Annotated in this window: 48 protein-coding genes (2 of these 48 only partly in view); 18 read left to right on the top strand and 30 right to left on the bottom strand. The window is 48.9% G+C overall.

All coding sequences use genetic code 11. The annotated features are described in order from the left end of the window. Together P2H89_RS03935 and trpS are read right to left on the bottom strand one after the other, a co-directional pair. Positions 1-303 carry the 5' portion of a deoxynucleoside kinase gene (locus tag P2H89_RS03935; protein WP_275825216.1) on the bottom strand. 333 nt of this gene lie to the left of the window's left edge, so only the first 303 of its 636 coding nucleotides appear in the window; it begins with the start codon at positions 301-303; its stop codon lies beyond the left edge, outside the window. A gap of 115 nt (positions 304-418) precedes the next feature. After that, positions 419-1,429 (bottom strand): tryptophan--tRNA ligase, encoded by a 1,011-nt coding sequence (gene trpS / locus P2H89_RS03930; protein ID WP_275825215.1) that lies wholly within the window; start codon positions 1,427-1,429, stop codon positions 419-421. Positions 1,430-1,500: 71 nt separating this feature from the next. Between trpS and gatC the strand changes: the two genes are divergently transcribed. From gatC to P2H89_RS03915, 3 genes are read left to right on the top strand one after another with little or no spacing between them, the layout of a single operon-like run. Then, positions 1,501-1,800: an Asp-tRNA(Asn)/Glu-tRNA(Gln) amidotransferase subunit GatC gene (gene gatC, locus P2H89_RS03925; RefSeq protein ID WP_275825214.1), complete on the top strand. Its 300-nt coding sequence runs from the start codon at positions 1,501-1,503 to the stop codon at positions 1,798-1,800. Between the two features lie 59 nt (positions 1,801-1,859). Continuing rightward, positions 1,860-2,567 (top strand): ABC transporter ATP-binding protein, encoded by a 708-nt coding sequence (locus P2H89_RS03920; protein ID WP_275825213.1) that lies wholly within the window; start codon positions 1,860-1,862, stop codon positions 2,565-2,567. 45 nt (positions 2,568-2,612) lie between these two features. Further along, positions 2,613-3,173 carry a cob(I)yrinic acid a,c-diamide adenosyltransferase gene (locus P2H89_RS03915; protein ID WP_275825211.1) on the top strand — a complete coding sequence of 187 codons (561 nt, stop codon included), beginning with the start codon at positions 2,613-2,615 and terminating at the stop codon, positions 3,171-3,173. Here P2H89_RS03915 and P2H89_RS03910 read toward each other — a convergent pair. Continuing rightward, positions 3,170-3,823: an ABC transporter ATP-binding protein gene (locus tag P2H89_RS03910; protein ID WP_275825210.1), complete on the bottom strand. Its 654-nt coding sequence runs from the start codon at positions 3,821-3,823 to the stop codon at positions 3,170-3,172. The two genes, P2H89_RS03915 and P2H89_RS03910, sit on opposite strands and share 4 nt — an antisense overlap. A gap of 294 nt (positions 3,824-4,117) precedes the next feature. Here P2H89_RS03910 and P2H89_RS03905 point away from each other — a divergent pair, with 294 nt between their 5' ends. Continuing rightward, complete coding sequence (locus P2H89_RS03905; protein WP_014221625.1) at positions 4,118-4,339, top strand: DUF2795 domain-containing protein; 222 nt, start codon at positions 4,118-4,120, stop codon at positions 4,337-4,339. A gap of 177 nt (positions 4,340-4,516) precedes the next feature. Here P2H89_RS03905 and P2H89_RS03900 read toward each other — a convergent pair whose 3' ends face one another. The 7 genes from P2H89_RS03900 to P2H89_RS03870 form a co-directional block, all read right to left on the bottom strand. Then, positions 4,517-5,329 (bottom strand): SDR family oxidoreductase, encoded by an 813-nt coding sequence (locus P2H89_RS03900; protein ID WP_275825206.1) that lies wholly within the window; start codon positions 5,327-5,329, stop codon positions 4,517-4,519. A gap of 54 nt (positions 5,330-5,383) precedes the next feature. After that, a complete protein-coding gene (locus P2H89_RS03895) occupies positions 5,384-5,599 on the bottom strand; it encodes a hypothetical protein (RefSeq protein ID WP_275825205.1) in 216 nt (71 codons plus the stop codon). 6 nt (positions 5,600-5,605) lie between these two features. Continuing rightward, positions 5,606-5,821: a hypothetical protein gene (locus P2H89_RS03890; RefSeq protein WP_275825204.1), complete on the bottom strand. Its 216-nt coding sequence runs from the start codon at positions 5,819-5,821 to the stop codon at positions 5,606-5,608. A gap of 7 nt (positions 5,822-5,828) precedes the next feature. Next, the gene (recN, locus tag P2H89_RS03885; protein ID WP_275825203.1) at positions 5,829-7,487 is read right to left on the bottom strand and encodes a DNA repair protein RecN; all 1,659 of its coding nucleotides are present in this window, start codon (positions 7,485-7,487) and stop codon (positions 5,829-5,831) included. A gap of 167 nt (positions 7,488-7,654) precedes the next feature. Then, on the bottom strand, positions 7,655-9,145 hold the full coding sequence (locus P2H89_RS03880) for a hypothetical protein (RefSeq protein ID WP_275825201.1): 1,491 nt from the start codon (positions 9,143-9,145) through the stop codon (positions 7,655-7,657). A gap of 218 nt (positions 9,146-9,363) precedes the next feature. Further along, positions 9,364-10,119, bottom strand: a complete 756-nt coding sequence (locus tag P2H89_RS03875) for a C4-type zinc ribbon domain-containing protein (RefSeq protein ID WP_275825199.1) — start codon at positions 10,117-10,119, stop codon at positions 9,364-9,366. 56 nt (positions 10,120-10,175) lie between these two features. Further along, positions 10,176-11,273, bottom strand: a complete 1,098-nt coding sequence (locus P2H89_RS03870) for a Nif3-like dinuclear metal center hexameric protein (protein ID WP_275825197.1) — start codon at positions 11,271-11,273, stop codon at positions 10,176-10,178. 767 nt (positions 11,274-12,040) lie between these two features. On the opposite strand from P2H89_RS03870, the gene P2H89_RS03865 reads away from it, so the two are divergent. From P2H89_RS03865 to P2H89_RS03855, 3 genes are all read left to right on the top strand, one after another. Then, complete coding sequence (locus tag P2H89_RS03865) at positions 12,041-13,198, top strand: HlyD family efflux transporter periplasmic adaptor subunit (RefSeq protein WP_275825195.1); 1,158 nt, start codon at positions 12,041-12,043, stop codon at positions 13,196-13,198. A gap of 36 nt (positions 13,199-13,234) precedes the next feature. Continuing rightward, positions 13,235-15,397 carry a peptidase domain-containing ABC transporter gene (locus P2H89_RS03860; RefSeq protein ID WP_275825193.1) on the top strand — a complete coding sequence of 721 codons (2,163 nt, stop codon included), beginning with the start codon at positions 13,235-13,237 and terminating at the stop codon, positions 15,395-15,397. A gap of 87 nt (positions 15,398-15,484) precedes the next feature. Beyond that, positions 15,485-15,751 carry a helix-turn-helix transcriptional regulator gene (locus P2H89_RS03855; protein ID WP_275825192.1) on the top strand — a complete coding sequence of 89 codons (267 nt, stop codon included), beginning with the start codon at positions 15,485-15,487 and terminating at the stop codon, positions 15,749-15,751. A 288-nt stretch (positions 15,752-16,039) separates the two neighbouring features. Here P2H89_RS03855 and P2H89_RS03850 read toward each other — a convergent pair whose 3' ends face one another. Together P2H89_RS03850 and P2H89_RS03845 are read right to left on the bottom strand one after the other, a co-directional pair. Further along, positions 16,040-16,318, bottom strand: coding sequence for a hypothetical protein (locus P2H89_RS03850; protein WP_275825191.1), 279 nt, complete (start codon positions 16,316-16,318; stop codon positions 16,040-16,042). Between the two features lie 406 nt (positions 16,319-16,724). Then, the gene (locus P2H89_RS03845; RefSeq protein ID WP_275825190.1) at positions 16,725-16,892 is read right to left on the bottom strand and encodes a bacteriocin; all 168 of its coding nucleotides are present in this window, start codon (positions 16,890-16,892) and stop codon (positions 16,725-16,727) included. A gap of 164 nt (positions 16,893-17,056) precedes the next feature. Here P2H89_RS03845 and P2H89_RS03840 point away from each other — a divergent pair, with 164 nt between their 5' ends. Further along, entirely contained in the window at positions 17,057-17,629 is a 573-nt protein-coding gene (locus P2H89_RS03840) for a hypothetical protein (RefSeq protein WP_275825189.1), read from the top strand. Positions 17,630-17,786: 157 nt separating this feature from the next. Here the strand turns inward: P2H89_RS03840 and P2H89_RS03835 are convergent, their stop codons facing one another. Further along, on the bottom strand, positions 17,787-20,216 hold the full coding sequence (locus P2H89_RS03835) for a hypothetical protein (protein WP_275825188.1): 2,430 nt from the start codon (positions 20,214-20,216) through the stop codon (positions 17,787-17,789). 290 nt (positions 20,217-20,506) lie between these two features. Between P2H89_RS03835 and P2H89_RS03830 the strand changes: the two genes are divergently transcribed. From P2H89_RS03830 to P2H89_RS03800, 7 genes are all read left to right on the top strand, one after another. Further along, positions 20,507-21,967, top strand: coding sequence for a carboxypeptidase M32 (locus P2H89_RS03830; protein WP_275825186.1), 1,461 nt, complete (start codon positions 20,507-20,509; stop codon positions 21,965-21,967). Positions 21,968-22,004: 37 nt separating this feature from the next. Further along, complete coding sequence (locus tag P2H89_RS03825; RefSeq protein ID WP_275825184.1) at positions 22,005-22,424, top strand: hypothetical protein; 420 nt, start codon at positions 22,005-22,007, stop codon at positions 22,422-22,424. A gap of 285 nt (positions 22,425-22,709) precedes the next feature. Then, positions 22,710-27,524 (top strand): PKD domain-containing protein, encoded by a 4,815-nt coding sequence (locus tag P2H89_RS03820; RefSeq protein ID WP_345799359.1) that lies wholly within the window; start codon positions 22,710-22,712, stop codon positions 27,522-27,524. A gap of 74 nt (positions 27,525-27,598) precedes the next feature. Beyond that, a complete protein-coding gene (locus tag P2H89_RS03815; protein ID WP_275825182.1) occupies positions 27,599-31,981 on the top strand; it encodes a PKD domain-containing protein in 4,383 nt (1,460 codons plus the stop codon). Positions 31,982-32,013: 32 nt separating this feature from the next. After that, positions 32,014-33,054: a PorP/SprF family type IX secretion system membrane protein gene (locus tag P2H89_RS03810; RefSeq protein WP_275825180.1), complete on the top strand. Its 1,041-nt coding sequence runs from the start codon at positions 32,014-32,016 to the stop codon at positions 33,052-33,054. 139 nt (positions 33,055-33,193) lie between these two features. Next, positions 33,194-33,664, top strand: coding sequence for a redoxin domain-containing protein (locus tag P2H89_RS03805; protein WP_275825178.1), 471 nt, complete (start codon positions 33,194-33,196; stop codon positions 33,662-33,664). Between the two features lie 147 nt (positions 33,665-33,811). Next, a complete protein-coding gene (locus P2H89_RS03800; protein WP_275825176.1) occupies positions 33,812-34,159 on the top strand; it encodes a T9SS type A sorting domain-containing protein in 348 nt (115 codons plus the stop codon). 131 nt (positions 34,160-34,290) lie between these two features. Here the strand turns inward: P2H89_RS03800 and P2H89_RS03795 are convergent, their stop codons facing one another. After that, complete coding sequence (locus P2H89_RS03795) at positions 34,291-35,463, bottom strand: class I SAM-dependent rRNA methyltransferase (protein WP_275825174.1); 1,173 nt, start codon at positions 35,461-35,463, stop codon at positions 34,291-34,293. 325 nt (positions 35,464-35,788) lie between these two features. Between P2H89_RS03795 and P2H89_RS03790 the strand changes: the two genes are divergently transcribed. Next, entirely contained in the window at positions 35,789-36,346 is a 558-nt protein-coding gene (locus P2H89_RS03790) for a nucleotide exchange factor GrpE (RefSeq protein ID WP_275825173.1), read from the top strand. A gap of 14 nt (positions 36,347-36,360) precedes the next feature. Continuing rightward, a complete protein-coding gene (dnaJ, locus tag P2H89_RS03785; protein ID WP_275825172.1) occupies positions 36,361-37,524 on the top strand; it encodes a molecular chaperone DnaJ in 1,164 nt (387 codons plus the stop codon). Between the two features lie 200 nt (positions 37,525-37,724). Here dnaJ and P2H89_RS03780 read toward each other — a convergent pair whose 3' ends face one another. From P2H89_RS03780 to P2H89_RS03755, 6 genes are all read right to left on the bottom strand, one after another. Next, a complete protein-coding gene (locus tag P2H89_RS03780; RefSeq protein WP_275825171.1) occupies positions 37,725-39,488 on the bottom strand; it encodes a von Willebrand factor type A domain-containing protein in 1,764 nt (587 codons plus the stop codon). A gap of 109 nt (positions 39,489-39,597) precedes the next feature. Beyond that, a complete protein-coding gene (hpt, locus tag P2H89_RS03775) occupies positions 39,598-40,134 on the bottom strand; it encodes a hypoxanthine phosphoribosyltransferase (protein WP_275825170.1) in 537 nt (178 codons plus the stop codon). Positions 40,135-40,137: 3 nt separating this feature from the next. Continuing rightward, positions 40,138-41,376 carry a glucosaminidase domain-containing protein gene (locus P2H89_RS03770; protein WP_275825169.1) on the bottom strand — a complete coding sequence of 413 codons (1,239 nt, stop codon included), beginning with the start codon at positions 41,374-41,376 and terminating at the stop codon, positions 40,138-40,140. Positions 41,377-41,381: 5 nt separating this feature from the next. Next, positions 41,382-42,020: an O-methyltransferase gene (locus P2H89_RS03765; RefSeq protein WP_275825168.1), complete on the bottom strand. Its 639-nt coding sequence runs from the start codon at positions 42,018-42,020 to the stop codon at positions 41,382-41,384. Between the two features lie 160 nt (positions 42,021-42,180). Then, positions 42,181-42,879: a TIGR00730 family Rossman fold protein gene (locus P2H89_RS03760; RefSeq protein WP_275825167.1), complete on the bottom strand. Its 699-nt coding sequence runs from the start codon at positions 42,877-42,879 to the stop codon at positions 42,181-42,183. 200 nt (positions 42,880-43,079) lie between these two features. Then, positions 43,080-44,531: a sodium:solute symporter gene (locus P2H89_RS03755; RefSeq protein ID WP_275825166.1), complete on the bottom strand. Its 1,452-nt coding sequence runs from the start codon at positions 44,529-44,531 to the stop codon at positions 43,080-43,082. Positions 44,532-44,712: 181 nt separating this feature from the next. Between P2H89_RS03755 and P2H89_RS03750 the strand changes: the two genes are divergently transcribed. Beyond that, the gene (locus P2H89_RS03750) at positions 44,713-45,252 is read left to right on the top strand and encodes a TIGR00730 family Rossman fold protein (RefSeq protein ID WP_275825165.1); all 540 of its coding nucleotides are present in this window, start codon (positions 44,713-44,715) and stop codon (positions 45,250-45,252) included. Positions 45,253-45,336: 84 nt separating this feature from the next. Here the strand turns inward: P2H89_RS03750 and P2H89_RS03745 are convergent, their stop codons facing one another. The 10 genes from P2H89_RS03745 to P2H89_RS03700 all read right to left on the bottom strand — a co-directional run. Beyond that, positions 45,337-45,909, bottom strand: a complete 573-nt coding sequence (locus tag P2H89_RS03745) for a hypothetical protein (RefSeq protein WP_275825164.1) — start codon at positions 45,907-45,909, stop codon at positions 45,337-45,339. 145 nt (positions 45,910-46,054) lie between these two features. Beyond that, the gene (locus P2H89_RS03740) at positions 46,055-47,473 is read right to left on the bottom strand and encodes an FAD-linked oxidase C-terminal domain-containing protein (protein ID WP_275825163.1); all 1,419 of its coding nucleotides are present in this window, start codon (positions 47,471-47,473) and stop codon (positions 46,055-46,057) included. Further along, positions 47,443-48,102 carry a hypothetical protein gene (locus tag P2H89_RS03735; RefSeq protein ID WP_275825162.1) on the bottom strand — a complete coding sequence of 220 codons (660 nt, stop codon included), beginning with the start codon at positions 48,100-48,102 and terminating at the stop codon, positions 47,443-47,445. Before P2H89_RS03735 ends, P2H89_RS03740 begins: the two co-directional genes overlap by 31 nt. Before the next feature lie 270 nt (positions 48,103-48,372). Then, positions 48,373-48,945 (bottom strand): sigma-70 family RNA polymerase sigma factor, encoded by a 573-nt coding sequence (locus tag P2H89_RS03730; RefSeq protein ID WP_275825161.1) that lies wholly within the window; start codon positions 48,943-48,945, stop codon positions 48,373-48,375. Positions 48,946-49,204: 259 nt separating this feature from the next. Further along, positions 49,205-50,806 (bottom strand): hypothetical protein, encoded by a 1,602-nt coding sequence (locus P2H89_RS03725; protein ID WP_275825160.1) that lies wholly within the window; start codon positions 50,804-50,806, stop codon positions 49,205-49,207. A gap of 68 nt (positions 50,807-50,874) precedes the next feature. Continuing rightward, the gene (locus tag P2H89_RS03720; RefSeq protein ID WP_275825159.1) at positions 50,875-51,597 is read right to left on the bottom strand and encodes a TolC family protein; all 723 of its coding nucleotides are present in this window, start codon (positions 51,595-51,597) and stop codon (positions 50,875-50,877) included. Positions 51,598-51,612: 15 nt separating this feature from the next. Continuing rightward, on the bottom strand, positions 51,613-53,079 hold the full coding sequence (locus P2H89_RS03715) for an O-antigen ligase family protein (protein ID WP_275825158.1): 1,467 nt from the start codon (positions 53,077-53,079) through the stop codon (positions 51,613-51,615). A gap of 164 nt (positions 53,080-53,243) precedes the next feature. Continuing rightward, the gene (locus tag P2H89_RS03710; protein ID WP_275825157.1) at positions 53,244-54,386 is read right to left on the bottom strand and encodes an acyltransferase; all 1,143 of its coding nucleotides are present in this window, start codon (positions 54,384-54,386) and stop codon (positions 53,244-53,246) included. Between the two features lie 23 nt (positions 54,387-54,409). Then, positions 54,410-56,629 carry a Wzz/FepE/Etk N-terminal domain-containing protein gene (locus P2H89_RS03705; protein WP_275825155.1) on the bottom strand — a complete coding sequence of 740 codons (2,220 nt, stop codon included), beginning with the start codon at positions 56,627-56,629 and terminating at the stop codon, positions 54,410-54,412. 169 nt (positions 56,630-56,798) lie between these two features. Next, positions 56,799-57,671, bottom strand: partial view of a fibronectin type III domain-containing protein gene (locus P2H89_RS03700; RefSeq protein ID WP_275825154.1) — the end only. It continues 6,288 nt past the right edge of the window; 873 of the gene's 7,161 nt are visible here — the last part of the coding sequence; the start codon falls outside the window, past its right edge; its stop codon occupies positions 56,799-56,801.

Raw genomic sequence — 57,671 nt, 5'->3', positions numbered from 1 at the left:
TTCGTGCAGGTTGGGTGCAAAGATGTGGGCATCCTCATAAATGGTGCGGTCCTGGATCACGGTTTCGGTACCACGGTGAATATCCAGCAGCTGGTTAAGGCGGCTGTTGAGAAAGTATATTTGAAGGTTGAAGCTCCAGCGGGGCATGTCTTCATAAAAATCGAACAGGTATGGATTGTGATCCACGTCTTCGAACTGCGGTATCCAGCGGTAATGTTTGCTAAGCAGTTCAGTGAGGGTGGTTTTTCCGGCGCCTATATTTCCTGCTACAGCTATATGCTTGGGTTTCTTAGTCTTTGCCATCGTTATTAGTTCATAGAATCAGATCCTGTTTCCCGGGCCAAAGGGCCGGAAAGAGTGGACCAAAAAATTAAGGTATTGATTCTTTTTGGTTTTTGGTTTACCCGAACAGGAGTTTTTAATAATAATTCAGTCCCATGGCTGTGCGCACCAGGTCCATGGTGGCCTGTGCGCTGGCGCGTGCTTTATCAGCTCCTTTTTCCATAACAGCCTTGAGGTACTTTTCGTCATTACGGATGGCTTCCGCCTTTTCGCGGATCGGTGCGATGAACTTCACCATGTCTTCGCCCAGCTGCTTTTTAAGATCGCCATAGCGGATGGTGCAGTTGTTGTAGTCATCTTCAAACTTCTTGATGACATCTTCGCCGCTTACCAGTTTCATCAGCAGGAAGATGTTCTCGATATAGTCGGGTTTGGGAGAATTGGGTTCAGTGGGGCCGCTATCGGTTTTGGCTTTCTTCACTTTGTCGACGATCAGCTTATCGGAATCAGAAAGGTAAAGCGTGGCATTCTGGTTCTCACTCTTGCTCATTTTACCGGCGCCGTCGAGGCTGGGCACCTTCACCAGTTGCTGGCCATAATTGAAGGCAACCGGTTCAGGGAACACGTCACCGTACCGGTGGTTGAAACGGTTCACATAGGTACGCGCCATTTCAAGGTGCTGCTCCTGGTCCTTCCCTACCGGTACCAGCGTAGCGCGGTGCAGAATGATATCTGCTGCCTGTAATACCGGATACGTGAGCAAACCAGCGTTTATATTGTCGGGTTGCAGCTTGGCCTTGTCTTTAAAAGTAGTGGTCTTTTCCAGCTCACCTTTATAGGCCAGCATATTGAGGTACAGGTACAGTTCGGAAGTCTCGAAAACATGGCTCTGGCAGTACAGCGCCACTCTATCGGGGTCGAGGCCGCAGGCAATATGCTCGGCCAGCACCCGGTGTATATTGGTCTTCAGTTCCTTTGTATCTGGATGGGTGGTCAGCGCATGCAGGTCGGCCACCATAAAATAACAGGGAAACTCATCCTGCATCCGCACAAAATTCCTCAACGCCCCGAAATAGTTGCCCAAATGCAGGAAACCGGTGGGGCGGATACCGCTCATAACAATCTGTTGCTGATCACGCTTTTCCATAGTGCGCGAAGATAAGATAGTTAGCGATTTTGGAGGGGAACGGAACGTTTTTTAAGCTATTTTTGTTTGGTATGGAAGTCAATGACGCATTAGTGGAAAACCTGGCCAAGCTGGCCCGCCTGCAGTTCAATGAGGCAGAGAAAGAAATTATCAAGCACGACCTGCAACGAATGATCCATTTCGTCGACAAACTCAATGAACTGGACACCGCCGGCGTAGAACCGCTCCTGCACATGAGCGACAATGTGAACGTATTGCGCGACGACAAAGTGAAGGGTTCCGTAAGCCGGGAAGAAGCCGTTAAGAATGCACCGGGCACCGACGGTACCTTCTTCAAAGTGCCCAAAGTGATCCGTAAAAACGAAGCCTGAGCAAATCCCGGATATTAGTTCCGGATACCTGCCAGACACAGTAAATAAAGTAACAACACATGATCAAGCCTATTATCCACCTGCAACAGATCCGTAAGAGCTATTTTATGGGCAGGCAAGAGATCCGCGTTCTGAAAGGTATCGACCTCGATATCAACAAAAATGAATACGTGGCCCTCATGGGACCCTCCGGGTCGGGTAAAAGTACCTTGATGAACATACTCGGTTGCCTGGATACACCCACAGCCGGTAAGTATATATTGAACGGACACGACGTGAGCAAAATGATCGACGACTCCCTGGCCGAAGTGCGCAATAAGGAGATCGGGTTCGTATTCCAGCAGTTCAACCTGCTGCCACGCCTTACCGCCCTCGAAAACGTGGCCCTGCCGCTGGTGTATGCCGGTATCCCCAAAAAGCAGCGGACCGAGATGGCTGTGGATGTGATCAAAAAGGTAGGCCTCGAAGACCGGATGCACCACAAACCCAACGAACTTTCGGGCGGACAGAACCAGCGCGTAGCCATTGCCCGCGCCCTCGTCAACGGCCCCTCCCTCATATTGGCCGATGAGCCCACCGGTAACCTCGATACCAAAACCTCGATCGAGATCATGGACATTTTTGGTAAGATACAGGCCAGCGGCAATACCGTAGTATTGGTTACACACGAAGAAGACATTGCCAACCATGCCCACCGCATCGTACGCTTACGCGACGGCGTCATTGAAAGCGACAAGCGACGTACTGAAGAAGCCGTTCACGCTTAAGACAGCCGGGGAGCACAGGGTGGCCACACCATCAAAAATCCAATTATGGCATTTAAGATCTATACCAAGACCGGCGATAAGGGCAACACCTCCCTCATTGGCGGCACCAAAGTGCCCAAATCGCACCTGCGCATCGAAGCATATGGCACCATCGACGAACTCAATTCCTACATAGGCCTCTGCCGCGACCTGATCAGCGACGAAACCGGCCGCACTGTATTACAGGAAGTACAGGACCGCCTCTTCACCGTAGGTGCGGCACTGGCCTGCGATCCGGTCAAGGAACCCAAAATGCGCATTCCCGACCTTAAGGATACGGATATCCAATACCTCGAAAAAGAGATCGATCGCATGACGGAAGCCCTGCCACCCATGAAGCATTTTATCCTTCCGGGCGGACATGCGACCATTTCCCAATTGCACATAGCCCGCTGCGTATGCCGCCGGGCCGAGCGCTGCTGTGTGAGACTTGAACTGGAAGGCCAGGAAGTGGAACCGATCATCCTGCAATACATCAACCGCCTGAGCGACTACCTGTTCGTACTCGCCCGCTATGCCGGCCAACTATTGCAAGCACCGGAGATACCTTGGAAACCGCGGGTTTAGACAACGATCTTCCCGTCTTTCATATGAAGTATCCGGTCGCTCATCTGCGCCAGTTCTTCGTTATGGGTAACAATGAGAAAGGTTTGATGGAATTGTTTGCGCAGATCGAAAAAGAGCTGGTGGAGCTCCCGCGCATTGGCCGAGTCGAGGTTGCCCGTAGGCTCGTCGGCAAAAACGATATCCGGATTATTGATCAGGGCCCGCGCCACCGCCACCCGCTGCTGTTCGCCACCCGATAAGGCATTGGGCTTATTGTCCAGCCGCCCGCCCAAACCCAGCATCTCCAGCAACTGGATCGCCCGCTCCGTCACCTCTTTCTTCTTCTTTCCGGCCATCCAGCCCGGAATACTCACGTTTTCAACCGCCGTGAACTCGGGCAGCAGATGATGGAACTGGAAAACGAATCCGATATGGCGATTGCGGAAAGCAGCTACCTGCTTGTCGTCAAGGAAGTTGATGCGCTGGTCGTTTACTTTCACCTCCCCCTGTGTGGGATGATCCAGGGTACCTAAAATATGAAGTAAAGTACTCTTTCCCGATCCGGAAGGGCCTACAATACTGGCAATTTCCCCTTTATTGATCGTCAGGTCTACCCCTCTCAATACCCAAAGCTGATCGTAATATTTATGTATGTTGGTGGCCGTTAACATGGATCACTGATTGTAAAACAAAGCGTCAAGATACTACAAACCATTGGCTTCAAGGCAGCCAGGCAGCCAAAGCGCATTATTTAAGAAAATGTTGCTACCTCTTTTCAAAGATAGATTTGGTTTTTTCCGCAGGAAAGTTACTTTTGCGAAAAATTACCGGGCATCGTTTTGCTGGAAGGATAAAAGAAAATCCATAACAGCGCACCACAATCCGGAAATTTATTGTTAGTTTTTGCTTCTGTTGTAAGGACGTACAACAGCCGCCTTTCCTGAAAATCTTAAAACGGCCACCTCATGTTTTGGACACTTGAACTTGCATCATATCTCGAAGACGCACCCTGGCCTGCTACCAAGGACGAATTGATCGATTACGCCATCCGTAGCGGCGCCCCTATTGAAGTAGTAGAGAATCTCCAGGAACTGGAAGACGAAGGTGAAATCTATGAAGGTATCGAGGACATATGGCCCGATTACCCCAGCCAGGATGACTTCTTTTTTAACGAAGACGAGTATTAATTTACAGTTAACATCATTCATAAAAGCGGGCTGCAACAGTCCGCTTTTTTAGTTCCAGCTGCACAGGCACAAAATAAAAGGTGAGCTACCGCAACGGCAACCCACCTCTTTATTCTTTTCTTAACCGGCCGGCACATCCAGTGGAAGCCAGCTTCCTCCCCGCACCGATCCGGCCGTTTATTTTTCCATTTGATCGATCACTGCCTGCGTTACGCCGGTGAAAGAGAAACCGCCATCGTGGAACAGGTTCTGCATGGTTACCATTTTGGTAAGGTCGCTGAACAGGGTTACACAATAATTGGCGCAATCATCGGCGCTGGCATTACCCAGCGGGCTCATCTTCTCGGCATAGGTCAAAAAGCCATCGAAGCCTTTTACACCGCTGCCAGCCGTCGTTTTAACAGGCGACTGAGATACGGTATTTACCCGCACCTTCTTGCGCACACCGTAATGGTAACCGAAGTTACGGGCCACCGCTTCGAGCAACGCTTTGGCATCAGCCATTTCATTATAGTCGGGGAACACTCGTTGTGCCGCGATATAAGTAAGGCCCACCACACTCGCATGTTCATTCAAAGCATCCATGTCCCAGGCAGTGCGCAATACGCGATGCAATGACATGGAAGAAATGTCAAGTGTTTTCTGGTTGAATCCATAATCGATACCGGTATAGTGTTTGCCTTTACGCACGTTCATGCCCATGGCCACAGAGTGCAGCACGAAGTCAATACCGCCACCAAAGTGCTTCATCGATTCTTCGAACAGCTTCTTCAGGTCGTCCATATTGGTCACGTCGGCCCCAATCACCGGAGCCTGTGTAGTGTCGGCCAGTTTATTGATCTCACCCATACGCATGGCAACGGGCGCGTTGGTCAATACGAGTTGTGCGCCTTCTTCATGGCAGCGCAGCGCGGTTCTCCAGGCGATGGACTTTTCATCTAAGGCACCAAAAATGATCCCCTTTTTTCCTTTAAGTAGGTTGTGCGACATAAGAGATTGTTTAAAATAATGGCGGTAAAAATAGGGATTATTGGGTATTAAAACTCAGGATAGCAACTCATATAGCTTTAACAGGCCCAGGAGACCACCCAGGAACAGACCGGTATTGACGATGATCAGGAGTGCAGTGAACAGGAGGAGGGACGGCAGTGTACGGCTGCCGATGATCTTTTCATTGAAGTAGAGGTAAACGCTATACCCTATCCTGACAACCACGGCTGTCAGCAGTGGAAAGAGCAATATTTTAAGGATAGGCGTCATAATAGATCATTCAGCGAAAATGGTGCGCAGCAACAGCCACACCACGACGGTGGTATAGACAACCGCAACGGCCGCTAATATAATCAAATAGGCCACGAATCTCCATAAAGATTCTTTGGGTCGCACAACTTTTAACAAATAGCGGTTGGTGTACCAGGCAGGCAGCACCGCAAAAAGCGCGAATAGCAGTAACCCAAACAGGTTGGTAAGTATCGGCGGCATAAGGGGGTTAGTTCATCACCATTTCGCGGGCGTTCTCCAGGGCGGCAGCCGTAGGCTTTTCGCCGCTGAGCATTTTGGCAATGGCCGTAATGCGCTCCTCCTGCGACAACTGCCGGATGTTTGTCTTGATGGTATCGCCCTTGATCTGTTTGTACACAAAATAGTGAGCATCGGCCTTTCCGGCAATCTGCGGTTGGTGGGTAATGCTGATCACCTGCCGTTTCTTGGCCAGGTCTTTCATGATCACCCCCACCTGCTTGGCCGCTTCACCCGAAATGCCGGTATCGATCTCATCGAAGATGAGCGTGCCCAGGTCGAGCGATTGCGCCACCAGCGATTTGATGCACAGCATCAGGCGGCTCAACTCACCACCCGAAGCCACTTTACGGATAGGCTCGAATCGATTGCTTTTATTGGCATCGAACAGGAACTCGATGGCATCTATGCCATAGGCCTGTAATTGGTCGTTCTTTTGCAGATCTACCTGCAGGCGTGCATTGGGCATACCCACCTGCGCCAGCAGTTTATTAACCTTATCCTGTAATGGCTTGATCTGTTTGGAGCGGTTGTCCGAGATGGTATTGGCCAGGGCCAGCGCATCCTGCTGCAACTTCACAACGCTTTTTTCCTGCTGCGCGATGGCATCATCGATGTTCAACACCGCCTGCAGTTTTTCTTCCAGCGAAGCTTTGATCGACAGGAGTTCTGCCGTGGTCTTTACACCATGCTTCTTCAGCAGTTTATATCCCACCGCCATACGGTCATTCAGTTGCTCGATGCGCTGCGGATCGTATTGCACATGATCGTTGATGCGCTCAACTTCATCGGCGATATCCTGCAATTCGATCTGTGCCGACAGCAGACGTTGCACCAGTGCGGGCAGATCGGCGTGGAGGGCCGTATATCCCTGCAGTTGATTACACATGGATTTCAGTTGCTGCACCATGGGCTGTTCGCCCTCGTTCAATTCAAAGCTCACTTTCGTAAGCGCCGTTTTGATGCCTTCGGAGTTACTCAGCAGTTTCAGGGTAGTGTCGGTTTCTTCCAGTTCGTTTTCCTTCAGGCCCGCTTCTTCCAGCTCGTCGTATTGAAATTTGTTGTAGTCGTATTCTTTGGTGAACTGGCTTTTCCGGTGCAGCAGGTTATCCAACTCCTGCCTGGCCTGCTGCCATTGCGTATACACACCGCGGTATTGCAGCAGCAAGCTGGCATGGCCTGCCAGCGCATCCAGTACATCGCGCTGAAAATCTGAAGCGCCGAGATCGAGCGTATCGAACTGGCGGTGCAGGTCAACCAGCAATGAACTTAACTGGCGCAACTGCTCCAGGTTTACCGGCGTATCGTTCACGAACGCCCGCGACTTTCCATTGGCCGCGATCTCGCGGCGGATCACCAGCTCTTCTTCCGTATCGAGGTCGTTCTCTTTGAGGAATGCTTTGATGGCCTTTTGCCCGTTGGTGTCGAAGGTCCCTTCCGCCACACTTTTCTTGGATCGGTCGAGCAGCACGGAGCTATCGGCCCGGTCGCCCAGGATCAGTGAAAGCGCTCCCATCAGGATCGATTTACCAGCCCCCGTTTCACCGGTAATGATGTTGAGCCTGCCCGAAAAATCGATCTCTATCTCGTCGATAATAGCGTAATTCTGTACAAATAGTTTCTTAAGCATAGGAATACAACGATGGGGCAAATTAGCTAATCCATCAATATTTCTGTAAAGATGTTATCCTCATGGGGAAAACCCTTGCAGGGTGCGCAAAAGGCGACTGATCGTCAGAAAAACGCGCAGCCAGATTCTTTGTAAAAGTTGATGTCGGTAAGCTCAACGGCCGCTCCTTACTCCTTGCAGCGGCCGATGCCGGCCTTGGCGCGCTGATCGAGGGAGTTCTTGAAATCGTGATCCTTCATGCCAATGCATTTTTCGAACCAGGTGATCGCCGTTTTTTTATCATTACGGCCCTCGTAGATAAAACCAATATGCAGGGCTGCCCGTGCAGCAAAATATTCTTTCCTTGTTTCACCAATGCCGATGGCTTCTTTATAAAACGGGATGGCTTCGTTATATGCACCGATATCGTCGTACAGCCTGCCCACCCGATAGGCAAATTCCAGCCGCTCTTCCACCACCGGAAAATCATTGGTTGTTTTGCCATGCAATAAACGCAATGCTTCCCGATGATAGCCCCCATCGTTCAGCAGCCTTGCCTGCAACAACATCCGGTTGGGCCAGCGGGTCGACTTCCCTTCCTTTTGCGCCAGTTTATCGGCATCCGTATCCGTATTGCCGCGCTTCAAAATTTCTTTGCGGTACCAATCTGCCTTACCCTGGTCATTCTGCAGGTAATAGTGCCAGCTGAGTTTGAGCAACACATCTTTAACATAGAATTTGCCTTTGAACTGCCGGATGAAATTTTCAAAGTAAATATGGGCATCGGGCTCCAGGTGATGCAGTTTGGCATATCCCATTTCAAGGTCCCACACGGGCGATACGAGGTAAGCGGGCGCCCGGTTCCTGGCATTCAATACCTCCTCCGCTTTTTCGGCCTGCTGACTATTCAAGCTCAAATTAGCAGCGAGATAACTGAACAGGTTATTATTGACCACATCGAGCTGTTGCTGGCCAATAAAAGCAGCCACGCCCTTCTTATCGTTGTTGAGGTAGAACTGCAGATAGCAATAATAGAAAACCGCTTCTTCATGAAACAATTGACTCCATTCATCCTTGCCATACAGGAATTGCCGCACCCGTTCCATGCCTCCTTTCATATTGCCTTTCATGCCCAGCAAATTGCTTAGCCACTTATACCCGTCGGGTATCGTGGCGGTCACCATCTGCATAGCGCCATAGTATAGCTGATTGGGACCAAATGACGGGAAGCTTTTCAGATTCTCTTTCGACTGCAGGTACGACCGGCGAAACTCCCACCCGGCATCCCAGCGTTCGCCAAACTTCACCCGGATGGCAGCGCCCTGAAAATGCAGCACCGATTTGGTATAGAGATAAAAGGGAGAAGAATCCGGGCCTTCACTCATCAGCTCTATCCTTTCCTCTACATTATCGATGCGCTTTTTATACTCGGCCGGGTCTTCATTGAAGAACAGGGTAAAAAAATCTATATAATTCTCGAGGAAATGCGGGATGAGGTTATCCGGATGTTGCAGCTTTTCTGCATCGAGCATACGCTGTCCATTCTCCAGCCGCAACTGAATGATCTCTTTGTAGGCCAGGCGGCAATTGGTATTGAAGTCGAACGACTTTTGTGCCGCCGCAGGTAAAACAGCGATGCACAATAGCCAAAACATATAACTACAAAACCGGTAGATCATAGACACTGCAATATAATAACAATTAAACGCCTTACTCCACGCCACCTTGCCTTCCTGATTCAAGCTGTCAAATTTCCGTGCCGGCCGGTTAAATAGTCTAACTACCGGGAATAGCACATTTCTTTCCTGGGTACAAAAGTAAAAGGGCCATCATTGCTGAAGGCCCTTTCGATATTCTTTAAAGGGAATTGGTTTAACCAATGCCCCCGAAAAATAACTTACTTAACTTCTACGCTGTCGAACAGGTCACGGTCAACCAGGATACGACCACAGTTTTCGCAAACGATGATCTTCTTGCGCTGACGGATCTCGCTCTGACGCTGAGGGGGGATCGCGTTGAAGCAACCACCACAGGCATCGCGCTCTACAGGTACTACAGAAAGACCGTTGCGGTAGTTCTTACGAATACGATCGTAAGAATTGAGCAGGCGCTCTTCTACTTTTTCACGGGCTTCGGCAGACAGCTTATTGAAATGTGTTTCTTCTTTTTCAGTACCAGCGATGATCTTTTCCAGCTCACCTTTCTTGGTAGACAACACACCTTCTTTGGCACCGATGTTCTTCTTCGCCTTATCGAGTACAACCACCTTCTCGGCGATCTCTTCGTTGGCGTCGCGGATATGTTTTTCAGCCAGCTTCATTTCCAGTTGCTGCATTTCGATCTCTTTGTTGATCGCTTCGAACTCACGGCTGTTCTTTACATTCTCGCTTTGCTTTTCGTATTTCTTGATCAGAGCTTCTGCATCCTTGATCAGGTTTTTCTTGTTCGAAATGAACTCCTGGATACCGTTGATCTCTTCTTCGATCTTGGTTTGACGAGAATGCAGACCGGCGATCTCATCTTCCAGGTCACTCACTTCCATCGGCAACTCACCTTTCAGGATCTGGATCTCATCGATCTTCGATTCGATCTTTTGGAGGGTTACCAATGAGGACAATTTTTCCTCAACAGAATACTCTTTTACGTTAGCCATATATGCTTTATGGTTTTTTTATTTGCAGATAAGTTACCAAATTGCTTTGGCCCGCATCAGACGAAGTAACGTACCGGATTGGTTTTCACTTCGCTTTTAAGGACGGCAAAGGTAGGAAATTTTTCCAGCAAAACAGTCACCAGCAGGTCGGCCGTAAACTGCTCGCTCTCAAAATGGCCGATATCCGCGATCACCATCCGGTCGTTGGCGTCGAAAAACTCATGATATTTCATATCGCCCGTGACATAAAAGTCGGCGCCGGCAGCTAAAGCCCTGGAAACCAAAAAACTACCGGCTCCCCCACAAATGGCTACTTTCCGCACAGGCTTGTCCAGCAGGGGGGTATGCCGGATGACGCTCAGGCCAAACTGGCGCTTCAAAAGGGCCAGGAATTCTTTTTCCTCCATCAGATCGGGCAATTCGCCCAACAAACCGGATCCGATGCCCTGGTGGTTGTTTGCCAGGTCAACAACATCATAAGCCACTTCCTCGTAGGGATGGGTGGCAATGAGGGCTTTAACTACGACTGCCTGCCGCCAGGCAGGGAATACGATTTCCAGCTTTACCTCTTTTTCCTCGTGCAGCTCCCCGGGCTGCCCCACGAATGGATTGGTCCCTTCTCCACCCTTAAAAGTGCCCGTGCCTTCCACCCCAAAACTGCAGTCGCTGTATCGGCCGATATGTCCTCCGCCGGCCGCAAAAATGGCGTCCCTTACCTGGGTAGCCTGAGCAAGCGGAACAAAGGTGTACAGCTTTTTCAGGGTGGCAGCCTTGGGCTGCAGGATGGTCCGTTTCACGAGGCCCAGCTTGTCGGCCATCATGCCATTTACCCCCGTCAGTACATGGTCGAGGTTGGTATGGATGGCATAAATGGCGATATCGTTCTTGATAGCAGCAATCACTGCCTTCTCCACATAGTTTTTGCCATTGATCTTCTTCAGCCCGCCGAATATGATGGGGTGATGGGCCACCACCAGGTTACATCCCCGTTTAGCAGCTTCCAGTATCACCGCTTCGGTAGCGTCGAGCGTACAAAGCACCCCGGTGCATTCCCAGGCAGCATCGCCGGTAAGCAAACCGGCATTATCGTACCCCTCCTGCAAAGAAGGGTGTGCGATCGACTCAAGATGGGCAACAATGGAGGCTATATGCATGATACTGATTATTTTAAGTATTCTATCCAGTCACACCCAACTTGTAATCACGCGACAACTGGTTGTTGCTCAAAGATAAAGAATGATGGGGTTCGGTTTTGGGGTAATGCTGCCAGAAATAGCGGGAATTGGCTACAGCTTACTCCAGATCGATAATAGTTGAAGGTCAGTGGCGACTTCAACCTGCAGTGGCATGGATCAAAACTTGTATCAACGAGCAGAGATACCTTACCCATACACTGCTGATAAAATCATGATAAGCCGTAGATAAGCCGTATCAATAAAGGGACAGGTTATCTACGGCTAAACTATAGCTTATCTACAGCTTATATACGGCTTATCCTTAGAAATTGAAGCCACCGGAGGAGCAGCTACCACCAATTCCGCGCCGCTCCAAACGGGCAGAAAGCATAGTTGATGGCAAAAAAGACTGTCCGTTGATTGGATTATCTTTTTCCAGGAGCTATGTTAACAGCGCGGCGTCGTTATGACAGATGTAACTAAAGTAGACCTATAGGTTTTAAAATAAAATGACAAGAACTAACTTAAAACCTACGCGGATAAAATATGCACGATTGTTTTAACCGGACGCGATTTCATCATGTTATGTTATTTTTGATTAATATTCAATCCGGGTTAAATGCAGTTCCGTATACATAGTACGGACCAATCCGGCGATCGATTCAACCCCACTCCTTTTTTTCCTGTGTGTGATACTCCTGTTTAATGACCTGTTGAATTAGTTTCTGTAACCAAACCGCGATTTCATGCCCAGGATCTTCCCGGCAGAGATGATGCAGGACTCTGCCTATGCGTGGCTGCCAAGGGTGCAGCCCAAAAGTCAGATCATCTATACCCTTGTATTGGGGGCAGTGGTTGCTGCCCTGATCGCTTCGATCTTTATTAAAGTCGACGTATCGGTGAACGTGCCCGGCATTATACGGCCCATTACCGAAAAATCCGAACTGAGGAGCCTCACCAGCGCCAGCATTTCAAAAGTACATGTACAGGAAGGGGAACATGTTACAGCCGGTCAGTTGTTGCTGAGCCTCAAACAGGAAGTAACCGATAACAAGCTCGACCAGGCTGGCTTCGAGCTTTCCCAACGCGAAACCCATATGCACGACCTTGCGTTGCTGGCCAAAGGGGCCGGCCCCGCACGCCTTTACACCAATCTTTACAAACAACAATACATCGGCTTTCAGGCCGGCATGGCCGAAAAACGGTCGATACTGGACAAGCTGAAGTCCGACTTCCAGATGTACAACAAACTGTACGAAGAAAAAGTGATCGCCAAAAAGGAATTCATCGAGAAGAAATATGCCTACGAGCAGGCCAGGGCTTCTTACCAGGCCGCCATTGCCGCCCAACATAGCCAGTGGCAGCAGGAACTGGAAAAGCTACGACTGGAGGCCCGCAACCTGCAAGCGGGCAAAAAACAATTGCAGCGCGAAAAAGAAATGCTCGAGATCAGGGCCCCGGTTAGCGGTACGGTGCAACAATTCAATGGCCGCTACGAAGGCGGCGCCGTACAAAACGGCGAATTGCTGGGCTATATTTCACCCGATTCGGGCATGGTAGCAGAAGTGTATGTATCGCCGCAGGACATTGGCTATATCCAAAACGGCATGCCCGTAAAATGCCAGATCGATGCTTTCAATTACAACTCCTGGGGCATACTACCGGGCAAAGTACTGTCGGTCGACAATGATTTTAGTGTCGTCAACAACAACACTTCTTTTAAAGTGAAGTGTATACTCGATAAAAGTTATCTCGAACTGTCCAATGGCATAAAGGGGAATCTCAAAAAAGGGATGACCTTACAATGCCGGTTCATCCTCGCCCGTCGCGGCATGTTGCAACTACTGTACGAGCGGGCCGACAGCTGGCTCAATCCCCACGCCTCGCCTGTTGCCGCCCAATAGTTTCCCTTTACCAAAACCGAACACGGTACCAATACTATGAAAAAGGCCATCAAAGTTAAACAACATGACATTACCGACTGTGGAGCGGCCTGTCTCCAATCAGTCGCGGCACACTACAACCTGCAGTTGCCCATCGCCACCATCCGCCAGTATGCCGGCACCGATACCAAGGGCACCAACGTACTCGGCCTCATCGAGGCGGCCACCAAAATAGGTTTTGAGGCCAAAGGCGTAAAAGGCAGCTTAGAAGCCCTGTTCAATATGCCGGTTCCCGCCATCGCGCACGTGGTACTGCAAAAGCGGCTGAGCCATTATGTGGTGATCTATAAAGTGACGAAAGAACATATCCACGTCATGGACCCGGCCGACGGTGAAATGCACCAGTTTCCGCATGAAGCCTTTACAGAGATCTGGACGGGCGTCATCATACTGCTGATGCCAGCCGACCATTTTAAGGAAGGCAACAAGAAGATCTCTCACCTGCGCCGTTTCTGGCTGCTGCTGCGCCCGCACAAAGAAGTAACGGCACAGATCGTTTTTGGTGCAGCTATCTATACCGTCCTCGGCCTGGCCACTTCGTTTTACGTACAGAATATCGTAGACCATGTGCTGATCGGTGGCAATACCCGCCTGCTGAACATGATGGGGGTTGTAATGCTGGTGATACTGGTGCTACAACTGTTGATAGGCGCTTACAAAAGCATATTTGCGTTAAAGACCGGTCAGCAGATCGATGCCCGTTTGATACTCGGCTATTATAAACACCTCCTGAAACTGCCGCAACAATTCTTCGATACCATGCGGGTAGGCGAGATCACGTCACGCATAACCGATGCAGTGAAGATCAGGTCGTTCATCAATGAAACGGCCACCACGCTGATCGTCCATGTGTTTGTGGTTGCCTTTTCCTTTATCGTCATGTTCCTCTATCAATGGAAGCTGGCCTTGCTGGTGCTCACTATTATCCCGGTGTACATTTTACTCTATATGGCCAGCAACCGGTTCAACAAAAAATGGCAGCGTATACTGATGGAGAACAATGCCGAACTGGGCAGCCAACTGGTGGAATCGCTCAATACGGTGAGTACGATCAAACGATTCGGACTGGAAGAGCATGCCAATATGAAGACCGAATCGAAGTTCATCCGTATGCTACGAAGCATCTACCGCGCGAGCATCTTCGGCATTCATGCCGGCAATGTGGCAGGCTTCGCTACCAGTGTGCTGGTGGTAGCCCTGTTGTGGACGGGCGCTTACATGGTCGTAAACCGCAGCCTTACAGCCGGCGAGCTGCTGTCGTTCTATTCATTGATCGGTTATTTTACCGGCCCGGCTATGGGTATCATCGGCGCCAACAAAAGCATGCAAGATGCCCTGATCGCGGCCGACCGGCTGTTTGAGATCATGGACCTGGAACAGGAAGATAATACCCAAAAAGTAAAACTGGCGGCGGGCGCCACGGGAGATATTCAATTCCATGACGTCAGTTTCAGATATGGAACACGGGTAGAAGTGTTCCGGCAGTTCAACCTGAAGATAGCTGCCGGCTGCATCACCGCCATCGTGGGTGAAAGCGGCAGCGGCAAATCGACTCTTATGTCTTTGTTACAAAACATTTATCCTGTACGTACAGGGCATATCACGATCGGGGGAAAAGACATCAAATACCTTGATATGGAAAGCCTGCGGCAGCGGGTAAGCGTGGTGCCCCAACAGGTAGACCTCTTTGCCGCCACGGTGCTGGAGAATATTGCCGTAGGTGATATAGAGCCCGATATGCAGCGGGTGCTCAACATTGCTGCCGAACTCGGCATCGTAGAGTTTGTAGAACAATTGCCGGCGGGCTTCAATACCTGGTTGGGAGAGCATGGCGCCACCTTATCGGGCGGGCAGCGCCAAAGGCTGGCTATTGCGCGGGCACTTTACCGGCAGCCCGATATCCTGATCATGGACGAAGCCACGTCATCACTCGACCCAATTGCCGACCAGCTGGTACAGAGCACCCTGCAACGCTGGCGCAAGGCGGGCAAAGCAATTATTGTCATCGCGCACAGGCTGAGCACAGTTATAAAGGCAGATAAGATCGTTGTATTAAAGAATGGACAATTGTTTGAAGAAGGGTCACACGAGCAGTTACTGGCCAACAAGGCCATGTATGCGCAGTTGTGGGAGCAACACCAGGGCATGATGCCGGTGTAGGCCATTCAGATCCAAACATATTCTTACATGAAAAACAAAGCCCGCCACAAAAGGCAGCAAGGGCCAATCCAAAAACCTGTTGAAATTATGTTACCAGAAACCATTTCACCAACAGAACTGATTGCCACCAAGATCCGTATCCTGAGAAGGAACAGGGAGTATTCGCAGGAATACATGGCATTGATGTTACACATTTCACAGAATGCTTACAGCCGACTGGAGAATGGCAAAACGCCCATTACGCTCGACCGCTATTATGAGATATGCCAGATACTGCAGGTAAAGCCATCCGAATTGCTGGACATGGTAGAGATTCCGAAACCCAAAGCAGCCTGGCGGCGGAGCAACTATTAGCGCGGGGGCGCCTTTGAAACCACAATTATTGCTGAAAGGCCTTCCTTGTTGAGTTGAAAGTCCTTCAGTGCAGACTCAAATGCCTTCCGTGCGGAGCAAATAAAAAGGCCGGTGATCAACCGGCCTTTTAGGCTTCAGAAAAGTGAAAATCCATTCTGTTACCTGTCACCGTCCAAGTGAATACGTTTACTTCATCAGCTCCTTACTGGCCTCAGGGCTTAAAGTATAAACTGATGTGCGGGAATACGATGTCTTCCTGGATGAAGTGAAGTGTAAAACGCCGGAGAATTAAACAGGAAGTTTAATTCCGCCGATAACACCGGCCAGACCTGCGCCGATGACGCCTACTGTCAAACCAGTAGTGTTCAACAGGCTGCCGAGGCCGGCGCCGGTCAGGGTAAGTGCGTTGCCGGCACCTGTAGTTACACCACCTACTCCAGTGAGGGCATTACCCAAACCACCAAGAGCAGCGTTCAGGCCGGTGAACAGACCATCGAGGGGAGCACCACCGTTGATCGCAGCTACTTCTGTTTCAGATAATGCTTCGAATTGTTCAAAGTTTCTCATAAAATGAATTTAAAAATGAAGGAATGATTGATGGGTTAAAATTGCCCTTTATCCACATATTTACCTAACCACCCCGGGTTTAAATTATAGCCACAGGTTGTAGTCTGGGTGCGGGTTACAGCCAAAAATCATTATCTGAATGAAGTGATTAAGGGGCCTGTTTTTACCTGGAGCAGAAACCGACATTACGGTGCGTGGGAACCAAAAGATATTCACAGGCTTTTTGACCTGGAGCGAAAAGATGGAGGAGTAGTTGTTTTTGGCGCAGTGCGGTTGCAGGGCGAAATGAGGTAGTAGACCAACTTGCTGTGGAATGTTGTGAAGTTGCCTGCCGGAACGGTCGGCCTCTTAAAGAAAAAGGCCGGTTGTGCGGCCGGCCTTTTCTGACTATATATTCCCGACATCCTTATATAGGCAGATTAACAGGCAATCCCAGCGAAGCCAGCAATTGCTTAACTGTATTCAGTACTGTTTCCAGTAATGGACCCAGAATTGGAATACCATCAAAAGGGCCACCGCCGTTGATGTTCATCATCTCCTGCTCCGTTAATGGAGAGAATTGATTGTTTTTCATAATAATAGAGTTTTTTTAAGTGAAGAATCAGATTCGGCTATAAAGTTGATTTATACCTACGTAGTAACCTAAACGCATCGAGGATAAATTATACCCGCAAGTTTTAAAAGACGCAGGCACATAAATTGTATAGATTTGTTATGCCCAACCAAAAATCAAACAAGATGCGGACAACCTGGCTGATCTTATTGGCAATGGTTCTGGCCGGCATTGCCATGTACTATCTTGCAAACCGCAAGAAGCCCCTCGCCCCTTTCGACTCGATTAGCATTATCAATACCCCCGATTCCATCCGGCAAAAGCTACGTCTTTATGTAGCTTACGATCCGGCCGAAGTGACCTTCCGCGACAGCGCCTGGTTCGAACATGACTCCATTCCCCTTAAAGAGATCTCCCTCCGGAACACGCCCAACTCCTTCGACAAGAACTACCAGAAAGCCACTTTTTTTCTCGATTACGACCACCGCTACTTTTATGATATCGAGGTACAGAAGCCGGCTCCTGATGCAGCCTATGAATTGAGCTTTGCCGTCGACAATGCGCTCGACACCTTCCGCATACAGGGCATCATCAACGACCCCGAGCGCGATCAGCTGCGCCTGACTGGCCCCATGATGCAGATGTACCAGGCCTTCGTTCTTACCTACAATAGCAAGATGCCGCCCCGTACCGATTCAACCGACGATGCGCCTCCGGCCACACCCGCTTCCCGCACGATCACGGTAGTAAAAAAGTAAGGAAGGGCCAACGGCTACGCCCGTTTCCTGCCATCATTAAATATAGTGACGCCTTCGACCGCCCGGCAAGGCGTTTCGCTTCAACAATAAAAAAAGATCCGCTACTGGAACACCGATAGCGGATCAACTATATTACAAACCTGTCGATGGCGGTTGCTTATTCCAACAATTTCTCTACCCGGGTAAGCCTGCCCTCTTCATTCATCCCCTCCATCACCACTTTGATGCGTTTGGAAACATCGTTGTTGTAGAAAGTGATGGTGACCCTGCGATTCGATTTATCTGTGAGCAGGTAAGGCGACCAATATAATGTGGTGCGCACATCGGGGGCGTCATATAGTGCTGCCTCTTTGCTATGATCAGGAGCATAAAATTCTTTCAGGGCCGCATAACCGGCCAGCAGGTTCTTTTCCATACCACCGGGAATGCTGGCATTGGATGCTTTCGCGTCATTGCCTTTGCGGGTATAGATAGCGATAGCACCACCCGAACCACCACCCGAAGCACCGAAGAACGGCGGACGGAATGCTTTCACGTAGGCGATGTCCGATACCGGAAGGTTCTGGATCATACTGGCGTCGACAGGCATTTCATCAAGGAACAACGAGGTAGCCGATTGCCGCCAGCTAAGCGTAGGTCCATTGGCGCCGCCCATATTGATCTGCAAACCGGCCACCCTGCCCTGCAGGTACTGAAATATATTGGTGGCTGATTGCGCAAACGGATCATTGACCATATCGAACGATATGGCATCGCCGCCCGAGAACAATCCCCGCGCATATTTTTCATCCATCAGGTCTTTTTGGGATTTCTGCTTCGCCCTTACCGTTACGGCTTCCAGGGTTTTCACCTGCTTTTCAATTTCGGGCCTTATGCGGGCCGCTTCGGCAGCTATGTATTTACTGCGGTTCAGCGCGCTGGTATCCATAGGTATCGGGATGCGCCAGGCCGAATCGAGCGGCAGCGTACTTTGTCCCCGCAAGGTACCGTTGTTGAAGCTCACCGTGGCCCTCTCGGTAAGGCGCTTGTCCTTATTGAATTGATAATACACGCGTACGGTATCGAAGAAGATCAGCCCTTCTTCCTTGAACTGTCCGCGACTGTCGAGCGGCAGGGCGAAGAACTGGCGCGATGAATCTTTCGCTTCCATAAATGCATTGATGGAGGAGCCGGCAGCAATCTGGCTCGAAGGCACACCCAATACTTCCCCTTTCAGCGACAGGTAATTATCGCGTGGATATTTGATCTCGGGAAATTTGCCTGCGGCAAGGTCCTGCCATTTGAAACGGCGCCAGCCGTTGGTAAGCATCACCAGGTCGAGGTAGTAGCGTGTTGAATCGTCTACCACATTGAAATAATAAGAGGGTTCGTGCACATATCCTTTCAGGTCGCCGCTGAGCAACAAACGTGAAATGATATTGTCCTCCCCTTTGTCGGCCATCACGGCATCGGTTACTGAGATCGACAGGTTGGAGCGAAGCGTATCAGGCACTTCAACCGTAATGACGTTCTTACCGCGTTTATTGACATTCTTGACGCCTACATTGATGGCAGCGTCGAAGAGATAATCTTCTTTGTTGATGAAAACGATGCGCTCGGCCATGGGCTGCCAGTTGCTGTTGAACAAGGTCATTTCGAGAATACCGCTGGGTAACTCAGCCAGTGGTATGGTACCGCTGGTCATGAAATTGTTCGACAGGTTGATCGTTGCTTTGTATACAAGCTGCTGGTACATATTGCCCACGAGATAAAAACGCTGGTTCTCGGGCGTTACGTTGTTGGAGCGCTTGATTACGAAAGACAACAATTTATCCGATCCGATCATCTGCAGCAAAGCGCCTGCCGGACGTGCCGCAGGCAGGTCGGTCTTATAGGTTTTACCTTTATCATCCTGCCACTCGGCATAATAAGTAGTATTGGGTTGAGGCTCCAGGTCAAATTTCCCCATACCATCATGCAGGCTGGTAAAATTGGTAACCACTGCGCCTTTGGAGTTTTTCACCGCACCTTTTACCACGTTAACTGGAAATCCGTAACTATCCACCGCTTTAAAAGCAACGGGGTTAGAAAGCTCGGTGATCATATCTCCGCCTTCGGGAAAGAACTTGATAGAAGATTTATTCTCGGCCGGTTTCTTATCGGTCAATGCATTCTTACCCACTATACGGATGTTTTTCGTGTACACGAATGCCGTATCGAAATTGAGCATCCAGGTAGTGTAAGCCCGGAATGTAAGGGAGGTATTGGTGAGGGTAAGCGGCAGATCGAATGAACCTGCTGTAGAGCCTTCGAATATAGGCGTGATCTTGCGCTGCAGCACTTTACCGGTGGCAGGGTCGATCAGCTCCGTATAAAAGTTATGGCTGATGGCAGAAGGCAACAGTCCGGAAAACAAGTAGGCTTTGAACCAAATGGTTTCACCGGGATTGTACAGTGCTTTATCGAAGTGCAGGTGCACTTTTTCCTGCGGGAACCGTTCGCCATATACATTGATCATCGAATCAAGGTGCTGCGCCCGGGAAAGCTGCGGTACAAATGACAGAAGGACAAGGGTACATAAAGTATACAAAGCAGATGCGTACTTCATCGAAAGTTGTTTATTTTTTGCGCCATGGAACGACGGGCTTCCTGCTGTTAAACAGCGAAAATTTCAGGCGACATTCCACGTAAAGGTTTCCTGTTAAACAAATTAATGCCATTATTGCCTTAAAATTCACAATTTTTTGTCTACTAATTGTTAAAAGCCCTTAACATTCTACTTCTTCTTAATAAGAAGTGTTTACACATATCAAACATTTTCGGATTTTAGCGGCCGGTAAAAAAAGAACTATGACGCAGACACCCTCGGCCACTTTATATCAACAATATATAAGCTCCATGCGTAAGATTGCAGACATTCGTTATGCGTCTGCTTTGTTACAATGGGACCAGGAAACCTACCTGCCGCCTAAAGGGGCTGCCATCCGCGGACAACAGATCGCCACCTTGTCAGAAATAGCGCACCAGTATTTCACCGAAGAATCGCTGGGAGCTTTGCTGCAGGAATTGAATGGGCGTAATGACCTTTCGTTGCGGGAGAAAAAGAATGTCGCCCTTACCTGGGAAGATTATTCCAAACAAAAGAAATTCACACCAGCCTTCGTTCGTGAGCTCACAGAAACGATCAATAAAAGTTTTCACAGCTGGCTCGAAGCCCGCAAAGCCAATGATTTTAATTTGTTTGCGCCGGACCTGGCCAAACTGATCGGCCTCAAAAAACAGGAAGCCGAATTACTGGGATATGCGCGTCATCCTTATGATGCCCTGCTCAACGATTACGATAAGGGATCGAATGTTCAACTGCTCGACGGTGTATTCAATACGATCCGCGAACCCCTCAAAGACCTTCTAACAAAGATCAGGTCGCGCCCGCAGGTAAGTAATGCCTTTCTGCAGCGGCACTATCCCAAGGACCAGCAATGGGCATTTGGCATGCAGGTTTTGAAAGACCTGGGATACGACCTGGAGGCGGGTCGCCAGGACGTGTCGGAACATCCCTTCACCATCAATTTCAACAGCCGCGACGTACGCGTTACCACCCGCATTGACGAGAACGACCTGGGCAATATGGTATGGAGCTGTATTCATGAAACCGGCCACGCCCTGTACGAACAGGGGCTTCCCGACGAGGCATACGGGCTGCCGCTGGGCGAAGCTGCTTCATTGACCATCCATGAATCCCAATCGAGGTTGTGGGAGAACCATGTTGGCCGCAGTCTGTCCTTCTGTCAGCACTACTTCCCCATACTTCAGCAATATTTTCCGGAGCAACTGAAAGACGTTACCGTTGAATCCTTCTACTACGGTATTAACCAGGTAGCACCGTCGCTGATCAGGACTGAAGCAGATGAACTCACCTACCATTTCCACGTCATGATCAGGTATGAACTCGAAAAAGGCCTCCTCGAAAACAGTCTGGCAACCAGCGATATCCCTGCGTGGTGGAACGAGCATTACGGCAAATACCTCGGCGTAAAAGTGCCCGACGACAAAAGGGGCTGCCTGCAGGATGTACACTGGAGCCATGGCAGTTTTGGTTATTTCCCGACTTATAGCCTGGGCAGCTTCTATGCAGCGCAGTTCTATGCGAAGGCTTCCAATGAGATCAAAGGTCTTGACAATCAAATACAAACAGGCAATACCACCCCGCTGCTACAATGGCTGCGGACGGGTGTGCACCAGTACGGCCGCCTGTACACCAGTGAAGAGCTTAGCCAGCAGGTTAGCGGGGAAGTACTCGATATTCAACACTTTTTACGATACATGCTTGACAAATACCGGGATATTTACAAATTTTAGGTGGGCTTACCATGTTGAGCCCCTCTAAATATCCTTTATGAAACCAATTTTACGGCTCACGCTGGTATCCGTTCTTGTGTTATCGATGAGCTCCTGTCAAAAGCTTATTGACAAAAAAAAGGAGCAAGTGGCTATGGGTATTATCACCACGGGCGATTGGTATGTAGAGCAGTATTTTGAAGGAGATGACAATGTGACCAGCGAATTCCTCAATTATGTTTTTCATTTCAATGACGATTATACAGTGACCGGCATCCGGCAGAACGAAAGCTGGTCGGGCACCTGGAAACCCGACATCGTCACCATCACCATTACCGCTCAATTTGCAACTGCCCCCGCTCCGCTCACCAGGCTAAATGGCATCTGGAAGTTCAAAGACAGCACCAAGGATTTCGTCAAAGCCGAAATGACTACCGCCACCGGAAAAAACATGCTCAGCCTGCGTAAGAAGGAATGATTTTTGCATAAGATTAATGCTAGTTGTCCGGTAGCAATCTCCATCAGCCCTTTTTTCATCCCGGCTCTTCACTTGACATAAGTCAAACACAAGCGTATTTAGGCACCTGTTCAAATTCTACTTTGCCGTAGTAAGTTTTACTTATCGGCCGGATCAGATATTCTATACCTGCGTCAAATACCCCTCCAAAGCCCTTAACTCACATTAACTTATTTAAGTTATTTGAAATCTTAATGCCATAAGGCGTCAGTTAATCCGATTCGATCACAAAATCCAACCTATTCTATGAGGACGCATGCCCTCATATGCCGTTTGTTTCTGTGTGGCTGCTTATTCTTCTTACGGAGTAACGCGGTCATAGGGCAAGTTACAGCCGGTTTCTCAACAAGTACTCCCTCGGGCTGCGCTCCTATGGTAGTTAAATTTAGCGATGAAACCACCGGCAACCCCAACTCCTGGCGATGGGACCTCGGCAATGGAACTATTTCATTTGTCCAGCACCCTGCCGCCACCTATTTCAACCCCGGCACCTACACCATCAAACTGGTAGTAAGCAATGGCATGAAGACCGATTCGATCATCAAGGTGCAGCATATCACAGTTTATGCAAATCCGGTGGCGCAGTTCTCCGCCTCCGATACCACCGGCTGTTTTCCCCTCAACGTACAGTTTACCGATCTCAGCACTGCCGGTGATGGCATAATCGAATGGCGCGAATGGGATTTCGGCGATGGTACGGTCACCAATGCAGCCAACCCCGAGCACCGGTATACCAACGCAGGCAATTATACCGTTTCCCTGCATGTACGTAACAGCCATGGCTGCACCCAAACGTTTACCCGTACCGCCTATATCCGGTTGAACAACGGGGTCAAAGCAGATTATAGTTACAGTGTTCCCAATAGTTGTAAGCCGCCAACGGTGGTTCACTTTACCAACAAAAGCAGCGGCACCGGCTCCTTGCAGTACGAATGGGATTTTGGCGATGGCCAGCGATCCACCCAGCCCAACCCCGTACATACTTACACCACTGTCGGTACCTATTCGGTAAAACTGGTTGCCAGGAACGGTACAGGCTGTGCCGATTCGCTGCTGAAGGCCAACCTCATCAATATCGGCACGGTGAAAGCTGCGTTTGCGGCACCCGCCCTGGTATGCAGCAACACGCCTGTCAACTTCTCCAATAATGCATCACCGGCACCGGTGTCCTCTTACTGGAGCTTTGGAGACGGTAGCTTTTCAACCGACCCCAATCCGGTGAAGACGTACTCTAAAGCAGGCAGCTACCAGGTAAAGCTGGTGACTGATTTTGGTGCCTGCAAAGATTCGGTAACACAGCCAGTGCGGGTCATTGCTGCCGCCAAAGCGACATTCACGATCAACGACAGCACCGCCTGCAGTGCACCATTTACCGCACAACTCACTGCACAAACCACCGATGCCGTAAACTATCAGTGGCTGTTTGGCGACGGCCGGCGCGACTCGGGTAAAATAGTTAGCCATACCTGGAATGACGTCGGCGAATACGATGTAACGCTGATCGTTACCAATGCCGCGGGCTGTACCGACACCTTGGTGAAGAAAGGGCTCCTCAAAATTCAGCCACCCAAAGTTACCATTACTAACCTGGCGCAGGAAGGTTGCGTTCCATTCGAATGGAAGCCAAAGCTCGATATCAACACCGTCGACTCCGTCATTAGCTTCTTATGGTATTTTGGAGATGGCATTACCTCCACCGAAAAGTATCCCCGACATACTTACACAACAGCCGGCACTTATCATATAAAGCTGGAGTATACGACAGCCAGCGGATGTAAGAACTCGGTGGTGGTCAATGAAACAGTGAGAGTCGGCAACAAGCCGATCGTAGCTTTTTCCGCCACCCCACTCAATTCCTGCGCAGGCGAACTTGTTTCGTTTAAGGATGAGAGCTCGGGCCCTAAAGCCGACAGGTGGTTGTGGAAATTTGGTGATGGCAGTAGTTCTTCGGAACAGCATCCTTCTCACACCTATCTCGACACCGGTTACCTGCACGTACAGTTATTCGTCTGGAACAACGGTTGTATGGATTCTTTGACCAGGAAGAATTACGTCTACATCAAGCCGCCGGTAGCCCGATTCGATATTGCTTCCATTGACTGCGGCAACCGGCTTAGCCGTCAATTCTTCGACAAGTCGGTGGCAGCTACCGCCTGGTTCTGGGAATTTGGCGATGGCCAAACTTCAACCGCACGAAATCCGCGGCATACATTCAGCCGGCCCGGCACCTACCTGGTGAAACTGACCGTAAAAAATGCGACCTGCGAACATTGGAAATGGGAATCCGTTACCGTCGTCGATGAGAAAGCCGATCTACGTATCAGCGAAACAGAACTTTGTAAAAATGTGTCCACCACGATCGCCGCCATCAACAGCAACGAAGCCAATATCGCCCTGTACAGCTGGACCATCACCAAAGGCAACAAAGTTTATGGTACCCCGGTGGGCAAAACCTTCCAATTTGCTTTCCCCGATGCGGGCCAATACGATATCCGGTTAATCATCAAGGACATTTATGGTTGCTCGGACACGATGGTAACACGCCTCGCCGTACGAGTGAATGGCCCCACGGCGGATTTTTCTGTCCTCAATCCGGAAGTTTGTACCAACAGCACTGTTCATTTTGCTGACTCGTCGGTGCCGGATGGTTTGCATGCCATCCAAAAATGGCAATGGGATTATGGCGACGGTGCTACAGAAATGTTGAATGCTGCCCCCTTCCAGCATACCTACACCCAAAGTGGTTCCTATACCGTAAAATTGACGGTCACCGACAATCTTGGCTGCGCCGATACACGTATCCGCCAGCATGCGGTGATCATTTCAAGACCCGTAACACAATTTGAATCGCCGGATACCTTGTCCTGCACTGCCGGATTGGTGAGGTTCGTGAATCAAACAACCGGCAACAGTCCGGTCTATACCTGGTATTTTGGCGATGGGCAACGAACTGCGGCCCTGGAACCTGCCCATACCTATACCAAAGAGGGCACGTATACGGTTAAACTGGTAGCTGTTGATCTTTATGGCTGTTCCGATTCAATGACGAGAGAACAGTATATCCAGGTACGCGATCCACGGGCAGGATTCGCCATGAGCGATTCGTTTGCTACCTGTCCGCCGCTTTTAGTGAATTTCACCAATCAGTCGCAACAATTCACGCAGGTATTGTGGGATTTTGGCGACGGCAACTATTCGGTATTGACCAATCCATCACATATATACACCTACCCAGGTGTATACCGGGCAAAACTCATTATTACCAGCCCCGGCGGATGCCACGACAGTCTCGTACGGATTATCACCGTGAAGGGCCCCACGGGCAGTTTCACCTACGACAAGCTGAAAGGTTGTGTACCCACCACCATTCATTTTAATGCCCTATCGAACCAATCGGTGCGGTACATCTGGGACTATAGCGATGGCGTAGTCGACGACCGCGGCAATAAGAACATGAGCCATGTATATACCAGTGTGGGTGCCTACCTGCCGAAGATGATCCTGGAAGATCCACAGGGATGCCGTGTGCCCGTCTTAGGTAAAGACACGATCTATATTTATGGGGTAGATGCGCGCTTCACCACCAACTCAAACCTGCTATGCGACTCGGGCCTGGTGCGGTTCACCAATACATCTAGCTCGAACGACCTCATCACCAGCTATCGCTGGGTGATGGGCGATGGCGTCACATCCACCGAAAAAGACCCGGTGCATCGATACCGTAAAACAGGCATGATCGTACCGAGGCTTACCGTATATACACAGGCAGGGTGCATGGATACAGCCAGTATGGCGCAGCCGTTAAGAATTGCGGCCAGTCCGCTGGCGGCCATTCAAGGCATGCCTGGCTCCTGCGTGCCGGCCCGGATCTCCTTCGAGGGTCGGCAGATGCGGACCGACACGGCTTCCCTGCGCTGGCAGTGGGATTTTGGCAACGGCCAGGAGGCCGGCGTGCAGCGGCCTGACACGGTCATTTATCCCGTGGCCGGTGATTACCAAACCCGCCTGATCATTACCAATAGTGCCGGTTGCTCCGATACGGCATTCCAAACCGTGCATGCCTGGCCCATACCCGTAGTCAATGCGGGTAACGACCTGTCGATATGCCGGGACACTAAAGTTCAACTAACTGCCACTGGCGCAGATCATTATCAATGGTTCCCGGCAACTGCTTTATCTTGCATAGGCTGTGCCACCCCCCTGGCATCTCCTTTGGAGGATACCCGGTATACCCTGACCGGAAGGAATAAATATGGTTGTTCGGCTGCTGATTCCATACGGATTAGCGTAAAACAACCGTTTAAGATGGTAGTAGGAAAGGGCGACACCCTGTGCAAAGGCGAGTCGTTCCGGCTAAGCGCCTCTGGTGCAGATGAGTATTACTGGAGCCCTTCACGGTTTATGGAGCACAACACGAACAGCAATCCTGAAGTAAAGCCCGACTCTACGGTTACCTTCCGGGTGATCGGAAAGGATAGTCTACAATGTTTTTCCGATACCGGGTATGTTTCGGTGGTGGTTTACCCTTATCCTGCCGCCAATGCCGGCGAAGACAAGACAGTCCCGGTTGGCAGCCAGGTAACGCTAAAGGCGCTGGTGTCGCAAGATGTAACGTCCATGAAATGGCACCCGTCGGCGGGATTGAACTGTGTAACCTGCGCCACCCCGGTGGCAACCCCCAAACAAACCACCACATATACGCTCGAAACGCGGAACGGGGGTGGATGTATGACCCGGGATCAGGTGACGGTATTTGTTTTTTGTAACAACGCTAACGTGTTTGTACCGAATACCTTCTCGCCCAACGGCGACGGGAATAATGACGTATTTTATCCAAGAGGAAAAGGGGTATTCAGGATACAATCGTTTAAAGTGTTCAACCGGTGGGGTGAACTGGTGTTTGACCAGACAGATATGCAGGCGAATGACCTGTCGAGGGGCTGGACGGGATTGCACAAGGGGAAACCCGCATCTCCCGATGTTTACGTATATGTCATGGATGTGGTGTGTGAGAATAACGTGGTATTGAATTATAAGGGGAATGTGGCACTGATCAGGTAAGATGGTATTATTATTGTTTGCAAGACGTATCCTTTTGAAAAACCAGTCTCTGTAAACCACCCAAACATTGCACCTTGGCAAGAAAGCTGCTTTTTTCGTTATTGTTGTTCTCTGCTTTATTACAAAGGGCGCAGGCACAAGTGCCTGCCGCCAATTTCAGCTCAAGTGCAACTTCGGGCTGTGCCCCACTTTCCGTACAGTTTACCGATCAATCGACCGGCAGCCCAACCTCCTGGAACTGGGATTTTGGCGCGGCAGGATTGGCAAATCAGCAAAATCCGTTCATCGTTTTTGCCACCCCCGGAACTTATACCGTAACGCTCATTGTACGAAACGCTAATGGAACCAATGGGGTAACAAAGACTAACTATATTACAGTTTATCCTTCACCAATTGCACGATTCACTTCTGATATCGTCGATCAGAACAATACTGCCTGCGCCCCATCGTTCGTGCGCTTCACCGACCAAAGCTCCACTACGGTAGGAACGATCGCTTCCTGGGAATGGGATTTTGGTGATGGAAGTCCGAAGGTGACTCAACAAAACCCGGCACATCAATACACCACTCCCGGATTCTATACGGTTACCCTGAAGGTGGTGAGCAGTACAGGATGCCAGGCTATTTCTTCTATTGGCAGGTATGTTCGCATTGTGCCAGGAGTTATACCCGACTTCAGCTTCAACAATCCAGCAACCTGTCGGGGGCCGTTCAATGTTGACTTCAGGAATCTTAGTAGCGGACCAGGTACTATGACCTATAGTTGGAATTTTGGCAACAGTAGCAACTCAACCCTGGAAAACCCAACGGCAACTTATACTGCCGGAGGTTCTTACAATGTTACGCTGAATGCCATGAGTGAATATGGTTGTTCGGGCAGTATCCAAAAACAAGTCGATGTATCTGGTACCGGCACCAATTTCACGGGCCCGGATACTATTTGTATAAATTCAAGCGCCACCTTTATCAATGCCTCTACCACGCAGCCGGAAAGTACCACCTGGGACTTTGGCAATGGGGAATCGGCCACCACGACCGACGGCACCAGCACTTACAACACGGCCGGCATTTTCAATGTGAAAATGATCAACGTATACACCAATTGTAAGGATTCGTTTTCGAGACCACTGGTGGTAATGGATAAGCCAGTGGTGAACTTTACTGCCCCGGTCACCACTGCCTGTAAGGCGCCATTGACAGTAAATTTCCAGGACGCCTCTATCGGCGCAGTGGATTGGCAGTGGGATTTTGGAGATGGGCAAACCGGCACTGGTCCCAACCCTGCACATACTTATAGTACCAATGGTCAGTTCGACGTAAAGCTCACCATCACCACCCGTCAAGGTTGCACCAACACGATCACCAAACCAGCATTTGTACAGATAATTACCCCAACGGTCTCTTTCTCCAACGCACCTGCGGGGGGATGTATTCCCTATCCGTTTAGTCCGGCCGCCAACGTTGTTTCGCTTGACCCCGTCACGTCTTATTTCTGGGAATATGGAGATGGCTTCTCGGCAACCACTGCCGGCCCCGTTGGTCCCATTCACAGCTATTTAGCAGCCGGCAGTTATACGATCAAGGTTACCATCACTACGGCTGGCGGGTGCACGGTCTCTTCGGAACTGGTGAACGGCATCCGTACCGGTACGCCTCCGGCATCAACCTTTACGATGACGCCCACCGAATCCTGTGCCTCCGATCCCATCCAGTTTACCTTTACAGGTTCTGCCAGTGCCGATGAATGGCTCTGGGATTTCGATAATGACAGTACCTCCACTGATAAAAATCCTACGCATCTTTTTATCGACAGCGGTTACTTCAATGTAACGGTCACCGCTTTCAACAATAAATGTCCAACCGTTTCTGCTCCTCAAACCGTGCACATCAAGCCACCCATTGCCAGGTTCTCGTATACGGTAGCTTGCCCCAATAACCTGTTGGTCAATTTTGTCAATGAGTCGAAAGTTAATACAGCGGTTTATGGTCCCGTAGAATATATCTGGGACTTTGGAGACGGAACGGTTTTACCCCCCTCTCCCACCTACGGCCCTGCATCACACACCTATGCTACTGTGGGCACTTATGCGGCGAAACTGACGGTAAGATCGCTGAACCCTGGCGACTGCTCACACACCTACCTACAACAGATCACCTTAGTGGGCGAAATGGCAGATTTTACGATCAGTCCTGATGCCACGGCCTGTAAGGGCGAACTGCTTACGATAACGGCTGCTAACAGCAATGCCGCCAACATCACAACTTACGAGTGGTCGGTGGGCGGTGGCGCCTACACGGTAGGGCCACGGGAGATTTTCTGGAGGTTCGCCACTACCGGCACCTATGCTCTCTCACTGCGCATAACCGATATAAATGGATGCGAGAACACCAAAACAGTCAACAATGCGGTTGTGGTTAGTGGCCCCACTGCCAACTTTGCGCCGGTAGAAGACGGAGGATGTACCAACAGTACCATCAACTTTACCGACCTGTCTACGGTTGCGGGCACGATACAAACATGGACCTTCGACTTTGGCGATGGCGTCGTTCAAAACTTAACGCCAGGCAATTTCAAACATACTTATGCCGACACCGGCAGTTATGTGGTAAAGATGACTGTAAAAGACAACAATGGCTGCGAAGACACTTTTACGGCTACAGATACGGTTTTCATCACCAAACCGCTGGCAGGTTTTAAAGGCGATTTTACTACCATTTGTCCTGCTACGGATCTTCCTTTTACCGATACGTCTTCCGGAAAAGGCCTTAGCTGGCGTTGGGATTTTGGCGATGGCAACAGCTCAACCGATCAATCGCCCATACACCGGTATACTGGCACCAGCGGTACATATACTGTTAAACTGGTGATTGAGGACGAAGTGGGGTGCAAAGACTCGGCTATAAAAACCGATTATATTGCTGTCAAAAAACCTGTTCCTGCCTTCACGGCCAAGGATACGAGCTCTGTTTGCGTGTTGCTGGAAACCAAATTCACCTCGCAGGCCAGCGACTTCGAATCGTTTTATTGGGATTTTGGCGATGGCACTACTTCTACCCTCACCAATCCCAACCACTTCTACAACGATTATGGCAGTTATGAAGCCAAACTGTATGTGATTGGTTATGGAGGCTGTATCGACTCGGCAAGCAGTTTCATCAACCTGTATGATCCATTGGTAGCCGGTGATATCTCTTACGGTCCCCTTACTGCCTGCAATTCGCTGACGGTCGATTTCTCATTGACAATACCCCCTTCCACCCGTTTTTCATTTTTCTCCGGTGATAGCCCGGCCAATGAATCACAAAATACTTCCTTCCAGCATTTTTATAAACAACCCGGCACCTATGCACCCTATCTCATGCTGCAGGATAGCACGGGCTGCCAGGCTCCGGTATATGGCGGCCAAAACATCGTTGTATTGGGGGTAGCTCCTTATTTCAATGCAAGCAAAAAAGAATTTTGCGATGCAGGTACAGTTAGTTTTGAAGATTTCACGTATCCTCCATCGGAGCCACTATCCTCTCATATCTGGGATTTCGGAGATGGAGTTACCTCAACCGATAAAGACCCAACACATCAATATACCAGCCCAGGTACGTACATAGTAAAAAATACAGCGACCACTGTTGCCAATAATTGCACCAATACCATCACCGACACTATCCGCGTATACGGCACCCCCGATCCTGTGATAGTGAGTGATACCGCTACCTGTATTAACCAGGCACTCGATCTGCAGGCGTCACTGGTGGTTCCCGATACAGCTATTACCTGGAAATGGGATCTCGGCAGCAACGGCAGTTCCGACAAAGCTGTGGTATCTGTTAAGTATCCGCAAACCGGTACTTATGCTGTGGGGCTGGAAGCCACCAATAAACTGGGATGTAAGAACAATACCAGTAAGAATATTTTTGTTTCGCCGGGGCCAACCATTACTATCAATGGCAGCCTGACGATACCGGTAGGCAGCGAAGCTCCCTTGCCGGTTTCATATAGCAGCAATGCTGCTACCTATAGCTGGACGCCTGTCCGCAATTTGAGTTGTACCGATTGTCCGACACCAGTGGCCAATCCAAAGTCAACGACTACCTATACCGTGCGGGCAGCAGATGTGTACGGGTGCGCCGTTTCACAGGATATTACCGTTACCGTTATCTGCAACAAAGAGAACTATTTTGTACCCAATACTTTTTCGCCTAACAACGACGGGCAGAATGATGTATTCATGCCACGGGGCAGAAGCATTGACCGGGTGAACAGGATGCAGATCTTTAACCGTTGGGGCGAGCTGGTCTTTGAAAAAAGGAATTTCATGGTCAATGATGCATCGGCGGGATGGAACGGAACCTTTAAGGGAAAACCCGCAGCCGCCGATGTGTATGTATATGTAATCGAATTTGTTTGTGACAATTCGGCGATTGTTCCTTTCCGGGGCAACGTAACTTTGCTCAGATAAATCCGATATTAAACCAATTCAAACCGGGTATTATGAAAAACGTTCTACACTGGAAACAATATTCCCTCTCGGGCTTATTGTTGTGCGCAATTACCCTCTCGCAGGCACAGGACATTCATTTCTCCCAGTTTTTTGAGGCCCCTTTATTACGGAACCCCTCGCTGGCAGGCATCTTCACCGGTGACATCCGGGTTCAGGGTGTATACCGCGACCAATGGAACAGCTTTACCAATGCCTACCGCACAGGGTCTTTGAATGCCGAATACAAAATGCCGGTAGGCCGTGGGGATGATTTTATGACGATGGGCGGCCAGATCCTTTTCGACAAAGCAGGCACTGTTGGTTTAACTACTACTTACCTGTTACCCGCACTGAACTATCATAAGTCGCTCAGTAATGAAAAGACCATGTACCTGAGCCTTGGCTTTATGGGCGGAATGGTTCGTAAAAGCATCGACGCTTCGAAAATGACTACCGATAACCAATATGGTTCCGGAGGATTTGATCCTACCGCCCCAAACGGTGAGACTTTTACCACCCCCAATTTCAACACCTGGGATGCCAGTGTCGGCATGAGCTTCAATACCACTTTCGGTGAGCGGCAGGCCAACAGTATGTTCCTGGGTGCAGCCTACCATCACCTCAACAGGCCCAAAAACTCATTCTACCGCAACGCCACTATCGATCTTCAACCTAAATATGTCTTTTCGGGTGGTATTACATTTGGCGTAGACGAGTATTCCTACTTCATCATCCAGGCCGATCACTCCATACAAGGCTCCTTTTCGGAAACCATCGGCGGGGCATTGTATTCCTACAAACTGGGCGACGATCCCGAAAATGCGCTGTACACTATACATGCCGGTGCCTTTTTACGCTGGAAGGATGCATTGATCCCCGTCATCAAGCTTGACCGATACCCGATGTCGATCGCGCTGAGCTATGATGTCAACGTTTCGCAATTGAAAACAGCCAGCCAGGGCCGCGGAGGTATCGAGATCTCTCTTTCCTGGATCAGCTTCCTTGATCGTGATAACAGCAGCCGCGACAAGGTCCTTTGTCCAAGGTTTTAACGGATTTAATTATTCAGCAAACTGTTACATTTTATACCAACCTTTATACACCTGATTGGATAATTAGGCCGTTCTGCCGAAAGTTTCTACCAACTAATCAACTGGCATGCTATTTTTGTTCTTCTATTAAAGCCATTACATGAAAATTGAAGTTGGACAAAAAGCCCCGGATTTTACCCTGTATGATTCAGCTAAGAATAAAGTCAGCCTGTCGGACTTTAAAGGAAAGCAGGTGTTGCTATTATTTTTCCCCCAGGCTTTTACCAGTGTATGTACCAAGGAATTATGCAATGTTAGAGACCATATTGACCAATACAACCAGGTAAATGCACAGGTATTGGGCATCAGCGTAGATTCGGTCTTTACCCTGGCCAAATACAAGGAAGAGCAAAAGCTGAATTTCCCCTTGTTGAGCGACTTCAATAAGGAAGTATCCGAGACTTACGGCGCCTTGTATGACACTTTTGCATTCGACATGAAGGGCGTTTCCAAGCGCTCGGCTTTTGTGATCGATGAAGCAGGGGTGGTTCAATATGCTGAAGTATTGGAAAATGCGGGCGACTTGCCAAATTTTGAATCCATTGAAGCAGCGTTAGCCGTAACTAATTGATAAATATCAATTCGACGGTGTTAACATAACTTTAAAAACTCCGGGGTCTGGGTAGAATCATCCGGCCTCCGGAATTTTCTGGCAAATGAGTTGTAACTTTAGTTAAAAGGGAATATCTTGGATATCAACCGTAAAATAGCATTCTGCATGAGGCTTATTTACACACTATCCTTTATCCTCATATTATCAAACACAGTACGAAGTCAGGAGCGGACCACGCCTAGCAGTCCGCCTGGGGAACCTGTTGCCAAGATCATCAAGTTCTACCCCAACCCTGCAACCTCATTCATAACCTTTGATTTTCAACGCGGATACGATAAAAACTATACACTTCAAATCTTCAACTTACCGGGCAAAAAAGTACACGAGGTAACGGAAATTACGCCTAAGACGACCGTCAACCTTAGTGACTTCTTCCGTGGTATATACTTTTTCCAGCTGAGAGATAAGGCCGGCAGGCTTATCGAGGCAGGTAAGTTCCAGGTATCCAAATAATCAGCTCACTATTAATGACTTAATTACTTCATCAACTTTGGGGTAGTGCTAGCTATTGATGGCTGCTGGGCATGTGACCGCTGTTTGCCGGTAACTGGCAAACGGAGCCAATGCTATGCAGTCATTAGAATTTATAATACCTGCACGATCAGGAACTTCAGGTAATGGGTATTTTCCCAGCCCCAAACGATCGGGTGGTCGGCCGACTGAGTCTGGAAGGTTACTTGGCGCAGCCTGCGCCGTGCGTCCTTAGCCGCCATCTGGATGATCTCCAGGAAGAGGTCGGGCTGAATGAGGTTGGTACAGCTGGAGGTAACGAGGAAGCCGCCTGGTTTTACCAGCTTCATACCCCGGAGGTTGATCTCCTTATAGCCAGTGATGGCTTTCTGAATATTGTCTCTTGTCTTGGTAAAGGAGGGTGGATCGAGCATGACGACATCATGCTGGCGACCTTCTTTCGCCCATGTTTTCAATACATCGAACGCATTGACACATTCGAACCGGCAGATCTTGTCATATCCATTCAATTCCGCATTGCGGTTAGCCTGGGCCACCGCATTGGCGGAGATATCGAGGCCCAGCACCGATTTTGCACCATAATGAGCGGCGTGGATCTCGAAGGTTCCGGTATAGGTGAAAGCACCCAGTACATCGGCTCCTTTTACGATATGTTGTATAGCCCGGCGATTGTCTTGCTGGTCGAGGAAATAACCAGTCTTCTGACCGTTCTCCACATCGACGTAAAACTTAAGGCCGTTCTCATTGATCAGGATCTTCGTATCGAAGGGTGCCGTAAGGAATCCTTTTTGCTGCGGCAGGCCTTCCAGCTCCCTGACGGGCACATCGTTGCGCTCATAAATACCTTTGGGTTGGAAGATCTTCTCCAGTGCGGCCACGATGGCAGGTTTCCATACGTCGATCCCCAATGCCAGGGTCTGGATCACGAAATAATCATTGAACTTATCGATGATCAGTTGAGGAAGTCCGTCGGCTTCGCCGAATATGAGCCGGCAATTCTCCACATAGCCTAGCTGCTGGCGGTATGCCCAGGCTTGTTTCAGTTTGCGGAAGAAGAAGTCGTCATTGACAGTTTCAGCCTTGTCACGCGTCAGCAGCCTCACGGGTATCTGGGATTGCGGATTGAGGTATCCCTTACCAACAAATTTTTTATCATGCGTAAGCACCTCTACCACATCACCGGCTTTTGCGTCGCCATCGATGAGATTAAGCTCATTGCCGAATATCCAGGGATGGCCATTGATCACACGGGGACTGATCTTCTTCTTGAGAATCGCGGTTGTCATGGGCGCAAATGTATGAAAAGGTTTCGGGTATCGGGATTGGAGATTCGGGAGTGACAACGTAATGCAATGAAATTCATCGGATCATGAAGCCAAAGCCGGTGTTGGCGGGGGCTTGGCAGCCTCCCGGAAAAAACGGGGAGATTTTGTCTTATCTGACTGGTTTTTACTGCCTTTTTGACCTTGTTACCCATATGGCAAAATAATTGCCACACATGGCTTTGCTAAGCAAAACATGTATTTTTACGGTTTGGCATGCCGTGACCCGTTTGCGAGCGGCAGGAGCCGTCAATTTTGCAGTAAAAAGTGAAAAAATACAGATAAACCTATGTCAGAAAAGGAAACATTGAACCAGGATAATGGGGAAACCATCGACATCAATACGGATGACAGTATTAGTGGATCTACTCACCTGAATGAGCCGGTAGCCAATGAAGATGAGATTGGCAAGCTGAAATCGGAAGTACAGGAGCTCAAGGAGAAATACCTTCGCCAGGTGGCTGAATTCGATAATTTCCGGAAAAGGACCGCCAAAGAAAGGCTGGAGCTGATCCAGACCGCCGGTAAGGATGTCATCACTTCTTTGCTAGATGTGCTGGACGATTGCGACCGTGCTGAAAAGCAATTGCAGACGAGTGATGATGTAGCCGCTATCAAGGAAGGCGTTCAACTGGTTTTCACCAAGCTTAAAAATACTTTGCAAGGCAGGGGCCTGAAGGCTATGCAAACCATTGGTACAGAATTCAACCCCGATGTACAGGAAGCTATCACAGAAATACCGGCCGCCACGGAACAGATGAAAGGCAAGGTAGTAGACGAAGTGGTAAAAGGTTATTACCTGAATGACAAGATCATCCGGTTTGCCAAAGTTGTAGTAGGTAAATAATACAAAAACGCACAATGTCGAAAAGAGATTATTATGAAGTACTGGGCGTAGCCAAAGGCTCCTCACCGGATGAGATCAAGAAAGCCTACCGCAAGGTGGCCATGCAATACCACCCCGACCGTAATCCGGGCGATAAAGCCGCCGAGGAAAAGTTCAAGGAAGCCGCAGAAGCCTACGAAGTGCTGAGCGATAATGATAAGCGTGCACAGTATGATCGCTTTGGTCATGCCGGCATGGGCAACAATGGCCGTGGAGGATTCGGTGGCGGTCAAAATATGGAAGATATCTTCAGCCAGTTTGGAGATATTTTCGGCGACGATATTTTTGGTAACTTCTTTGGTGGCGGTGCTGGTGGCAGAAGAGGCGGCGGGCAACGTGCCCGTGGAGTACGCGGCAGCAACCTGCGCATCAAACTGAAACTTAACTACGAAGAGATCGCCAAGGGTTGTACCAAGCAGATCAAGGTAAAAAAATACGTTCCCTGTACTACCTGTAATGGAAGCGGGGCCAAGGATAAGAACAGTGTTCAAACCTGCGGCACCTGCGGCGGTAACGGCCAGGTTCGCAAGGTGACCAACACCTTCCTGGGCCAGATGCAAACCGTAACCACCTGCCCTTCCTGTAATGGCGAAGGTACCACCATCACCCACAAGTGTACTGCCTGTAAGGGTGAAGGAAGGGTATATAGCGAAGAGACAGTATCTATCGATATTCCGGCCGGTGTGCAGGAAGGCATGCAATTGAGTGTAGGTGGCCGCGGCAACGCAGGCGAACGTGGAGGTCCTCCCGGCGACCTGATCATCCTCATCGAAGAAGAACAACACAAGGAACTGCACCGCGACGGATTGAATGTAGCTTACGAACTGCATTTATCATTCCCCGATGCTGCGTTTGGTACCAACGCGGAAGTACCTACCATCGATGGCCGCGCCAAGATCAAGATCCCGGCCGGTACACAAAGCGGTAAAATATTTCGCCTGAAAGGAAAGGGATTCCCGGGTGTCAATTCTTATGAAAAAGGAGATCAGCTCATTTATATCAATGTGTGGACTCCACAACATATGACGGCAGAAGAAAGGGCCATGTTGGAAAAACTCAACAACTCTCCCAACTTCAAGCCGCAGCCAGATAAATCGGATAAGAATTTCTTTGATAAGGTGCGGGAAATGTTCTCGTAACCAATAATGCCGGATCGGGCCAGTTGAACCATTCATGACTCCACCAGGGCGATCGATCAGGATCGCCGGTAGTTAGTGAGCGCTCAGCCAAACTGATCCGGTATTTTTTTGCCCAGCCACGCCGCTTAAGTAGCAATGGCTGCTTCGGGTGTTTCTTTGCGACAGGTAATGTATGCAGTATTCTTAAAGGACCGACCATCTTACTCCAGCAGCTTTTTCCGCTTCCGGTGGCCGTATATCTTTTTTGCCTTGGCGATCATAGTGATGAACTCGGCCTGAATGGCATCTTGTGGATTTTGTGCCTCGGAGGCAAGCGCCGAAGCATCGTTCCAGGTTACCTGCTTCATGAAAGGAGAGTTTTTCAATATGCCGGCAAACATGGTCACAGCCGTTGCAAAACGATAACTTTTGGGTAGCTCGGTAAATTTTGTATAGGCGAGTGGGGATATATAGGTCGTGCTGCGCCCCAGTGAATCACCAGGCTTCTTATAGTTGAGGGTCACTTTTGCTAACCCATCCTCGGCATGTCCCCAATCTAACGACTGGCTCAAAGGCACCAACTCGAACATCGCCAGCAAAGAGTGGCCCGACCCCACTTCTCCGCCTTCCACTTCACTCAGTGAATCGGCCAGTGCATTGACCTTATTATCGAAACCGATCAGGCGGTACTCCCGGATCACCGACGGGTTGAACGACACGTTCAGGAAAGCATCATCGGCCACCGTATACAGTGTTTGTGTAAGTTCCTTTACCAACACCTTTTCCGCCTCCTTTTCATTATCGAGGTAGGCAAAATTGCCATTGCCCTTCTTGGCGAGTATCTCCAGTTTGGAGTCTTTATAGTTTCCCATGCCCACACCCAGACAGGTAAGATAAATGCCCGACTGCTGATGCTGGGTGATCAGTTTTTCCAGTTCATCTTCGGAAGTTTGTCCAACATTGAAGTCGCCATCTGTAGCCAGGATAACGCGGTTATTGCCGCCGGGGATAAACTGACTCTTGGCCAGCCTGTACGCGGTACGGATGCCCGATTCGCCGGGTGTTGAGCCCCCTGGATAAAGGTCTTCGATCGACTTGCGGATCTTTTCTTTCTCAATGCCTGAGGTAGGCACCAGCCACACACCTACCGAACTGCCATACACGACAATGGACACCGTATCCTTTTCGCGCAGGTTGTCGACCAGCAATTTAAAGGCAGACTTTAGTAGTGGAAGCCTGTTGGGCATATCCATAGAACCCGATACATCGATGAGGAAGACCAGGTTGGTAGGAGGTATTTTTTCGGGATCGATCTTGCGGGCGCTGGCGTGAATATATAATAGCCGGCTTAACGGATTCCAGGGGCAATCGGAGAGATACGACTTGAAACCGAACGTGCTGTCGGGCGGCGGTGGCGTATAGTCAAAACTGAAATAGTTCAGCAGCTCTTCTATGCGCACGGCATCAGTAGGTACTGTTGTATTCATGCCGAGGAAACGCCGGATATTGCTGTACGATGCTTTATCCGTATGAATAGCACATCCTGTTTCAGGATACTTACGGGCAGAGATAAATTCATTTTCTACCAGCGAGCTATAGGTTTCACCGGTGAGGGTACGTTTGTTGCGATCGTCGGGATGTAAATTCCGGGTAACGGACACCAGCTTGTTCTTCTGCAGGTTAACAGAAGAGTACAGCATTTTGAGGGTGATATTCTGGTACTTGCCGGTTTCGATGCGCACACATAGCGGTTGGTATCCTTCAAGAGAGATCGTTATTGAATCGGCCAGGCGGGAAGAAGTAATTCCGAATGTTCCGCTGCTGCCGGAGTAATACACGAAACGGGTTGAGTGAAGTAATATCTTGGCGTTGGACAATGCGTTGTTCTTTTCATCGCGCACTTCCCCCCTCAAATAGTATTGCCCCTGTGCCGACGAAACGGTAAACAGCACCAGTAAGGATATGGCAGCAGTTATTTTCAACAAGGGGGTCATTTGAGCTCGTGAATGGAAACCAGTGGTCATACGTGCCTTATAACGTCTAAACCTCTGATTATCTTATATAACTCAACGCGTTATATTCCCTGATTACTTATTATTCCACCAATTTATAGATTTCCCGGATATTTCGTCCCAATCCATCATAGTCGAGGCCATAACCCACCACAAACTTGTTGGGAATGGAGAAGCCGAGGTAATCGATGGGGATCGGGAATACCGTTGCTTCGGGCTTGTGCAGCAAAGCTACAATTTTCATGGAGGCCGGTTGCTGATGCTTTAACTGGGGCAGAAATTCGCTAAGGGTTTTACCTGTATCTACGATGTCCTCTATTATGACCACATCACGGCCAAACAGATCGGTATCGAGCCCGATAGCTGTAATGACCTGCCCGCTGGATTTGGTGCCCTTGTAGGAAGCGAGCTTAATGAAACAGATCTCCACATCGATGCTTAGCTCTTTAAAAAGATCGGCTGCAAAGATGAATGAACCATTCAGTATGGCTATAAAGAGGGGTTTCTTACCGGCATAGTCTTTATCCAGTTGCTGTGCCAGCGCTTTGATGCGGCTATTGATATCGTTGGCAGTAAGATAGGGTTCAAACTGTTTATCGTGAACGCGAATAATGCTCATAGATCAGTTTTTGTAAATGATCAGGGCCTGTCCAATCTTTACTTCATAGCCCGACATCTTGTTCCATTCCTTGAGCTGCTCAACGGTAATGCTGTATTTGCGGGCTATGCTGTATAATGTTTCCTTCGTTTGCACGGTATGGGTAAAGGCAGCAGTGGCTATATCTGTGGTGCGGGGGGCAGCCTGCGCGGTAACCACCGGTGCGGGTGCCACTTCGCTGGCCAGGCGTGGCCTTGCCGGTGCTTTTTCCTGGAGATACAGGGCTTCGCCGGGTGCTGCCAGGTCGGCAGCGGTAAGACGATTGTAGTCCAGCAATGACTCGAACCGGATACCTTCCAGTTGGCAAATATCGTATAGGGTTTCACCAGCCTGTACGATGTGCTTGTCGCTGGCGCCTACCTTTCGTTTCCGCTGCAGGAACATCAGTTGCCCCTGGGGCAACACCTCTTCGCGCGGCAGGTCGTTGAAATCTATCAGGCGCTTGAGCGATACATCATATTGTTGTGCGACGGCCAGCAGCGCAGTGCCGGATTTCACATACACTACTTTCGTGTTGTTGATCGTGAACTCTCCTTCGGGGTAAGTGACTTTGGGCAACGATTTTACATCAGCCTCCACAGCACTGAAAGGAGCAATCACAGCGGGTCCGCCTGCCAATGTACTTTCTCCCTGTGCAGGCTTTACCGGGTTGCCCGCCAGTATCTCTTCCTGGGGCGCTACCCTGCCGAGAGCAATAAGACTGTATTGCTGCAGGTTATAGTCTTCGATCAGTTTGATGATGATTTGCGAATACTTGATATTGGTTGCGTATCCCGCTTTCTTGAGCCCGTAAGCCCAGCCTTTGTAATCGGTAGGGTCGAGCTGGAACAAAAAGGCATAACGCGTACTATTCTTTAAGAAATTGGAGTGATCCATGTAGGAATCGGAGGAGTTGGAATAACTGCGGAAACATTCGCCCCGGGCGTCGTCGTCATGATACACCTTATCTCCTGTCCAGGACGTTTTGCATTTGATGCCAAAATGGTTGTTGGATTTGATCACCAGGTCCGATTTACCGGCCATCGTTTCGTGAATACCCTGTGCCAGTTTAATGGAGGCAGGCACGCCCGTGCGGACCATTTCCTGCATAGCCAGCTCTTTGTACTGACTGATATACCCGTAAATGTCATCACTTTTCTGAGCCTGTACACACCATGTCGCCAACAATGGAAATAATACAATCAATAAACGTTTGATCGGCATGAATTCTATTTTTTTCGGATCATCAGCAAACCGTCGCGGATGGTAACCAATACCTGGTCTACGCGAGGGTCCTGTTGTACCCGCTCATTAAAAGACTGTATTGCGATTGCGTTTTTACCAGTTATGGGCTGTTCCAGCACCTGACCGTGAAATAAAACATTATCAGCCAATATTACACCACCTTGTCGCACCCTCGGCAATACCAGTTCGTAGTAGTCGGTATAGCCTACCTTATCGGCATCAATGAATACCAGGTCCCAGGTTTCATCAAGGGCAGGAATGATTTCTAACGCATTTCCCGTGTGCAAAATTATCCGTTCAGCTGCATTTGACCTATCGAAATTTGCCTGTGCAACTTTCGCCTCCTCCTCCCGTAACTCTATGGTATGCAACTGACCATCCTTTACCAAACCCTTAACAAGACATAGCGCGCTGTAGCCGGTAAAGGTGCCAATTTCGAGGATGCGCCTTGGTTGCAACAGGGTGCTGATCATTTCCAGGAACCGGCCCTGCACCTGGCCGCTCAACATATGCGCCTGCCGGTGGTAGGCGATGGTTTGGGCTGCCACCTGCTGCAGCAATTCGTCTTCCGGCGACGTGAATTGGTCGGCGTAGGCCTGTACCTGAGGAGGAATGATATCCATACCCGGCAAAAATACGAAGCATGAGTGATTGACACACAAAGGCTTTTCGGTTATCCGCCGGAAAAACCATTAAAAAACATAATATTAACAACCAACGACAAAAGCCCTGTATACGTGGCCAATGGACTCGCATACAGGGCTTTTTATGGGGAATAATAGCTTAAAAGTTCGGTTGCAATGGATTCTTGGTGTAAAACTGCAATACATGTTCTACCACCTCTTCCGGCGTATCGACCACCTTGAGGAGGTCGAGGTCGTTGGGAGAGATATTGTTTGACTTCTGCAGCATGGTCTCTTTCATCCAATCGACCAGGCCTCCCCAATACTGCGATCCAACAAGAATGAGCGGTACGGGCGACATTTTACCGGTTTGGATGAGGGTAGCCACTTCGAAAAATTCATCCATGGTACCAAAACCGCCGGGCATCATGACGAAGCCCTGTGCATATTTGGTAAACATCACTTTGCGTACAAAGAAGTACTCGAAGTGGAGATTGGCATCCCGGTCTATATAGGGATTGGCGTGTTGTTCAAAAGGCAATTCGATATTGAGGCCCACCGACTTGCTGCCGCCCAATTGAGCGCCTTTATTGGCAGCTTCCATGATACCAGGGCCACCACCCGAAATGATCCCAAAGCCTTCTTCGGCCAGTTTACGGGCAACATCGACCGTCAGTTCGTAATAGGCATGACCAGGCTGGGTACGCGCAGAGCCGAAAATGGAGATACAGGGGCCAAGTTTAGCCAATGCTTCAAAGCCATCGACGAACTCGGCCATGATCTTGAATATCTGCCAGCTTGAATGTGCTTTCGATTCGGACCAGCGTCTTTGTTTAGAGATCTTAATGGTTCCATTCATACACTAACTTGTTTAGGGTTCTGAATACCGGAAAGCATAATGGCTTACCGGGATGTAGTGGCCAGCCGCCGTAGCAGCCATCTGAAAGGAACCTGACGCAGCAACCGGGCCACAGACTATGATGCCATCCGGAGAGGATGGCATCGAAGAGATCACCTTGTGTGATCCATTATTATTAACGTATGGATAGGTGTTTTAGTTTATATGGTCTGTTGTTTTTTTGATATCAGCATGAGCCCGGTAAATGTTAGCAGACCGTTAATAATAAGCAGCTCGAGACCTATTTCGAATGAGCCGAATATTTCCTTCTGGAATTTGTCGAGGATAAAGCAGACTACAGGAGCAATAACACAAACTACCGGCACCAGCCTGTCTTCCACCAACCTTTTCGTAAGGATACCAAAACTGAACAAACCCAGCAGTGGTCCATAGGTATAGGCAGCTACTTTCAGGATCACGCCGATCATACTGGAATTGTTAACCCATTTGAATACCATTACCAGGAGGAGGAAAATGATGGCAAAGGAGAGGTGCACACGCTGGCGGGTCTTCTTCTTTTCCGCATCACTCATCGTCGTGTTCCGTTGAATACCGAGGATGTCGATACAAAATGAAGAGGTGAGTGCCGTAATAGCACCATCGGCACTGGGAAACAACGCTGATATCAGGGCAATGATGAAGATGGCTGAAATTACAGGCGGCATGTGCTGCAACGCAATGGCCGGGAACAACCCATCACCGGTTACAGTAACACCCTGCTTTTCGGCAAAGAGGTAAAGCAAACCACCCAATACCAGGAACAGCAGGATCACTCCCAGCATAATGAGCGAAAGGGTCACGACATTCTTTTGGGCATCCTTCAGGGTCTTCACCGAGATGTTCTTTTGCATCATCTCCTGGTCCATACCCGTCATCGTAATGGTGATAAACGCACCCGCAGCAATTTGTTTCAGGAAGAAATACTTACTACCGGGGTCGGTAAAAAATATCTTTGAGTAACCTTTTTCGCCCATGGCCTGAAGGCTTTGCGCCAATGTAATATCCATGCTCTTGAGAATGTAAACAACACAGATCACCAGGCCTGCCAGCATGCAGGTCGTTTGGAGCGTATCGGTGTATACGATCGTTTTTACACCACCTTCATACGTATACAGCAGGATCATGATGAGAATTATGAGGGTCGTAAGCCAGAATGGAACACCAAAGCTGCTCAGGATAGCATCCTGCAGGATCTTCACCACCAGGTATAAACGGGCGGTGGCACCAAGCGTCCGTGACAGAATGAAAAAGCTGGCGCCGGTTTTATAGGCAGTAAAGCCCAGCCTGGTGCTGAGGTAATTATAGATCGATGTAAGGTTCAACCGGTAGTATAAGGGCAGCAACACATAAGCGATCACCAGATAACCGATCAGGTAACCCAAGGTGATTTGAAAATAAGCGAACGACTCCCGGCCCACGGCACCTGGCACACTGACAAATGTGACACCGCTAAGCGAAGTACCGATCATACCAAATGCTACCAGCATCCAGTTCGAATTGCGGTTACCGATGAAGAACGAATCGTTATTGGAATTGCGGGAAGTGAAATAAGCCACCACCAGCAATAGCAGGAAATATCCAATAACGAAAGAGAACAACAAAGTAGGAGACATAGATATTTATTAGTGAACAAACATACATTAGAAAAGGGTTTGAAGATAATAAAATTGTTATCAATTGTAACCATTCCGCTTATCTTAGCTACTTTGAAGTGCCCCACCCATGCCGGTTTCAGCTGAAGGGAACCCTTTACAGTGATCATGGCGCTTCCCATTAAAATATCAATAAACTATTATGAGCATTGAAGCGGCAGCGGTTTTCTGCGGATCAAAGACAGGCAAGAACCCGATATTCAATCAACATGCGGCAGAACTTGGCAAACTACTCGCCATGCTGAAAATTAAGCTGGTGTATGGTGGTGGCAATAAAGGATTGATGGGCACCATTGCAGATGCAGTACTGGCACAAGGCGGGAAAGTAATGGGCGTGATACCCAAACTACTTATCGAATGGGAACAACAACATGAAGGACTCACGGAACTGGCGGTGGTATCTGACATGCACACCCGCAAAAAGATCATGTACGAAATGTGCGATGCAGCGATCGTTTTGCCAGGTGGTTTTGGGACGCTGGATGAATTGTTTGAAATGGTAACCTGGAATCAACTGAAGATCCACGACAAAAAAATATACGTGCTCAATTCAGGAGGTTTCTATAATCACCTCATACTTCACCTCAAGCAAATGGAAAAAGAAGGGTTCCTATATGAGAACATCAGCGAAAGGATCATCATCTGCGATAATCCGGTAGAAGTATTCAACAAGATCAGCTGATACGTTTATCCGACCGTTGTATAAGCACGAAGCCTGACGTTTTTCGCCAGGCTTCATGCTTATGATTAAGTTTCCACAATTGCGCTAAAATCCGAAGTTGTATCCGAAGTTGTAAAAGGCCCTGTTACCATAGGGTGAGCGCTCGTTCTGTAACAGATCATACTGGACCATGATGAGGAAAGCCCCGCTGCCGGCAGGAATGGCCGCTCCTACCCCACCCAGCAGAGAGGGCACGACTTTACTTTCCAGTTTTTGATCGGGACTCCCATCATAGAACTTGAACTTACCCCAATTGTAATTGGCCTCAGGCTGAATTTGCAAGAACAGATAGTCGATTGGATAAACACGCCCAAATACATTGAGGCCCGCTACCCCATAATCCTCTTTATACTCCGGAACATAGTATCTATACCGATAACTGGAATAAATAAAATTGATCCCTGCACCTGCCGCCAGATACTTATTGAAGCGGTAACCCATTTGCGGCGACACATTGACAAGCGTGCTGTTGCTGCCAAAGGCAAGTCCCAATGTACCACCAGCGAACAGCTTACTTCTGTCGAAACCCTTCGTTTCGCTTTCCTCGTATTGTGCCGTTGCGGTAAGGCTTAGGGTGGCAAGGAATAAAACTGCGACCAAAAGATATTTCCTGTTCATTTGAGTTGAATTTGGTAAATAAAAAGGCCCCTGCAAATATACAGGGGCTATTACTTATACAGGGTAAACTGTAGATATTTAGGCTTTTTTTAGGCCGATTTGGCTACGCAATGTCGCGCTTTGCGCCGACCGTACTCTGCTCACCTTACAGATCGAAGATCTTTCCGGCGTTCAGGATATTATTGGGATCGAACGATTTCTTAATACCCCGCATCAGTTGCAGCTGGGTCTCGTTGAAAACAATGTCGATATAGTTCTTCTGGAGCAACCCGATTCCGTGCTCGCCGCTGATGGTGCCACCTAAACTGTGCACCAGCGTAAACAAAGCGCGGATACCCTGTATCACTTCAGGATCGTCATTGCTATTGGCAATGCCTTCTTTTTTGATGCGGATATGCAGGTTACCATCTCCGGCGTGACCATAACATACGGCCTTAAAATTGTATTGCTGGCCGAGTTGTTTCACCCCTCTGATCAGGGCAGGCAATTCGGCGCGCGGCACTACCGTATCTTCTTCGATGGTATAGCCATCGATCTTTACGGCTTCGGCCGCCCGGCGGCGCAGCTTCCACAATTCGGCTTTCTGTTGGGCGTCGTCGGCAAAGAATGGTTCACCAGCTTCGTAGTTCGTGAGCAACTCGCCAATGGTTTCCATTTCCGTCATCAGGGTATCCAGGTGATTACCATCTACCTCGATGATCAGGTGTGCTGCCGTGCCTTCTGTAACGGGTACTGCCGAGCTGTCGACAAACGCACTCACGATACGGAGCGCATCGATCTCGATCAGTTCCAGCGCACTGGGTACAAATCCTGCACGGAATATTGCACTAACGGCTTCCCCCGCCTTTTCCAGCGACTGAAAAGGCACCAGCATCAGCAGGTCGTATTTGGGAAGCGGAATCAGTTTCAACACAATTTTAGTAACGATACCAAGGGTACCCTCACTGCCTACCACCAGTTGGGTAAGGTTGTAGCCGGTAGAGTTCTTGAGTACGTTGGCGCCCGTCCAGATCACTTCGCCGGAAGGTAAAACCAGCTCGAGATTGAGCACATAATCTTTCACCACGCCATATTTAACGGCCTTTGGACCACCACTGTTCTCGGCAATATTGCCACCAATAAAGCAGGATCCACGGCTGCTGGGATCAGGCGGATAGAAAAGTCCCTTTTCCTTCACTGCATTCTGCAGGACTTCGGTAATAACACCCGGTTCGGTGATCACCTGCAAATTGCGCTCGTCGATAGTGAGGATAGAGTTCATGCGATCGGTAGAGATCAACACACCGCCCAGATGAGGAAGTGCGCCACCACTCAACCCGGTTCCTGCACCACGGGGGGTAACAGGAATTTTATGCTGATTACAGATCTTCATGATAGCACTGATCTCGTCAGTTGTACGCGGCCTGAGCACCACCTCGGGAGGAAATAAAAGATGCTCGGTTTCGTCATGCCCGTAATTGTTTAGGGACTCTTCATCCAGGAGGACATATTCTGCTCCGGTTATCTGCCGGAACTGCTCGATAATTGTTGCTGTCAACTTTCCCTGTATAGCCACTGTTTCCATGTATTTATGTTGAAAAGGGCCTCAAAAGTCGGATAATTGCGGGAGATGGAAAAACAGGGAAGAGAAAATATTGGCCAGACAGGGGATAATTGGGTGATTTTGTGAACTAAAGAATATTGGCAGCAGTATAATACTGATTCCCAGCAAGTTTGGAGGTTGACAGGATCAATGCCTGTTGCCGGCTCCAAAATATTCATGTAAGGTATAGGCCCCTGGCGGGTAGTTCCACAAGGATTGAAACCAGTAATGGAAGCCAGCTTCAGGAGTTGCGCATCGACGCTGTGGATCTCCCAATAAAGTTTTTGAGGCCTGTGCAGATGGATCAGATGATGGATATAGCAATGCATCAATTCTTCGAGATCTCCCATTTCCTTTACCAACCTGCTTTTCTGTAATTGCGTGATGCAGCACTCTCCTTTCGCCAGTACATGGGGAGTTTTTGATGCATTGAAACCAGCCTCGTGCACGGTTAAAAGGCTCACCCTTGCTTTTTCAACATTGACGCCGGTTATGAACCGTACACCCCGGCTGTCCTGTGCCAGACGGGTTAACAATCCCAGACTTTTATACGACTCCCTGTTCATCCATAGCAGCAGGTACGGGAAATCATCTTCATCCAGTTCGTGCAAAGTGAACCGGTTGCAGGCCGGACGGTTATCCCGCTTATCTTTTATATCCTGGCTCATAAGGTTTATGGTTAATCGATGAAAACTATGCAAATGGTAGTCTGCAGCTTTCAATAAAGTATGGCGTAGCGGTAAAAGAATGGATGAAATGCGGCGGCTACTTCAAATATAGGCACGAAAATGCAAATAACACACGCTGTCCTGGCAGGCGACATCCAGCGTGCTGACCTGCAAACAACTAAAAATCGAAGACTGCAGATTATTTGATCACCGTCAATTAAGGGAAGGCGTTATAGTAAGGTTTGGTACCAGGCAACTCCGGATAATCCTGATGGCCTTTGTTTTTTGCGACCTTACTTTATTGACCGGCATGTCTAATTGCAATGCAATATCCGCCGTTGTCATTCTGTTATAGAAATAGAACTTGAATACATCGGCACACTGACCGGTTAGCTTGTTGATGCCTTCATATAGGTTAAGCAGCATTTCACTCGTAAATATTACCGGCATACTCTGGGGATTGGCCGGCAGCAGGTCTGCAAGCCTGAACATATCTCTTTTGTAAATCGTTCCCATTTCAACCCCGGACAGGTAATCATAGCAGGCATTGCGAACGGTAACCAGCAAAAATGCCTTGATATCGGCCAGGGACCTGAAATTGCGACGCATAGCGATCAACTTGATAAAAGTATTGACGACCAGTTCGTTGGTTTCCTGCCGGTCGTTGATGAGCTGGTTACCGTATTGAACCATGGAAGCGTAGTATTCCCGAAAAATGATGCGAACGGCTTGCAGATCATTTTTATGAAAAGCGGGGATCAGATTTTTGTCTAAAGTTTTGGCCATGGTGAAGGGATTTATACTATGTATAAAAACAGTATTGCCTGCATTTGCGGCATAGCCGGATGCAATAAACGAAGCAATAAAATACGTAGGATAAAGCCCGGTTTGGCAGAAAGATATTGGTAGCGACACGGAAAACGAATAGCAGTAAAGCCTATACTTAAGATAAGCAATCTTCCGCATTTTCAAACATCTGTTGAAGGCCACCAATCAATGAATAAAATTCCTTAAACAGTATCGGGCCGCCAATGTTCCTGTTCGTTTACTCGATCACGACAATACGGGCGGTACCTTCGGGATACACCTTCGTTCTCGGCTCAAATGCCTTCAACAGCGAATCGATGTACACGGTGCCATGGGGCTGATAATGGCTGGCTTCGGTAAAGATATAAATGCGCCCTCCCTGTTGAAGGGTAGCAGAAACAGCCTTGTCGGTAATTTGGCGTAATGAATCGGCTGCCGGGGCTTCGTGTGCTGTTTTATTAATGAAGTATTTAAAGAAGTCGCGCAACTGCCAGCCGTCCTGTAGCAGGATCATGTCTTTATCGCGCACCTCCTCTTTCACTGTCCTGATCTTTGTATAATATTGATCGTTCTCCAGTTCCATTAACCAATGAATGCTGCCAAAGAAGTTGATGATGAACAACATAATTCCCATCGATGCAACGATGGCCGCTGGCTTAACGGCGCCCCATCCGGCAAACGCGGGGACGCCTTGCCCTCCATACCGCAATGTACCGATCAACAGCAGCCAAACCAGTACTACCTGGAATATCCAGAACTCGAGGATCTCGGGCATCCAGAAGGTGAAAAAGACGGAATATATGATACCTGCCATCATCAGGGGAGTTACCACATGGCCCATGGTGGCGTGGATCGTTTTATATCGACGTGCAAATCTGATCACCAGCCAGATCATGAGCGCTCCCAGCAGCAAGCTCAACGCCGCCAGCAGGATCGCTACCGATTGCGGCATATTGCGCACGAGGTACATTTCATCGCCCAGCGAATGGTTTGAGAGATGTGTGCTGAGGTATCGTTCTACCGGCGGAAGGCGGAATACGAAATGCCCACCGATAAATGCGTGTGAATAACCAGTTGCAACCAGAAAAGGAGTCTTGCTGTTCAACGGCTTCCAATGTGCCTCCTGTTGCGCATATCCCTCCAGCCAGTTCATCCATTTGGCCGTATCGTTTTGGTCGAGGATCACCCAACCCACGATAAAATAGGCTCCGCCCACCAAAACCAGCCCTGTCAACGCATATTGTATAAAGGCTGGCACCATCGGAACGCTTTTCCGTTGTTCCCATAGCTTATACAGGATTACCGGAGTGAACAATACGTGCACCTGGTGAAACAGGATGGCCAGTATCTGCAGCAAAGCCATATACAGGAAATCCTTTTTTTGAAGCTGGCTTTTGGCAGCAATATACAATGCCAGCAACAGAAAGAAGATGGGCGGCGCATATACTTCGATATTGGTGCTGTAAAACCAGGGGCCGAATGAAAAAGCCACTACTGTAATACCGATCAGCGATTCCAAAACCGGCATATTGAAACGGCGCCGGAAAAAACAATACACCACCGTGATGGTTCCACTACCCCAGAGCGCGGTAAAGAGTTCCGTGAGGTAATAGTCCCTGATCCCGGGTAAAATGGCATGTGCTACCACATACCAATAATGCGTTACAAAATGATATAGTAAATGATGAGGATGAAAAAGGGGATCTCCTTTAACGATTCCGTTGAGATAACCGATAGAATCATGCGGTCCGGAAAAATTGGCCGCCAGGGTGCAAATGAAAAATATCAAGGATCCGGTATATACCAATAATTGCTCCGGAATACGTAAACGCCGATTCATTAATACGGTTTAATTAGCTTTTATCTTGGATGGAGTCGATGGCCTGCAATGTTTCGATGCCCGGTTGCTTATTTCTTCCCTAACACGTCGTCGATACTCACCCCGATAATGGCTTCGAGCTCCAGTTTGGCTACACTGAAGTTTCGCTGTTGATCGGCCTTCTTCAATTGCTGTTCATAGTAAGCAGTTTCTGCTTTCTTAAATACTTCCGGAGTGATCAGGCCATCGGCAAAGTCCTTTTCAGCCAGTTTGTATTCGGTATACTCCGACTGTGCCATACGAATGATGAGGTCATACTTTTCCTTGTGCATGAGGTAATCCTCATAAGCCGACAACACTGTTTTACGTACAGTACGGTATTTCTCATTCTTTTCGGCATGAGCAATATACAGGTTCTCACGGGCTATCTTCACTTCATTGGCCTTCGAGGTAAAGAAGTCGAACGGAAGGTTCATGCTGAAGTTGTATTTGGGGTATAACGTTGCCTGGTTGGAAGGAGCACTCTTAGGGTTGATGGTGTACTCGTTTACGTTGCCAGTGGCCGAGAAAGTATTCAACCAGCTGCCTTTTGCTTTGTGAAGCTGGTATTTGGCGACATTGACCTGCCGGTCAGCAATCTCAAAATTAGGATTCTGTAAAGCCAGCTGAACCAGCTTTTCGCGGATGTCGGTAATCTGGCTGGTATCCAGGTTGGCATGGTAAGTCGATACGTTTCGCCCCGTTGGTTGTTGCCCTTGAGAGGTTAAAGCAGTCAGCATCAGCACACTAATGCCGGCAAAGATTCTATTCATGGTTGCAAGGTTCATTTAGTTGTTTTCTTCAGTTTTTGACGAGTCAAATAAGTGTAATTTCAGGAATATGGCCAGCGCGGAATAAAAATACAATACATTGGGATATTGCCCGATAGCCAACTGGGAAAACTGCGCGATCATAAGACTGAATACCGATACCAGGTTGGCTGCATAGATGGTTTTGAGGTCCGGATCCCGAACCCGGTAAAAATACTTGATCCCCGTACGCAGTATCACATAATAAAATATCAGCATTAATGCCAGTCCGACGGGCCCCTGCTCCATCATCGTTTGCATATAGGCACTATCCGGGGGAATAAAGGATAGAAAATGTCCGGGGCTGTACATGGCCCCGATCAAACCGGCCGTATTGAGGCCGCCGCCCATGGGGTGGCTCCATACATAAGGCTGGGCAATTTTGCGGTTTACGTCACGCACCAGGGCCGAAGGGTCCTTAGACCCTTCGAAAGTGGATCGCAACCTATTGATGATCATGTTATCATAGATCGGCACTACCAACAGGCCGACCAGCAATCCGGCAAATACACCCGAAAAAATAAGGGTCCTTCGCTGGTATAGGGTGAGTACACAATAGAATACGATGGCCGCCACGATCATCAGCGTCGCTGTACGGGTACCGGTATAACTGGAAGCCAGGAAATGGATGATGGAGAGCACATAGTACAAAAACCTTAAGCGGGTGTTTTTTTCCTGCAAAGCCAGCACCAATACAAACACTGTCGAGGATGCATACAGGATACCTGCCGCCGCCGGATCGGATAAAAGGCCGAACCGCCGCACAAATCCACCATTCACGAAAAGCTCCAAACGCACCGGGTCGGCCGTGAGCCAGATATACTCCCAGGTCGAAAACCCAAACCATTGCTGTTTACAGGCATAGATGGCTTCAAAAGTGCTCAATATGATCCAGAACTTCATGAAGAACTGGACAGACTTCTTCGAGTTGAAGAAGCAATAGCTCATGTAAAAGAACGCGGCAAAGCTGAACTGCTTCCGTATAAAGTTGAACCAGCCTAGTTTGCTGGCCCCCGACGGATTCACGATCTGCAGTAAATAATAGAACATCAATACGCCGATCCAGATGGTGAGGGCTGAGTTCCAGAACCTGCGATCGACCTCTTTACTATATTCCTGGCGGGTGATAACGCCCAGCAGGGTAAGGTAAGAGAGGTATTCGGGAATAAGCCCCGTAGGGATCATTGCCTGGATGTTGAACAACCGCGAGGGTAAAAGCAAGCCCAGGCAGATGATATAGGTGGCGTAGTAGCCCACCTTGGGATACAACATGCACAAGATAAATATCAGGATACCTGCCATGCCGGCCACGATCCCGATACTGGCCGAAGGATTTACCATCACTGTCAGGTACGACATACTGATGGCTATCAACCCAAGTACAGAAATACCCAGGCCCGTCGTCATCTTCTTCTCCAGAAAATGATACTTGAGCCAGTATAACACGTTTGAACCCGCTTTATTTAGTAAGCCTTTTGCCATTATGATCTAAAAGAACAGGAATTTGACGAACATCGCCAGGCAAAATGCAGCCGCAAACAGCGTGCTGATGATCTCGAAAGCCTTGTATTGATCCTGTTCGTTTTCCATTTTTGATGATTAAAGGGTAATCAATTACCAACCGCGATCTTTTGTGGGCTTTGAACCTGGCTGCCTTTACCGGCTGCCGGCTCTTCCTTCGGCTTTTTCAAAGTGAACAGCCACCAGGCCCCCCAACGTTCTGCGATATTATATAATATGATCGGCAAAATAATCCCAATTGTCACACTAACGACCATTAACACCGGGATATTCTCTATGCCAAGTATTTTCACCAGCACGTTGCGCAAGGAGGCTGTGATCATCAGGTGCATTACATAAATATATAATGAGTGATAGCCTATCACGCGAAGAAACCTTAAAACATTCAATTTTTGCAACAGGAATGACACCTGGATCACAAAAGCCCCACCCAGCAGTGCCGTAGCGGCGAAGAGGGCAGGTTGCTGAAACTGAACATAGTAGTCATCCTGGTGTGCCAAATTCAGGTAGGTGAAATAGTGTTGAACCAGTACAAAGACCGGTAGTGTCATCAGGGTCGTTTTCCAGGACATCAGCACCGGATGATACCGGGTATTGAGTACCAGGTCCGAAAACAAATGCCCGATCGCAAAGAACAGGTAAAAGAACAACACATCGTTCAATAGCCCGAGATGTATGCGGTTCACGAGGCAGTAGCTCGCAACGGCAAACAAAATCACGCCAATGATGACCTGCTGCCAGGCTTTTGCTTTTCCATACCAATGCACAACGGCATATAATGCACTCACACAAAACAATGCGTTCAGGTACCAGAACTGCTCGATCTTACGGGGGTCGATGATCAGGTTCACATAATCGAAAGGGGTGCGCTCTGCATTGGCATAGCCGGCAAACAATAATTGCAATGTAACCTGGATGCTTCCCCACACCATCAAAGGATAAAAGATGGATTGAAACCTGTCTTTAAGATAGGTGCCTATCCCTTTTCGGCCCATGCTGGCCCCCACAAAAATGCCCGATACGATAAAGAATAAAGGCATACGGAAGCTGAAGAAAAAGATATTAAAATACTTCAGCGCACCAAAACTTCCGGATCCCTCTCCCACATTCGCCAGTCCTTCAAATACATGCCGGTAAACTACCAGCAGTATTGTAATACCCCTGGCATAATCTATCCAGGGATAACGGCTCCTGTTTAATATTTTTTGAGCGTTAAACAAATAGTTGAACATGACACGGTATAAGGTTTAATATCCTAAAGATCCATATTATTCACTTCCACATTATTCAACACCACGCCGACGAACTTATCGCCGGTACTGTTCAGGTATTGGATGGATTCTTTGTCGACCTGGCCGAGGGATGACTTCGCCGAAAAAACGGCGATAATGCCATCTACCCAGGTAGTAAGCTCCTTGCTGTCTGCATGTTTGTTGAGTGATGCACCCTCGATAAACACGAAGTCGTAACTTTCTGCGATCCTCGGCAGGTTTTCGAACAGGTTGTTCTTGGGCAATATTTCGGAGGGGGTATGATTGCCTTCGGCACAGCCTATCAGGTCGGTATTGGGAATGGCGGTCATGCTGGTAGAACCCCAGAATTTGTCCATTACATTGCCATTACCCGAAAAGCTAAACTGCTCCAGACTTGGCTTTGCCTCAAACTTACGTGTTAAGGTATTGTTCGAGAAGTTCGCATCGATGAGCAGTACTTTCTTCTTGGTCTGGCTAAGGCTATTGGCCAAAGCTTCAATCACTACAGTCTTTCCTTCCTGCGGTTTGGTACTGGTAACGAGGAAGATCTTCTTGCCACTGGTGGCCAGCTCGAAACGAAGTTTACGGAGGTTCTCCACAAAAAGAGCGCCTTCACCTTCCCGGTTGTTGTCGCCGTCCTGATCCTTGAAATAGTCATTCAGCGGCTTCTTTTTCAGGTTCAACTTGTTCAACACTGAAAGTGTCTTCAGCTTCGTGTTTCGTTGAAATATGGTAGGTGTTTTATACGATGAATCGAAGAACTCGAGAGCAATGATGATGAAAGAGGAAAGAAACAACATTAACATACCACACAGACCCAATACCAGTGAACGCTTGGAAGGTTCGGGAGCAAAAGGCGGTTGCGCTACGAGTATCGGCTTAAAGTTGTTCTGTGGGTTGATATCGAGGTCGAGCGAAGATTGAAGACTACGTTTCAATTGCTCATATTCCTGCGAGGCGATGCGCAGATCGCGTTCCAGGGCGTCCAGAATTACCTGGTCGCCTCCACCGGTCTTTGTAATTACTTCATAATCGTCTTTCTGACGGCCATACATTGCCACGTTCCCTTCAGACGCTATGATTTGTTGCTGCAATTCGGTTTTACGCGCTATCAGTTCTTCCTGCCGGGTTTGCGCCCTGTTCTTCTGTTGCTGCCTGTCTATGTTGGAACTACCGGTGCTCTTTAGCTGGGCAATCTTGCGCACATTGCCATCGATCTGTTCCTGTAATCTCCTGATATCGTCATCTGCTTTGCCATTCTTTTGGATCTCGAGGCCCTGGTTTTCTTTTTCGAGTGCAAGTATAGCTGCGTTGTTATTGACAAATGTATTGCCGGAGTTTTGGGTCGAGAGCAGCGCTAGTTGCTCATCTACCGATCTGATTTCACCGCGCATGTTATTGAGCTTGGCCAACTCCTGCTGGTAGTTGCTGGTTACGCTTTGAACTACCGACATAGCGGCCGATGCCCGCGCACCTACATCGGGTGTACCGATCTTTACGCGAAACGCTTTTAATCCTTCGGTAAGGCTGTCTACAGCTCTTTTCTTGGAGGCCGCCAGGCTGTCCAGTTTGGCAGCCGACTCCTGGTTGCGCAATCCGTAAATACTGTTGAAAAAACGGATGAATTGCTGGCCAATGGTATTGGCAATGAAAGCCGACATTTCGGGATTTTCCGAACGGCAAAGTATGTTTAAGTAATCGGTACGGTCGGCGCGAGAGATCATCAGTTTGCCCTGGAGGTATTCGGGCGCATAACCGTAGAGATACATCAGGTCGAAAACCTTTTTTTCTTCCGGATCGAAAGGGTTCAACAGTTCCATGTTGGCAACCTTACGGCGCAGTATCTGTTCCGCTTGCCCCTTGTCGACAACTTTATAGGTATTGCTGTTCTTTTGCTCCTCGGTCAGCGTGCGGAAAGGCTTGAGGTCTTCCAAGTCATGCAAAAGGACTTTATAGGAGAGCATGCCCATTACCTTGGGCGATTTGAAAGTTTCAATTACGTTATTAAAACGGGTCTCGATCTCGTAGAAGTTGATACCAGCTTCTTCCTTGATACTTACCTTTTGCTCCATCGTAAAACCAGTGGAGTACTGAGCCACCGAACCGTAGGTTTTAGGGAGGAAAAGTGTAAATATAAAGCCCGCTACTACTCCCAATACCGTACAACCGACAATGATCCATTTTTTGCGAAGCAGCGAGTACAATAGATACAACAAATCCATAAGGTTTCTTTTTTGTGTGTTTCGAGGTGAAAAAGTAGCAAAAAAAACCGGGAGACCATAATGGTTTCCCGGTTTTTGGTATAGTTAATCCTTTTTTTAAGCTAAACTCCCTGTCGGGAAAAGCGGTCCGTTTACCGAGGCTAAACGGACCGTATTCTTTATGATCGGGCTATTTGTTAGCCTTTACCATTTTACTTACCTGTACCGGTTTACCGTTCACATTTAAAGTGATCATGTAGATACCGGTATTGAGCTTACCGGAACCAGTGTTTACGCGGAGCGTATTGTAACCGGCTGCCAGTTTACCAAATGCCTGCCTGAACATCAGTTTACCGCTCAGGTCATATACATCTACTGATACATGGTTGTCGGCAGCTGTATTGTTGAAGTCCAGGTTGATCTGGTCAACGAACGGATTGGGATACATTCTGCCTCCGGTGATCTCCCTGTTGTTGGTAGCGGCAACCGTGCGGGCTGCTTCATCTTCCACTACAGTGGCAACCGATGTGCCATTGATCACTTCAGCACCGTTCAATACTGTTCCACCAACAGGCTGGTCGTCGTAAGCTTCGATGATGATACCACCATTGAAACCGTAAGCCGCTTCCTGTGTAGTTGAGAAGTTCAGCAACACCTCACCATTTGCATCAGCCTGTACATTACCGATGTAAACGATCTTGGTAGAGTTCATCCAGGAGTTCAGGTACACTGTTCTGCCATTGATGGTATAAGTACAAGTGTAGTTACCTGCGAACCAACCGTTGGTGCTCATACTTCCGAGGAAGCCGATACGGTAACGTCTTGCCTGGTTGAGGCCGGAAAGCTTCACTTGAGATTGCTGGGTATTGTCGATCCAGTAGTTGGATTGCAGTACCACATCAGGCGCAACACCCGAGTTATTGCCGGTGATCACACCGAAGTTGTTGTCGCCGTTCATCGTCTTCTCGATGCTGAGTGACAAACTGGTCGGTTGGTTTGACTGGTTTGGCAGGTTAGAGAACGTGAAGTTCTGGTTGGGCAGCGCAGCCAGGTTGTACCAGGG

The organism is Paraflavitalea sp. CAU 1676, assembly GCF_029223285.1.
Classification (GTDB): domain Bacteria; phylum Bacteroidota; class Bacteroidia; order Chitinophagales; family Chitinophagaceae; genus Paraflavitalea.
This window is presented reverse-complemented; position numbering and strand designations above follow the sequence as displayed.

What these genes read in the sequence shown, in the direction of transcription:
- P2H89_RS03770 (WP_275825169.1), bottom strand. Translation starts at nt 41,376, where the DNA reads ATGCCGATCAAACGTTTATTGATTGTATTATTTCCATTGTTGGCGACA.
- P2H89_RS03900 (WP_275825206.1), bottom strand. Translation starts at nt 5,329, where the DNA reads ATGTCGCACAACCTACTTAAAGGAAAAAAGGGGATCATTTTTGGTGCC.
- P2H89_RS03905 (WP_014221625.1), top strand. Translation starts at nt 4,118, where the DNA reads ATGTTTTGGACACTTGAACTTGCATCATATCTCGAAGACGCACCCTGG.
- P2H89_RS03710 (WP_275825157.1), bottom strand. Translation starts at nt 54,386, where the DNA reads ATGTTCAACTATTTGTTTAACGCTCAAAAAATATTAAACAGGAGCCGT.
- P2H89_RS03720 (WP_275825159.1), bottom strand. Translation starts at nt 51,597, where the DNA reads ATGAATAGAATCTTTGCCGGCATTAGTGTGCTGATGCTGACTGCTTTA.
- P2H89_RS03825 (WP_275825184.1), top strand. Translation starts at nt 22,005, where the DNA reads ATGAAACCAATTTTACGGCTCACGCTGGTATCCGTTCTTGTGTTATCG.
- P2H89_RS03730 (WP_275825161.1), bottom strand. Translation starts at nt 48,945, where the DNA reads ATGGCCAAAACTTTAGACAAAAATCTGATCCCCGCTTTTCATAAAAAT.
- P2H89_RS03755 (WP_275825166.1), bottom strand. Translation starts at nt 44,531, where the DNA reads ATGTCTCCTACTTTGTTGTTCTCTTTCGTTATTGGATATTTCCTGCTA.
- P2H89_RS03855 (WP_275825192.1), top strand. Translation starts at nt 15,485, where the DNA reads ATGTTACCAGAAACCATTTCACCAACAGAACTGATTGCCACCAAGATC.
- P2H89_RS03810 (WP_275825180.1), top strand. Translation starts at nt 32,014, where the DNA reads ATGAAAAACGTTCTACACTGGAAACAATATTCCCTCTCGGGCTTATTG.
- P2H89_RS03890 (WP_275825204.1), bottom strand. Translation starts at nt 5,821, where the DNA reads ATGCCGCCGATACTTACCAACCTGTTTGGGTTACTGCTATTCGCGCTT.
- P2H89_RS03760 (WP_275825167.1), bottom strand. Translation starts at nt 42,879, where the DNA reads ATGAATGGAACCATTAAGATCTCTAAACAAAGACGCTGGTCCGAATCG.
- P2H89_RS03845 (WP_275825190.1), bottom strand. Translation starts at nt 16,892, where the DNA reads ATGAAAAACAATCAATTCTCTCCATTAACGGAGCAGGAGATGATGAAC.
- P2H89_RS03705 (WP_275825155.1), bottom strand. Translation starts at nt 56,629, where the DNA reads ATGGATTTGTTGTATCTATTGTACTCGCTGCTTCGCAAAAAATGGATC.
- P2H89_RS03830 (WP_275825186.1), top strand. Translation starts at nt 20,507, where the DNA reads ATGCGTAAGATTGCAGACATTCGTTATGCGTCTGCTTTGTTACAATGG.
- trpS (WP_275825215.1), bottom strand. Translation starts at nt 1,429, where the DNA reads ATGGAAAAGCGTGATCAGCAACAGATTGTTATGAGCGGTATCCGCCCC.
- P2H89_RS03910 (WP_275825210.1), bottom strand. Translation starts at nt 3,823, where the DNA reads ATGTTAACGGCCACCAACATACATAAATATTACGATCAGCTTTGGGTA.
- P2H89_RS03875 (WP_275825199.1), bottom strand. Translation starts at nt 10,119, where the DNA reads ATGGCTAACGTAAAAGAGTATTCTGTTGAGGAAAAATTGTCCTCATTG.
- P2H89_RS03870 (WP_275825197.1), bottom strand. Translation starts at nt 11,273, where the DNA reads ATGCATATAGCCTCCATTGTTGCCCATCTTGAGTCGATCGCACACCCT.
- P2H89_RS03840 (WP_275825189.1), top strand. Translation starts at nt 17,057, where the DNA reads ATGCGGACAACCTGGCTGATCTTATTGGCAATGGTTCTGGCCGGCATT.
- P2H89_RS03800 (WP_275825176.1), top strand. Translation starts at nt 33,812, where the DNA reads ATGAGGCTTATTTACACACTATCCTTTATCCTCATATTATCAAACACA.
- P2H89_RS03725 (WP_275825160.1), bottom strand. Translation starts at nt 50,806, where the DNA reads ATGAATCGGCGTTTACGTATTCCGGAGCAATTATTGGTATATACCGGA.
- P2H89_RS03745 (WP_275825164.1), bottom strand. Translation starts at nt 45,909, where the DNA reads ATGAACAGGAAATATCTTTTGGTCGCAGTTTTATTCCTTGCCACCCTA.
- P2H89_RS03920 (WP_275825213.1), top strand. Translation starts at nt 1,860, where the DNA reads ATGATCAAGCCTATTATCCACCTGCAACAGATCCGTAAGAGCTATTTT.
- P2H89_RS03740 (WP_275825163.1), bottom strand. Translation starts at nt 47,473, where the DNA reads ATGGAAACAGTGGCTATACAGGGAAAGTTGACAGCAACAATTATCGAG.
- dnaJ (WP_275825172.1), top strand. Translation starts at nt 36,361, where the DNA reads ATGTCGAAAAGAGATTATTATGAAGTACTGGGCGTAGCCAAAGGCTCC.
- P2H89_RS03795 (WP_275825174.1), bottom strand. Translation starts at nt 35,463, where the DNA reads ATGACAACCGCGATTCTCAAGAAGAAGATCAGTCCCCGTGTGATCAAT.
- P2H89_RS03850 (WP_275825191.1), bottom strand. Translation starts at nt 16,318, where the DNA reads ATGAGAAACTTTGAACAATTCGAAGCATTATCTGAAACAGAAGTAGCT.
- P2H89_RS03805 (WP_275825178.1), top strand. Translation starts at nt 33,194, where the DNA reads ATGAAAATTGAAGTTGGACAAAAAGCCCCGGATTTTACCCTGTATGAT.
- gatC (WP_275825214.1), top strand. Translation starts at nt 1,501, where the DNA reads ATGGAAGTCAATGACGCATTAGTGGAAAACCTGGCCAAGCTGGCCCGC.
- P2H89_RS03865 (WP_275825195.1), top strand. Translation starts at nt 12,041, where the DNA reads ATGCCCAGGATCTTCCCGGCAGAGATGATGCAGGACTCTGCCTATGCG.
- P2H89_RS03765 (WP_275825168.1), bottom strand. Translation starts at nt 42,020, where the DNA reads ATGGATATCATTCCTCCTCAGGTACAGGCCTACGCCGACCAATTCACG.
- P2H89_RS03835 (WP_275825188.1), bottom strand. Translation starts at nt 20,216, where the DNA reads ATGAAGTACGCATCTGCTTTGTATACTTTATGTACCCTTGTCCTTCTG.
- P2H89_RS03790 (WP_275825173.1), top strand. Translation starts at nt 35,789, where the DNA reads ATGTCAGAAAAGGAAACATTGAACCAGGATAATGGGGAAACCATCGAC.
- P2H89_RS03895 (WP_275825205.1), bottom strand. Translation starts at nt 5,599, where the DNA reads ATGACGCCTATCCTTAAAATATTGCTCTTTCCACTGCTGACAGCCGTG.
- P2H89_RS03915 (WP_275825211.1), top strand. Translation starts at nt 2,613, where the DNA reads ATGGCATTTAAGATCTATACCAAGACCGGCGATAAGGGCAACACCTCC.
- P2H89_RS03820 (WP_345799359.1), top strand. Translation starts at nt 22,710, where the DNA reads ATGAGGACGCATGCCCTCATATGCCGTTTGTTTCTGTGTGGCTGCTTA.
- hpt (WP_275825170.1), bottom strand. Translation starts at nt 40,134, where the DNA reads ATGAGCATTATTCGCGTTCACGATAAACAGTTTGAACCCTATCTTACT.
- P2H89_RS03750 (WP_275825165.1), top strand. Translation starts at nt 44,713, where the DNA reads ATGAGCATTGAAGCGGCAGCGGTTTTCTGCGGATCAAAGACAGGCAAG.
- recN (WP_275825203.1), bottom strand. Translation starts at nt 7,487, where the DNA reads ATGCTTAAGAAACTATTTGTACAGAATTACGCTATTATCGACGAGATA.
- P2H89_RS03860 (WP_275825193.1), top strand. Translation starts at nt 13,235, where the DNA reads ATGAAAAAGGCCATCAAAGTTAAACAACATGACATTACCGACTGTGGA.
- P2H89_RS03880 (WP_275825201.1), bottom strand. Translation starts at nt 9,145, where the DNA reads ATGATCTACCGGTTTTGTAGTTATATGTTTTGGCTATTGTGCATCGCT.